At 59.9% G+C, this 57,671-nt stretch carries 45 protein-coding genes and 1 tRNA gene; 26 read left to right on the forward strand and 20 right to left on the reverse strand.

Annotated elements, in window-relative coordinates; all coding sequences use genetic code 11:
• A partial coding sequence (locus G3N97_RS06365) for a DNA-processing protein DprA (RefSeq protein ID WP_205992454.1) occupies nucleotides 1–825 on the forward strand: 825 nt, incomplete at its 5' end.
• Between the two features lie 79 nt (nucleotides 826–904).
• Entirely contained in the window at nucleotides 905–1,282 is a 378-nt protein-coding gene (locus G3N97_RS06370) for a thioredoxin family protein (protein ID WP_065061824.1), read from the forward strand.
• A 59-nt stretch (nucleotides 1,283–1,341) separates the two neighbouring features.
• On the opposite strand, the gene G3N97_RS06375 is transcribed toward G3N97_RS06370, so the two are convergent.
• A complete protein-coding gene (locus G3N97_RS06375; protein ID WP_205992455.1) occupies nucleotides 1,342–1,536 on the reverse strand; it encodes a hypothetical protein in 195 nt (64 codons plus the stop codon).
• 122 nt (nucleotides 1,537–1,658) lie between these two features.
• Between G3N97_RS06375 and G3N97_RS06380 the strand changes: the two genes are divergently transcribed.
• Nucleotides 1,659–4,301, forward strand: a complete 2,643-nt coding sequence (locus G3N97_RS06380) for a DNA topoisomerase III (protein ID WP_205992456.1) — start codon at nucleotides 1,659–1,661, stop codon at nucleotides 4,299–4,301.
• Between the two features lie 124 nt (nucleotides 4,302–4,425).
• Here G3N97_RS06380 and G3N97_RS06385 read toward each other — a convergent pair whose 3' ends face one another.
• Nucleotides 4,426–5,538 carry a LysR family transcriptional regulator gene (locus tag G3N97_RS06385; protein WP_205992457.1) on the reverse strand — a complete coding sequence of 371 codons (1,113 nt, stop codon included), beginning with the start codon at nucleotides 5,536–5,538 and terminating at the stop codon, nucleotides 4,426–4,428.
• Nucleotides 5,539–5,914: 376 nt separating this feature from the next.
• Nucleotides 5,915–7,765, reverse strand: a complete 1,851-nt coding sequence (locus G3N97_RS06390; protein WP_205992458.1) for a phosphoenolpyruvate carboxykinase (GTP) — start codon at nucleotides 7,763–7,765, stop codon at nucleotides 5,915–5,917.
• 419 nt (nucleotides 7,766–8,184) lie between these two features.
• Here G3N97_RS06390 and G3N97_RS06395 point away from each other — a divergent pair, with 419 nt between their 5' ends.
• Nucleotides 8,185–9,198: a D-2-hydroxyacid dehydrogenase family protein gene (locus G3N97_RS06395; RefSeq protein ID WP_205992459.1), complete on the forward strand. Its 1,014-nt coding sequence runs from the start codon at nucleotides 8,185–8,187 to the stop codon at nucleotides 9,196–9,198.
• Nucleotides 9,199–9,282: 84 nt separating this feature from the next.
• Here G3N97_RS06395 and G3N97_RS06400 read toward each other — a convergent pair whose 3' ends face one another.
• Both G3N97_RS06400 and G3N97_RS06405 read right to left on the reverse strand, forming a co-directional pair.
• Nucleotides 9,283–10,176: a patatin-like phospholipase family protein gene (locus G3N97_RS06400; RefSeq protein WP_205992460.1), complete on the reverse strand. Its 894-nt coding sequence runs from the start codon at nucleotides 10,174–10,176 to the stop codon at nucleotides 9,283–9,285.
• 38 nt (nucleotides 10,177–10,214) lie between these two features.
• Nucleotides 10,215–10,619: a PaaI family thioesterase gene (locus G3N97_RS06405; RefSeq protein ID WP_205992461.1), complete on the reverse strand. Its 405-nt coding sequence runs from the start codon at nucleotides 10,617–10,619 to the stop codon at nucleotides 10,215–10,217.
• Between the two features lie 307 nt (nucleotides 10,620–10,926).
• On the opposite strand from G3N97_RS06405, the gene G3N97_RS06410 reads away from it, so the two are divergent.
• A tRNA-Lys gene (locus G3N97_RS06410) sits at nucleotides 10,927–11,002 on the forward strand.
• A gap of 121 nt (nucleotides 11,003–11,123) precedes the next feature.
• Here G3N97_RS06410 and G3N97_RS06415 read toward each other — a convergent pair.
• Nucleotides 11,124–11,405, reverse strand: coding sequence for a hypothetical protein (locus G3N97_RS06415; RefSeq protein WP_205992462.1), 282 nt, complete (start codon nucleotides 11,403–11,405; stop codon nucleotides 11,124–11,126).
• 241 nt (nucleotides 11,406–11,646) lie between these two features.
• Here G3N97_RS06415 and G3N97_RS06420 point away from each other — a divergent pair, with 241 nt between their 5' ends.
• Entirely contained in the window at nucleotides 11,647–11,964 is a 318-nt protein-coding gene (locus G3N97_RS06420; RefSeq protein ID WP_205992463.1) for a hypothetical protein, read from the forward strand.
• A gap of 32 nt (nucleotides 11,965–11,996) precedes the next feature.
• Here G3N97_RS06420 and G3N97_RS06425 read toward each other — a convergent pair whose 3' ends face one another.
• Entirely contained in the window at nucleotides 11,997–12,197 is a 201-nt protein-coding gene (locus G3N97_RS06425) for a hypothetical protein (RefSeq protein ID WP_205992464.1), read from the reverse strand.
• Nucleotides 12,198–12,619: 422 nt separating this feature from the next.
• On the opposite strand from G3N97_RS06425, the gene adh reads away from it, so the two are divergent.
• The 7 genes from adh (at nucleotide 12,620) to G3N97_RS06465 (ending at nucleotide 20,194) form a co-directional block, all read left to right on the forward strand.
• Nucleotides 12,620–14,140, forward strand: a complete 1,521-nt coding sequence (gene adh / locus G3N97_RS06430) for an aldehyde dehydrogenase (RefSeq protein WP_205992465.1) — start codon at nucleotides 12,620–12,622, stop codon at nucleotides 14,138–14,140.
• A 102-nt stretch (nucleotides 14,141–14,242) separates the two neighbouring features.
• Entirely contained in the window at nucleotides 14,243–14,623 is a 381-nt protein-coding gene (locus G3N97_RS06435; RefSeq protein ID WP_074983015.1) for a DUF779 domain-containing protein, read from the forward strand.
• A 112-nt stretch (nucleotides 14,624–14,735) separates the two neighbouring features.
• Entirely contained in the window at nucleotides 14,736–15,215 is a 480-nt protein-coding gene (locus tag G3N97_RS06440) for a GyrI-like domain-containing protein (protein ID WP_205992466.1), read from the forward strand.
• A 1,004-nt stretch (nucleotides 15,216–16,219) separates the two neighbouring features.
• On the forward strand, nucleotides 16,220–16,663 hold the full coding sequence (locus G3N97_RS06450) for a hypothetical protein (protein ID WP_205992467.1): 444 nt from the start codon (nucleotides 16,220–16,222) through the stop codon (nucleotides 16,661–16,663).
• A gap of 167 nt (nucleotides 16,664–16,830) precedes the next feature.
• Complete coding sequence (locus G3N97_RS06455; protein WP_205992468.1) at nucleotides 16,831–18,396, forward strand: recombinase family protein; 1,566 nt, start codon at nucleotides 16,831–16,833, stop codon at nucleotides 18,394–18,396.
• A complete protein-coding gene (locus G3N97_RS06460; RefSeq protein WP_205992469.1) occupies nucleotides 18,393–19,295 on the forward strand; it encodes a ParB/RepB/Spo0J family partition protein in 903 nt (300 codons plus the stop codon). The genes G3N97_RS06455 and G3N97_RS06460 overlap by 4 nt, the downstream gene beginning before the upstream one ends.
• Entirely contained in the window at nucleotides 19,292–20,194 is a 903-nt protein-coding gene (locus tag G3N97_RS06465; RefSeq protein ID WP_205992470.1) for a plasmid partitioning protein RepB C-terminal domain-containing protein, read from the forward strand. Before G3N97_RS06460 ends, G3N97_RS06465 begins: the two co-directional genes overlap by 4 nt.
• 131 nt (nucleotides 20,195–20,325) lie before the next feature.
• Here G3N97_RS06465 and G3N97_RS06470 read toward each other — a convergent pair whose 3' ends face one another.
• Complete coding sequence (locus tag G3N97_RS06470; RefSeq protein ID WP_205992471.1) at nucleotides 20,326–21,162, reverse strand: hypothetical protein; 837 nt, start codon at nucleotides 21,160–21,162, stop codon at nucleotides 20,326–20,328.
• A gap of 383 nt (nucleotides 21,163–21,545) precedes the next feature.
• Here G3N97_RS06470 and G3N97_RS06475 point away from each other — a divergent pair, with 383 nt between their 5' ends.
• Nucleotides 21,546–21,947, forward strand: coding sequence for a hypothetical protein (locus G3N97_RS06475; protein WP_241030425.1), 402 nt, complete (start codon nucleotides 21,546–21,548; stop codon nucleotides 21,945–21,947).
• Between the two features lie 29 nt (nucleotides 21,948–21,976).
• On the opposite strand, the gene G3N97_RS06480 is transcribed toward G3N97_RS06475, so the two are convergent.
• The gene (locus G3N97_RS06480; protein ID WP_205992473.1) at nucleotides 21,977–23,140 is read right to left on the reverse strand and encodes a hypothetical protein; all 1,164 of its coding nucleotides are present in this window, start codon (nucleotides 23,138–23,140) and stop codon (nucleotides 21,977–21,979) included.
• Between the two features lie 1,304 nt (nucleotides 23,141–24,444).
• On the opposite strand from G3N97_RS06480, the gene trfA reads away from it, so the two are divergent.
• Nucleotides 24,445–25,428, forward strand: coding sequence for a plasmid replication initiator TrfA (gene trfA / locus G3N97_RS06485; RefSeq protein WP_205992474.1), 984 nt, complete (start codon nucleotides 24,445–24,447; stop codon nucleotides 25,426–25,428).
• 202 nt (nucleotides 25,429–25,630) lie between these two features.
• Here the strand turns inward: trfA and G3N97_RS06490 are convergent, their stop codons facing one another.
• The 7 genes from G3N97_RS06490 to G3N97_RS06520 form a co-directional block, all read right to left on the reverse strand.
• Nucleotides 25,631–26,002, reverse strand: coding sequence for a hypothetical protein (locus tag G3N97_RS06490; protein WP_205992475.1), 372 nt, complete (start codon nucleotides 26,000–26,002; stop codon nucleotides 25,631–25,633).
• Nucleotides 25,977–26,291, reverse strand: coding sequence for a BPSL0761 family protein (locus tag G3N97_RS39305; protein ID WP_241030426.1), 315 nt, complete (start codon nucleotides 26,289–26,291; stop codon nucleotides 25,977–25,979). The genes G3N97_RS06490 and G3N97_RS39305 overlap by 26 nt, the downstream gene beginning before the upstream one ends.
• On the reverse strand, nucleotides 26,275–26,640 hold the full coding sequence (locus G3N97_RS06500) for a hypothetical protein (protein ID WP_241030427.1): 366 nt from the start codon (nucleotides 26,638–26,640) through the stop codon (nucleotides 26,275–26,277). The genes G3N97_RS39305 and G3N97_RS06500 overlap by 17 nt, the downstream gene beginning before the upstream one ends.
• A gap of 144 nt (nucleotides 26,641–26,784) precedes the next feature.
• Complete coding sequence (locus G3N97_RS06505; protein WP_205992476.1) at nucleotides 26,785–28,632, reverse strand: TniQ family protein; 1,848 nt, start codon at nucleotides 28,630–28,632, stop codon at nucleotides 26,785–26,787.
• A complete protein-coding gene (locus tag G3N97_RS06510) occupies nucleotides 28,629–29,615 on the reverse strand; it encodes a TniB family NTP-binding protein (protein WP_346778024.1) in 987 nt (328 codons plus the stop codon). The genes G3N97_RS06505 and G3N97_RS06510 overlap by 4 nt, the downstream gene beginning before the upstream one ends.
• Nucleotides 29,612–31,642, reverse strand: coding sequence for a DDE-type integrase/transposase/recombinase (locus G3N97_RS06515; protein ID WP_205992477.1), 2,031 nt, complete (start codon nucleotides 31,640–31,642; stop codon nucleotides 29,612–29,614). The genes G3N97_RS06510 and G3N97_RS06515 overlap by 4 nt, the downstream gene beginning before the upstream one ends.
• Complete coding sequence (locus G3N97_RS06520) at nucleotides 31,639–32,325, reverse strand: hypothetical protein (protein WP_241030428.1); 687 nt, start codon at nucleotides 32,323–32,325, stop codon at nucleotides 31,639–31,641. The genes G3N97_RS06515 and G3N97_RS06520 overlap by 4 nt, the downstream gene beginning before the upstream one ends.
• A 331-nt stretch (nucleotides 32,326–32,656) precedes the next feature.
• Here G3N97_RS06520 and G3N97_RS06525 point away from each other — a divergent pair, with 331 nt between their 5' ends.
• The 7 genes from G3N97_RS06525 (at nucleotide 32,657) to G3N97_RS06555 (ending at nucleotide 49,991) form a co-directional block, all read left to right on the forward strand.
• Nucleotides 32,657–32,947 (forward strand): DUF6471 domain-containing protein, encoded by a 291-nt coding sequence (locus tag G3N97_RS06525; RefSeq protein ID WP_205992479.1) that lies wholly within the window; start codon nucleotides 32,657–32,659, stop codon nucleotides 32,945–32,947.
• A 418-nt stretch (nucleotides 32,948–33,365) separates the two neighbouring features.
• Nucleotides 33,366–38,711, forward strand: a complete 5,346-nt coding sequence (locus G3N97_RS06530) for a DEAD/DEAH box helicase (RefSeq protein WP_205992480.1) — start codon at nucleotides 33,366–33,368, stop codon at nucleotides 38,709–38,711.
• A gap of 6 nt (nucleotides 38,712–38,717) precedes the next feature.
• Nucleotides 38,718–41,570 carry a helicase-related protein gene (locus G3N97_RS06535; RefSeq protein ID WP_205992481.1) on the forward strand — a complete coding sequence of 951 codons (2,853 nt, stop codon included), beginning with the start codon at nucleotides 38,718–38,720 and terminating at the stop codon, nucleotides 41,568–41,570.
• A 4-nt stretch (nucleotides 41,571–41,574) separates the two neighbouring features.
• Nucleotides 41,575–46,509 (forward strand): N-6 DNA methylase, encoded by a 4,935-nt coding sequence (locus G3N97_RS06540; protein ID WP_205992482.1) that lies wholly within the window; start codon nucleotides 41,575–41,577, stop codon nucleotides 46,507–46,509.
• 8 nt (nucleotides 46,510–46,517) lie between these two features.
• Entirely contained in the window at nucleotides 46,518–48,515 is a 1,998-nt protein-coding gene (locus G3N97_RS06545; protein ID WP_205992483.1) for a hypothetical protein, read from the forward strand.
• Complete coding sequence (locus G3N97_RS06550) at nucleotides 48,512–49,273, forward strand: HNH endonuclease signature motif containing protein (RefSeq protein ID WP_205992484.1); 762 nt, start codon at nucleotides 48,512–48,514, stop codon at nucleotides 49,271–49,273. The genes G3N97_RS06545 and G3N97_RS06550 overlap by 4 nt, the downstream gene beginning before the upstream one ends.
• A 469-nt stretch (nucleotides 49,274–49,742) precedes the next feature.
• The gene (locus G3N97_RS06555) at nucleotides 49,743–49,991 is read left to right on the forward strand and encodes a hypothetical protein (protein ID WP_205992485.1); all 249 of its coding nucleotides are present in this window, start codon (nucleotides 49,743–49,745) and stop codon (nucleotides 49,989–49,991) included.
• 151 nt (nucleotides 49,992–50,142) lie between these two features.
• Here G3N97_RS06555 and G3N97_RS06560 read toward each other — a convergent pair whose 3' ends face one another.
• A complete protein-coding gene (locus G3N97_RS06560) occupies nucleotides 50,143–50,994 on the reverse strand; it encodes an HNH endonuclease (protein WP_205992486.1) in 852 nt (283 codons plus the stop codon).
• 223 nt (nucleotides 50,995–51,217) lie between these two features.
• Between G3N97_RS06560 and G3N97_RS06565 the strand changes: the two genes are divergently transcribed.
• The 4 genes from G3N97_RS06565 (at nucleotide 51,218) to G3N97_RS06580 (ending at nucleotide 55,259) form a co-directional block, all read left to right on the forward strand.
• The gene (locus tag G3N97_RS06565; protein ID WP_205992487.1) at nucleotides 51,218–52,237 is read left to right on the forward strand and encodes a hypothetical protein; all 1,020 of its coding nucleotides are present in this window, start codon (nucleotides 51,218–51,220) and stop codon (nucleotides 52,235–52,237) included.
• Between the two features lie 604 nt (nucleotides 52,238–52,841).
• Nucleotides 52,842–53,648 (forward strand): serine protease, encoded by an 807-nt coding sequence (locus G3N97_RS06570; RefSeq protein ID WP_205992488.1) that lies wholly within the window; start codon nucleotides 52,842–52,844, stop codon nucleotides 53,646–53,648.
• A 263-nt stretch (nucleotides 53,649–53,911) separates the two neighbouring features.
• Nucleotides 53,912–54,754, forward strand: a complete 843-nt coding sequence (locus tag G3N97_RS06575; protein ID WP_241030429.1) for a hypothetical protein — start codon at nucleotides 53,912–53,914, stop codon at nucleotides 54,752–54,754.
• A 169-nt stretch (nucleotides 54,755–54,923) separates the two neighbouring features.
• Nucleotides 54,924–55,259, forward strand: coding sequence for a helix-turn-helix domain-containing protein (locus G3N97_RS06580; protein WP_241030430.1), 336 nt, complete (start codon nucleotides 54,924–54,926; stop codon nucleotides 55,257–55,259).
• A gap of 22 nt (nucleotides 55,260–55,281) precedes the next feature.
• Here the strand turns inward: G3N97_RS06580 and G3N97_RS06585 are convergent, their stop codons facing one another.
• The 3 genes from G3N97_RS06585 to G3N97_RS06595 are packed head-to-tail and all read right to left on the reverse strand — an operon-like array spanning nucleotide 55,282 to nucleotide 57,444.
• Nucleotides 55,282–55,947, reverse strand: coding sequence for a hypothetical protein (locus G3N97_RS06585; RefSeq protein WP_205992490.1), 666 nt, complete (start codon nucleotides 55,945–55,947; stop codon nucleotides 55,282–55,284).
• The gene (locus G3N97_RS06590) at nucleotides 55,944–56,348 is read right to left on the reverse strand and encodes a hypothetical protein (RefSeq protein WP_205992491.1); all 405 of its coding nucleotides are present in this window, start codon (nucleotides 56,346–56,348) and stop codon (nucleotides 55,944–55,946) included. Before G3N97_RS06590 ends, G3N97_RS06585 begins: the two co-directional genes overlap by 4 nt.
• Nucleotides 56,349–56,355: 7 nt before the next feature.
• Complete coding sequence (locus tag G3N97_RS06595; protein ID WP_205992492.1) at nucleotides 56,356–57,444, reverse strand: hypothetical protein; 1,089 nt, start codon at nucleotides 57,442–57,444, stop codon at nucleotides 56,356–56,358.
• Nucleotides 57,445–57,671 lie beyond the last annotated feature (227 nt).

Genomic DNA, 57,671 nt, shown 5'->3' on the forward strand with positions numbered 1-57,671 from the left:
CGCACACTCGCGGCGGCGGGCGTGACCGTCGTCTCGGGCCTCGCGCTCGGCGTCGATGGCGCGGCGCATCGCGGCGCGCTCGACGAACGCGGAGGCACCGTCGCCGTGATCGGCACGGGCGCGGACCTCGTCTATCCGTCCGCGCATCACGCGCTCGCCACGCAGATCGCCGCGCGCGGTGCGATCGTCTCCGAATGGCCGCTCGGCACGCCCGCGCGCTCAGCCAACTTCCCGCAGCGCAACGGCGTGATCGCGGCGCTCGTCGAAGGCGTGATCGTGATGGAGGCCGCCATGCGCTCGGGCTCGCTCATTACGGCGCGGCTCGCCAACGAGATGGGCCGCGACGTTTTCGCGCTGCCCGGCTCGATTCACGCGCCGCTGGCGCGCGGGTGTCATCGGCTCATCAAGCAGGGGGCGCAACTGGTTGAAACGCCCGAAGAGGTGCTCGAAGCGCTGGGTTTCGCAGCGCCGGTGGCGGCAAAAGTCGCGAGAGCGCCCGCTCAAAGGCGCGAAGGACGCGAACGACACGAACGGCGCTCGAACGAAACCGCGCATCCGCGAGAGGCAAGCGCGGCCGGCCAGATCGCCTTGCCGCTGGACACCCCGCAAGCACGGCCGCCTGCGCCCGATCGTCTCGATCGTCTCGATCAAGACGCCCAGGCCGTGCTCACCGCAATCGGTCACGCGCCCGCCACGCTTGAAATCCTCGCGCAGCGCACCGACATGGCCGAAGCGGTGCTCCAGGCCACGCTGCTGCGGCTCGAACTGGCCGGCCACGTGAGCGCGCTGCCCGGCGGCTGGTTCGCCAGGGCGTCCCACTTCTAGCGGCGCGCCGTGTTACATTCGCGCCAAATGCAGCGCCCCACGCATTGCCTCTATATAGAAGAGAACGCAAGGAACGACCATGCCCGCGCTTGACCTCGACACCGACGCCGACCAGATCGCCGAGCGCGTCGCCGACCGCGAGACGCTGTTCGTCGCGTGTCTGTGCGCCGAGTGGTGCGGCACCTGTCGCGACTATCGGGCGACCTTTGACCGCATCGCCGACGCACATCCCGACATCTGCTTCGCGTACATCGATATCGAAACCCACGCCGACCGCTTCGACGACCTCGACGTGGAGAATTTCCCGACTATCCTGATCGAAGACGGCAACGCCACGCGCTTCTTCGGCACGGTGCTGCCGCACGGCGCGGTGGTCGAGCGCATGCTCGCCGACCTCACCGCGCTGCCGGGCGTCGCCGACGCGCCGAAGCTGCGCCCCGCGCTGCTCGAAGCGTGACGCGAACACCATCGGCGAGCGGCAGTCAGTGCGCACGCAGGCTCATCGCGCCCCGTTAGTCAGACGCTGCGGCGCCGGGTCTCGCGCTTGAGCGTGAACGTGAGCTTGCGCCCGCGCAGCTTGACCGCATGTGCCACGCTGCCGCCTGCCCACCGGCTTGCTCGCCGCCGCGCCGCGCCCTTATGATTGGCGCCCGAAAAAGCCGCAGCCAGCGGCGCGCGGACGGCACGCACCGATGACACGAAAATCGCCACCGCCGCGCCATGTGCTATAAAGCGGTCGTTAACGAGGCGCCCCAGGGGCGCGACGGCCCCGCCACCGCGAGTCACATGGCATAGACGGGGCGCCCACCGGATACACCCACACACAATCAGTCATGTCCAAAGCTCTGATCATCGCCGAGAAGCCATCCGTCGCGAACGACATCGCGCGCGCTCTGGGCGGATTTACCAAGCATGACGAGTACTACGAGAGCGACGACTACGTGCTCTCGTCGGCGGTCGGCCATCTGCTGGAAATCGCCGCACCCGAGGAGTACGAGGTCAAGCGAGGCAAATGGAGCTTCGCGAACCTGCCCGTCATCCCGCCCCACTTCGACCTGAACCCGATCGCCAAGAGCGAATCGCGGCTCAAGGTGCTCACGAAGCTGCTCAAGCGCAAGGACGTCACGAAGCTGATCAACGCCTGCGACGCGGGGCGCGAGGGCGAACTGATCTTCCGCCTGATCGCGCAACACGCGAAGGCGAAGCAGCCCGTGCAGCGCCTCTGGCTCCAGTCGATGACGCAGCAGGCGATCCGCGACGGTTTCGCGAACCTGCGCAGCGACGACGACATGCTGCCGCTGGCCGACGCCGCGCGCTGCCGCTCGGAAGCCGACTGGCTCGTCGGCATCAACGGCACGCGCGCCATGACGGCCTTCAACAGCAAGGGCGGTGGCTTCTTCCTGACCACGGTCGGTCGCGTTCAGACGCCAACGCTCTCGATCGTCGTCGAACGTGAAGAGAAAATCCGCCGTTTCGTGCCGCGCGATTACTGGGAAGTGCGCGCCGAATTCGTCTGCGCGGGCGGCTTCTACGAAGGTCGCTGGTACGACCCGAAATTCAAGAAGGACGAGCACGATCCGGAAAAGCGCGATTCGCGTCTCTGGAGCGTGCCGGCCGCCGAAACCATCGTCGCCGCCTGCCATGGCCGCGAAGGCACGGTCACGGAAGAATCGAAGCCGTCCACGCAGCTCTCGCCCGCGCTCTTCGACCTGACGAGCCTGCAGCGCGAAGCCAACGGCCGCTTTGGCTTTTCGGCCAAGAACACGCTCGGCCTCGCCCAGGCGCTGTACGAAAAGCACAAAGTGCTCACCTATCCGCGTACCGACTCGCGCGCGCTGCCTGAGGACTACCTCAGCACCGTGAAAGAGACGATGGAGATGCTCAAGGAGAGCAACAACTATCTGCCGTTCGCCAAGCAGGCGCTCGACAAGGGTTGGGTGAAGCCGAACAAGCGCATCTTCGACAACTCGAAGATCAGCGACCACTTTGCAATCATCCCGACGCTGCAGGCGCCGAAGAATCTGTCGGAGCCGGAGCAGAAGCTGTACGACCTCGTCGTCAAGCGCTTCCTCTCCGTGTTCTTCCCGGCGGCCGAATACCGCGTGACCACGCGTATCACCGAAGTCGCCGGTCATCATTTCAAGACCGAAGGCAAGGTGCTGGTCGAGCCGGGCTGGCTGCAGATCTATGGCCGCGACTCGAGCGGTGAAGACGCGAACCTCGTGCCGGTGCAGAAGGACGAGAAGGTCAAGACCGACAAGATCGCCGCGCACCAGCTCGTGACCAAGCCGCCTGCGCGCTACAACGAAGCGACGCTGCTCTCGGCGATGGAAGGCGCGGGCAAGCTCGTCGACGACGAAGAGCTGCGCGAGGCGATGGCCGCCAAGGGGCTCGGCACGCCGGCCACGCGCGCGGCCATCATCGAAGGTCTCCTCGGCGAAAAGTATCTCGTGCGCGAAGGCCGCGAGCTGATTCCCACGGCCAAGGCCTTCCAGTTGATGACGCTACTGCGCGGCCTCGGCGTGGAAGAACTGACCGCGCCGGAACTCACGGGCGAGTGGGAATACAAGCTTTCGCAGATGGAGCGCGGCAAGCTCCCGCGCGACGCGTTCATGCAGGAAATCGCCCGCATGACGCAGACCATCGTCAAGCGCGCGAAGGAATACGACTCGGACACCATTCCGGGCGACTACGCCACGCTGGAAACGCCGTGTCCGAATTGCGGCGGTCAGGTGAAGGAAAACTACCGTCGCTTCGCGTGTACGAAGTGCGAATTCTCGATTTCGAAGATTCCGGGCGGCCGTCAGTTCGAGATTCCCGAAGTCGAGGAACTGCTGCAGAACAAGACGATCGGTCCGCTGTCGGGCTTCCGCAGCAAGATGGGCCGTCCGTTCTCGGCGATCCTCAAGCTGTCGTTCGACGACGAGATCAAGAACTACAAGCTCGAATTCGACTTCGGTCAGGATCAGGGCACGGAAGACGGCGAAGCGCCCGACTTCTCACAGCAGGAGGCCGTTGGCGCGTGTCCGAAGTGCAAGGGCCGCGTGTTCGAGCACGGCATGAGCTATGTCTGCGAAAACTCGGTGGCGAATCCGAAGACCTGCGACTTCCGTTCGGGCAAGGTGATTCTCCAGCAGGAAATCGCGCGCGAGCAGATGGCCAAGCTGTTGTCCGAAGGCCGCACCGACCTGCTGACGAACTTCAAGTCGTCGCGCACGGGGCGTAACTTCAAGGCGTTCCTCGTGAAGCAGCCCGACGGCAAGATCGGCTTCGAGTTCGAGAAGAAGGAACCGAGCGCGAAGACGGCGGCCAAGACCGCGGCGAAGAAGTCCGCCGCGAGCGCCGACGCTGCGAACGACGCAACCGAAGGCGCAGAAGCCACCGCGAAGCCGGCACGCAAGACGGCGGCTGCGAAGACCGCGCCTGCGCGCAAGACCGCGGCGAAGAAAACCGCCGCGCGCAAGACGGGTTCTTAAGTCTCAGGCGCGGTGTGGTTCACCGCGTCGCCCAACAAAAAGGCGCAGCTTCTCACGAAGCTGCGCCTTTTTTATCGCCTGAATCGACCGACGCAATCACGCGACGATCGACCCCAAACGCGGATTAAAGCGGCGAAATCGCCGACGAACGCGTGCGGCCGGCCGATGCGCGGCCAGCCTTCGGTGCGCGCTCTTCCGCGCCGTTGTGCTCGCCTTCCGCGCCGCGCGAACCGTCGAGCAGATCCGAAATCGGCTCCGCGCCGTCGAACGCCTCCGGCGCGCCATTGCGCGCGTTAGCCGGGCGCGCGAGGCCGTCCTTGACCCACTGCTCGCCGAGCTGGCTGTTCGGCGTCTGGCTGAAATGCTCCACCAGATGGTCGATGAACGTGCGCACCTTGGCCGGCAGATGGCGGCGGCTCGGATACGCGACGTTGATCTCGACCTGCGGCAGACGGTAGTCGCCGAGCAGACGCACGAGGCGTCCGCGCGTCATGTCGCGGCCGATCAGGTAGCTCGGCAGAATCGCGATGCCCATGCCGAGCAGCGCGAACTGGCGCAGCATTTCGGTATTGTTCGCGACGATCACGTTGCTCGGGCGCACGCGCACTTCGCCGTCCGGACCGGTGAACACGCGCTCGTCGCCCCAGTATTCCGAGGGCAGCGACAGCGACGGATGCTCCATCAGGTGCTCGGGACGCGTGGGCGTGCCGTGCTTTTCCAGATACGCGGGCGTCGCGCACACGGTCATGCAGCCCGTGGTCAGACGACGCGTCACGATGCTCGCGCTACGCATCTGGCGCGCGGTCACGACGCCGAGATCGAAGCCTTCTTCGACCAGATCGACCTGACGATCGACCAGCGTGACATCGGGAATGACCTGCGGATAGCGCTGCGTGTACGTCTGCAGCACGGGCGCGAGATTGTGCAGCCCGAACACCACCGGCGCGACGATGCGCAGGGTGCCGACGGGCTCGTGGTTGCGCGCCACCACCATCTGCTCCACATCTTCGAGCTCGTCGAGAATCTGGCGGGCGCGTTCGAGATAGACCTGACCGGACTCGGTGAGGGAAAGACTGCGGGTCGTGCGGTTGAGCAAACGCGTGCCAAGACGACCTTCGAGGTCCGCCACGTGACGCGTCGCAACCGCATTCGAGATATCCATCGCGGAAGCGGCCCGGGCAAAACTGCCGAGGTCGGCCACTTTGACGAAAACTCGCATCGACTGCAAATGATCCATGAGACAACTCCTGCCTGTTACTGTCCGTCGGAATCCGACGGAGGAAACCACGAATTCTCCTACGACATGAGAAATCGTGCAGAAGTTGCCTAAGAAGCACTGAATTTCTTCGAAATTTTCGCTACTGTCACTGTTTACGCATTATCACAAGCGTGATTGTTTCCCTCTTCGAAACAATTTTCCGCATCGCAGCGAAAAGATTGGGACATCGCGAACAGAACGCGCGTTTAAGAGCAGTTTTTTGCCCGTCCTTTTTCTCGAAATGATTGCGACCCCAAATAAAAAAGATCGCCCGCAGGCGATCTTTTTGTTCATTTCGAGCGCTCACAACCGTTCACGACGATAGTGAGCGCTCACATTCAGCGAAAAACACCGCTCAAAGGCGAGCTTCCAGCTCCGCGCGCGCGTCGCGCAGCGAAGGCGGCAAGCCTTGCGCGAGCGTGTCGAACAGCTCCGAATGCAGGGCTAGTTCCGCGCGCCAGGCGTCGGCGTCGACGGAAATCACCTGCGCAAACTGCTCGGGCGTGAAGTTCAGCCCGCGCCAGTCGAGATCGCCATAACGCGGCGAGACGCCGAACGCGTGCGCTTCGCCTTCGCCCTGACCTTCGATACGGCGCACCATCCATTCGAGCACGCGCATGTTTTCGCCGAAGCCCGGCCACACGAACTTGCCGTCGTCGCCCTTGCGGAACCAGTTCACGCAGAAGATGCGCGGCAGCGTCGCGCCGAGCTGTTCGAGGCGGCCGCCCACCTTCAGCCAGTGGCCGAAGTAGTCCGCCATGTTGTAGCCGCAGAACGGCAGCATGGCGAACGGATCGCGGCGCACCACGCCCTGCTGCCCCGCCGCCGCCGCCGTGGTCTCCGAGCCCATCGTCGCGGCCATGTAGACGCCTTCGGTCCAGTCGCGCGCCTCGGTCACGAGCGGCACGGTGGTCGAGCGGCGGCCGCCGAACACGAACGCGTCGATGGCGACGCCCTTCGGGTTTTCCCATTCGGCGTCGATCGACGGACATTGCGACGCGGGCGCCGTGAAGCGCGCGTTCGGATGCGCGGCCTTGCGGCCCGTTTCCTTCGCGATCGCCGGCGTCCAGTCCTGGCCCTGCCAGTCGATCAGGTGCGCGGGCGGCGTGTCGGTCATGCCTTCCCACCAGACGTCGCCGTCATCGGTCAGCGCGACGTTCGTGAAGATCACGTTCTCCTTGAGCGTCGCCATGGCGTTGAAGTTGGTCTTTTCGCTCGTGCCCGGCGCCACGCCGAAGTAGCCCGCTTCCGGGTTGATCGCGTAGAGGCGGCCGTCCGCGCCCGGCTTGATCCAGGCGATATCGTCGCCGATCGTGCTGATTTCCCAGCCGTTCATGGCGGCCGGCGGAATCAGCATGGCGAAGTTGGTCTTGCCGCACGCCGACGGGAACGCCGCCGCGACGTGATACTTGCGCCCTTCCGGCGATTTCACGCCGAGAATCAGCATGTGCTCGGCGAGCCAGCCTTCGTCGCGGCCCATCGTCGAGGCGATGCGCAGCGCGAAGCACTTCTTGCCGAGCAGCGCGTTGCCGCCGTAGCCCGAGCCGTAGCTCCAGATCTCGCGCGTTTCCGGAAAGTGGACGATGTACTTGGTCTTGTTGCACGGCCACGGCACGTCCTGCTCGCCCGCCGCCAGCGGCGCGCCCACGGTGTGCACGCAGGGCACGAACGGGCCGTCCTCGCCCAGCACGTCGTACACGGCGCGGCCCATGCGCGTCATGATGCGCATGTTGACGGCCACGTACGGGCTGTCGGAGAGTTCGACGCCGATATGCGCGATCGGCGAGCCGAGCGGGCCCATCGAGAACGGCACGACGTACATCGTGCGGCCGCGCATCGAGCCGGCGAACAGGCCGTCGAGCGTCGAGCGCATTTCGGCGGGCGCGATCCAGTTATTGGTCGGGCCGGCGTCTTCTTTCTTCTGCGAGCAGATGAAAGTGCGATCCTCGACGCGCGCCACGTCCGAGGGATCGGAGCAGGCCAGATACGAGTTGGGACGCTTCTGCGGATTGAGGCGGCGCATCGTGCCCGCGTCGACCATCTGCTGGCACAGGCGGTCGTATTCCTCCTGCGAGCCGTCGCACCAGACTATGCGCTCGGGTTGCGTGTGCGCGGCGATCTGCTTGACCCATTCCACCAGTTTCCGGTGCCGGACCCAGGACGGCGCCTGCATGGCGGCCTGGGCGGGGAAGTCGGGATGATTCATCGAAAAGTCTCCATAGGGGCTGATAAAAAATCGTTTCAGGCCCTTTTCGACGCTGCGTGCGAGAGGCACTTTTTTAGGCGATTCAACGGCGAAACCGGGGCTGCGGTCCGCGCAGTTGTGCAGGTCGTCAAGGCCCAATCAGCAGGGGTTCGCAACCGTCTGTAAAGCGGCTTGCATGGCGACCCGACAAGCTGATAAAAGGGGAAAAATTCTCGTTCAAACCTCGTGCAGCCGCATTGAGCGCCATCGAACGAAACAGCAATTGCGGTACCCGCGAGCGCTATTTCTTCGGTGCGATCGGTGCTACGTGAGGCGACCCCGTATTCATACCAGCCTGTCAAACGCTGCATAGTGGGATAACCACCAGATGAACATCTAGTCGCGCCGCGTACGGTGCGCTGCCTATCACTTTTGCCGCCATGAAAATTGCCATCCTTGACGACTACCAGGACGCCGTCCGCAAGCTCGACTGCTTCGAGCTGCTTGCCAATCACGAGGTCAAGGTCTTCAACAACACCGTGCGCGGGCTCGGTCAGCTTGCGAGCCGCCTCTCGGAAGTCGAAGCACTCGTACTGATCCGCGAACGCACGCGCATCTCCTCGCAACTGCTCGACAAGCTCCCGCATCTGCGCATGATCAGCCAGACGGGCAAGGCCGGTCCGCACATCGATATCGAAGCCTGTACCGAACGCGGCATCGCCGTGCTCGAAGGCACCGGTTCGCCGGTCGCGCCCGCCGAACTCACCTGGGCGCTGATCATGGCGGCGCAGCGGCGCATTCCGCAGTACGTCGCCAACCTCAAGCAGGGCGCGTGGCAGCAGTCGGGCCTGAAGACCTCGGCGATGCCGCCGAACTTCGGTCTCGGCCAGGTGCTGCGCGGCCAGACGCTCGGCATCTGGGGCTACGGCAAGATCGGCCGCCTGGTCGCCGGTTACGGCAAGGCGTTCGGCATGCGCGTGATCATCTGGGGCCGCGAGCATTCGCTCGATGCCGCGCGCGCCGACGGCTACGAAGCCGCCGCCAGCCGCGAAGCGCTGTTCGAGGAAAGCGACATCCTCTCGCTGCATCTGCGTCTGCACGACGACACGCGCGGCATCGTCAAGCAGGAAGACCTGTTGCGCATGAAGCCGACGTCGCTGCTCGTCAACACGAGCCGCGCCGAACTGCTCGAAGAGAACGCGCTGCTCGGCGCGCTCGCGCACAACCGGCCGGGCATGGTCGCAATCGACGTGTTCGAGAGCGAGCCGATCCTGCAGGGCTACAGCCTGCTGCGCATGGAAAACGTGATCTGCACGCCGCACATCGGCTATGTGGAGCGCGAGAGCTACGAGCTGTATTTCGGCGCGGCCTTCCGCAACATCCTGTCGTTCGATGCGGGCGATCTTTCGCACGTCGCGAATCCGGAAGCGCTGCAAGGCGGTCGCCGCAAGTAAGGCGGCAAGCTGCACGCGTAGCCAACAAAAAGGCGGCCATCAGGCCGCCTTTTTTACGTCGATGCCCGCGCCGCGCATCGTGACTCAGACGTGCGTAGCCGCCTCGAACATCTCCGGCAAACGCGCGAGAAAACGCTCGCCGTCTTCGGCGCCGAGGTTCCAGGCGTGCTGCATCTGCTGCGGGCTCGTGTAGTCCCAGCTCGAGATCGGCACCTTGGCGGTCGGCTGCACATAGAGGCGCAGTTGCTCGCCGGGCTCGCCGCCGTCGCCGCCCGTGCGGTGCTTCACCACGAACATCTGCGGACGCGGATACAGCCGCGTGACCATCACCAGCACGCGCCCTGGCGTGTCGTCGAGCGCGCCGACCGGCACGTTGTCGACCATGCCGCCGTCGAGCACGGCGCGACCGTTTCGGCGCAGCACCGGCGTAAAAGGCGGCGTACACGACGATTGCAGCACGAGATCGGCGAGATCGTCGACGTTTGCGCAGGCCTGCGCCGTCACGAATTCCGGATGAAAACCGAGCTTGCGCCCGAGCGTGGGATGCAGCGTCTTGCGGATGTGCTTTTCGATGTTGTACGCGATGAGCCCCGCCGCCACCGCGCTGCGCGCGCCGAGCCAGCGCGGCAGATGCGACACGCCGATGCGGATCTCGGGCGCGTCCTGCAGCTTCTCGAAACGCGGTCCGTAGATGTCGAGCAGCGCCTGACGATAGATGCGGTAGTGCGGAAACACCGACTCGCCGCGCAGCAGGTTGCCCCAGTACGCGTTGCGCTTGTTGTGCTTGAGCGCTTCCTCGTAATAGCGCATGACCCACTGCGAATCGCGCGTGTAGATCATGCACGCGGTGGCCGCGCCCGCCGAAATGCCCGTGATGACACGCGGGCGCAGATCCAGCTTCGGCTGGACGACGTCCCAGAAACCCGCCTGCCACCAGCAGCGGTTGCCGCCGCCGGCAAAGACAACCTGATCGAACATGCGCCCTCTTTCCTTCGATTCGTCCTGAATGCGACAGCTTAGTCGAGTAGCGCGTAAGTCGAAGTCGCGTGAACGGCCATCCGGCCGTCTTCGTCATAGAGTTCTATTTCGCCGAACACCAGATTGCGGCCCATGCGCAGCACGCGCGCCGTGATCTTCACGTCGCCCTTGCGCAGCGCGCGCATGAAGTTGGTATTGAGCGCGACCGTGGTCATCGGCTTGAATTCGCCGAGCGCCGCCGAGATCGCCACGATCATCGCCGTGTCGGCGGCCGCCATGAACACCTGGCCGCAGATCACGCCGCCCGCGTGGCGCAGTTCGCCCGAAAACGGCAGCCGCAGCGTGGCGCTGTCTTCCGTCACATCGAGCGGCTTCAACCCGAGCGCCTTCACCCACGGCGCCAGCACGCGCTCGAGCAGCGCGTCGATTGCCTTGTCGTCCATCGTCTCTCTTGTGCCTTTTATGGAGTGCGCGCCGCGCGGCGGATGTCCTCATGGCGACGGACCCAGCGGGTAGCGTGCGGCACGCCGGCTCGCGGCCCGAAGCGATCGAAAGCGATCCGAAGCGCGGGCCCGCCAGCGTGGCCACATGATACCGGGTGGTACCGCGTCCTGTTGATAATGAAGATAAGGCGACCGTGCTGCAGCGAGGCGCCAGCTTGCCGTTCCAGGCCGCCAGCAACTTTTTTAGGAAATTTGCGAAAAGGACTTGCCAAGACTCAAAAGGCAGGGCATAATCTTTCTTCTGTTGGGGGCGTTAGCTCAGTTGGTAGAGCAGCGGACTCTTAATCCGTAGGTCGAGTGTTCGAGTCACTCACGCCCCACCAGCTAATTCATGTGAAAAGCCCGGTCTGCTGACCGGGCTTTTTGCATTTCTCCCGCTGCTTTGCTGCGCGCGTGCTTGCATGCGCAACCGTCGTGCAGCACCGCTCGCGCGCCTTTCGGCGCTCAAACCAGCACGTCGGCGCTGCGATCTCTCACTCTCATCGAAAAACGCACGGAGCGCGGCGGCTGGGGCAGCCAACGGCCGAGCGACTCGAAACCGTCGAGCTGACGCAGCAGCGTGTCGACCGTGGCGAGCTGAACGTGAGTCAGGTGATTTTGCTTGAGCAAGGCGTGCAGCCGTTTGCGCCAGTAGTCGGCGTCCATGATCGGCTCTTCGAAGTCGCTCGATAGCGACGCCGGCATCACTCGCGCGATATGCGCGATTTCCTGTTCAACGAATGTCATGGCGAGCTCCCCGTTTCCGACAGTGTTTCTTATCGTATGACGTAACTGTAGGACGACCGGGCCGCGACGCCAGCCTACCCGATTGGATAGGGCGAAGATCCAGCCAGAACGCATCGACGGGCACGCCCGATGCTCCGCGCGCCGCAGCGTGCCGCGCGCGTTTTAAGACTGATCCGATAGGGTTTTTCTGACCTGCATCAGATGATGGAGCGATCGAAAAATACTCCAGAGGGCGATTGCCATGCACGGGCATCCTACCGACAAACTCGTCGCCGGCGCGGTCATCGGCGGCATTCTGACCGCGGCGCTCGTCGTGCTGCTGGTCTGGCTCGATTTTCCGTCGGATCGCCGCTATGGCGCGGCCGTGCGGCTTTCCGTCCCGGCCGTCATCTCCGCCCTGCTGCTGTTCCCGCGCCCGATTCTGCATCGCACGCTGCTGCGCGACCGGCGCGATCCGGGCCTGCTCGACGAAGACCTGAACCTGCTGCTCGTGGGCCGCGCGCTGGGTATCGTCGGCGGCATCATTTTCGGCATTTCGCTGGCCTCGGAAATTCTTTGAGGGACTTCTGAGGCGCACGTCCGCTTAAAAGCTCACAGGAACGGCTTGCCGTCGACCTGTTCGTAGACGACGTTGCCTTCGTCGTCCTGGAATTGCTCCAGATAGTTGCGGGCGCCGCACAGCGGGCAACGGAACAACGGACCCTGGCCCTCGTTCTTGATGACCACTTCGCTTTGTTCCCAGGGCGTGCCGCAGGACTGATTGCGGCAGACGAACGATTCAGTTTCAGACATTGCAGATTCTCCTTGCTGTTACGGCTGCAAAGCCTACAGCATGCGGGCCCCGCGCGCCGCAATTCGTCGCGCTTTCCGCCGTCCTTTCTCGCGTTTTCCTCACCTTTGCGCTTTTTCCCGCGCGGTGTTCAGTTTTTGAGCAACGCGTGCGCGTCCTTCTTCGCTTTGCTGTGCCGTAGCGGCGCAACGTGGCCGCGTCAGCGCCCTCGCCGGTCTCGCTATGCCGTTCGCGTTCCGCACCCTGCGCAGAGCCGTGCGCATGCGTCCGCGCGCCACAGCGGCCCTGCACGCATCTCCGCACCGCGCCCGCGCGCCTCTCGATCCGCGATTGGCACGCTTCTGGCATTGACGAGCACCGGTTGCGCGGTCTCGAACCTGACGCGCCCATCCATATCGACACAGACAAAACGAGGAGCACGCAGATGAATCACGCGGACATGCAGTTCCTGACGACCGAGTTTCCGTACAAGAAGCAATACGGCAACTTCATCGGCGGCGAGTGGGTTGCGCCGCTGGGCGGCGAGTATTTCGACAACATCTCGCCGATCACCGGCCATCCGTTCACGTCGATTCCGCGCTCGCGCGAAGCCGATGTCGAGCTTGCGCTCGACGCCGCGCACAAAGCCAAGACCGCCTGGGGCAAGACCTCGCCGACCGAGCGAGCCAACATCCTGAACCGCATCGCCGACCGCATCGAGCAGAACCTGCACAAGCTCGCCGTGGCCGAAACCATCGACAACGGCAAGCCGCTGCGCGAAACGCTGGCCGCCGACATTCCGCTCTCCGCCGATCACTTCCGCTATTTCGCGAGCTGCGTGCGCGCGCAGGAAGGCGGCATCTCCGAAATCGATCACGACACGGTCGCCTATCACTTCCACGAGCCGCTTGGCGTGGTCGGCCAGATCATTCCGTGGAATTTCCCGATCCTGATGGCCGCCTGGAAGCTCGCGCCCGCGCTCGCGGCCGGCAACTGCGTCGTGCTCAAGCCCGCCGAGCAGACGCCCGCCTCGATGCTCGTGTTCGCCGAGATCATTCAGGATCTGCTGCCGCCGGGCGTGCTCAACATCGTGAACGGCTTCGGCCTCGAAGCGGGCAAGCCGCTCGCGTCGAACAAGCGCATCGCCAAGATCGCCTTCACCGGCGAAACGACGACGGGCCGCCTGATCATGCAGTACGCGAGCCAGAACATCATTCCCGTGACGCTGGAACTGGGCGGCAAGAGCCCGAACATCTTCTTCGCCGACGTGCTCGATCACGACGACAGCTTCTTCGATAAAGCGCTCGAAGGCTTCGCCATGTTCGCGCTCAATCAGGGCGAAGTGTGTACCTGCCCGTCGCGCGTGCTGATCGACGAAAAGATCTACGACCGCTTCATGGAGCGCGCGCTCAAGCGCGTGGCGGCGATCCAGCAAGGCCATCCGCTCGACACGAAGACGATGATCGGCGCGCAGGCCTCGCAGGAACAGCTGGAGAAGATCCTCTCGTACATCGACCTCGGCAAGCAGGAAGGCGCGCAATGCCTGATCGGCGGCGAACGCAATGCGCTGGCCGGCGAACTCGGCGCGGGCTATTACGTGAAGCCGACCGTGTTCCGCGGCCACAACAAGATGCGCATCTTTCAGGAAGAGATCTTCGGGCCGGTCGTTTCGGTGACGACGTTCAAGACCGAAGAGGAAGCGCTGGAGATCGCCAACGACACGCTCTACGGCCTCGGCGCGGGCGTGTGGACGCGTGACGGCACGCGCGCGTATCGCTTCGGCCGCGCGATTCAGGCCGGGCGCGTGTGGACGAACTGCTATCACGCGTATCCGGCGCACGCGGCGTTCGGCGGCTACAAGCAGTCGGGCATCGGCCGCGAGAACCACAAGATGATGCTCGATCACTATCAGCAGACGAAGAACCTGCTCGTCAGCTATAGCGATCAGCCGCTGGGTTTCTTCTGATTTGCGTGTGATCTTCTTCTGATCGATTGCGGGTGTTGTACCGGCTCGCCGGGCGCCGTGTGGGGCGTTCCGGCGAGCGTCTTTTTCGAGGAGCGCCGCGACATGGTCGAACGCGTTACCGCCACGCCCGCCGCGCTCGCGCTGATCGAGCAACTCGCGCGCGAGCATGGCTCACTGCTGTTTCATCAATCCGGAGGCTGCTGCGACGGCAGCGCGCCGATGTGTTTTCCTGCTGGGGAATTTCTGGTTGGCAACGCCGATGTGCAGCTCGGCGAAATTGGCGGCGTGCCGTTTTATATGACCGCGTCGCAATTCGAGTATTGGCAGCACACGCAGTTGATCATCGATGCGGTGCCGGGCAATGGCGGCATGTTTTCGCTTGAGCGGCCGACGGGGCTGAGGTTTCTCACGCGCTCGCGGCTTTATGACGATGAGGAGAACGCGTGGCTTGAGGCGCATCCGGTGGCGCGGGTGAGTTTGTGACTTTGCGCTGAGACACGTAGCGGGAGGGATTTCGAGGGCGATGCTATCCTGGCCGGGATCCGCGCATTTGCGCATTCGCACATTCGCGCGCGCCGAACCTGGAGACGACATCATGCAAAACCGCGACGTGAAGCTGCTCAAGCTCGATCCGATGGATCTGCTCGCCGTGAGCCATACCGGCCCGTATATGAAGATCGGCGATGCGTTCTATACGCTCGCGCAGTGGCTCGGCGAGCGGAAGGTGCGGACGTCGGGATCGAGGCTCGTCGGCATTTACTACGACGATCCGAATTCGGTCGATGAATCGAAGCTGCGCTCGAAGGCGGCAGTGCAGCTTGTGCACGATCGCGATGTGCAGGTTGTGGCGCCAGTGGAGAAGTTTCAGTTGCGTGGCGGCGAGCACGCGATGGTGCTGCACAGCGGGCCGTATCAGGGACTGCAGCAGGCGTGGATGTGGCTTTACAACGATGGCTTGAAGCAACTTGGGCGTAGCGCGGACTTTTCGGCGCCTTCGTTCGAGGTGTATCTGAATACACCGGATGAGGTCGCGCCCGAGGATCTGAAAACCGAGCTTTATATTCCGCTGGCTTGAGGGCTTGTTTCGGGGCTTGCCTGGTTTTTTCGAGGCCGCTGGAGAGGTTGTCCAGCGGCTTTTTCGTTTCCGATGCGCGGTCTCTTAGGGTTTTTCAATCTATGTATACGTAAACGTAGTAATAGTTAACAAGTCCCTGGGTTTTCTGTGGATAACCCCGGAAAACTATTGAGTAAACAAGGCTGTGGAAAATTCATAACCCTGCGGGTGTTAACGGGACAATCCCGGGTAGTTGCTGACAACTTTTCCACTGTTTTATCCAGGGGCGGAGTTGTTCAGGTTTCGTGCACCGGATGTTCCGGGGGTTGTAAGGGGGTTATCCAGAGGGGGGTGTGGATAGGTGGGGAGGCTTCGGTTGGGCGAAGAAAGAGCCTTGGGGGGGCGCTTTTTTGTTGAGGGGCTAGGGGAGTGGGGTGGGCGGTGTAGAGGCGTTGTTATTCGCATTGCGCGGAGGAGGATCGAACTCCCGACCTTCGCATTGCGAAAGCGATCGCAATCCGAATCCCACCCATAAATCACAAGCAAAGCAAATCCCAAAACAAAAAGACCCACAAGTCTCTCAACTCGTGGGTCTCCGAATCCCAGCCAGATCGCCAACCGCGACCCGACTAAAACCTGTAGCGATACCCAAAACGTGAGATTTTTGGGCCCGTCAGATAAGGCGCCGCAGATTGTGGGACGCATCGGATGAGACTTGGGGAAGCATCGCGTGAGATTGTTCGCCACGCGCCTGGGTCCGCATGATTAGGAGCTCCCTTCCTGGCGAGGCTCTCCCATCGCCATCACCCATCGGGCGGTCGTTAGCGAACCATTTCGATGCACACCGGCGGTCAGAAAATGTCCAAGTTTCTGAGACTGGCCTACTAACGCGACAGGCTAATGGCGATGGCCGTTTAACGAAGCAATTACCGGGTAGCCCCTCTCTATTCCGTTTCGGGCCAGTGGTTTTACGGCTGGTTGAGGCGTCGGCGTTCGCCAGTCGCAACCCGACATGGAGGGCACGCATGAAATCCCCCCGCTTCTGTCTCGCCTGCGGCAACGCGTTCGTGCCGCTGGTGCATGTTCCCCGTCAGCAATACTGCTCCTCGAAGACGTGCCAGCGCGCCCGTCGTCGCGACTGGCAGAGAAACCGACTCCATAACGACAGCGACTATCGCGACAACCAGGCCCGCGCCCAAGCGAAATGGCGCGCAGGCCACTCGGGCTACTGGCGCGAATATCGAGCTGCCCATCCGGCGTATCGAGAGCGCAACCGTAGCATGCAGCGGTTGCGCAATGCGCGGCGGAGCGTCAGGCCAATTGCAAAGATGGACGTCATCAGCCTCCCCCGGTCGCTCGACTCGGGCTTCTACCTGCTATCCCATGCGGATGATGCGGGCGTTGCCAAAATGAACGCGTGGACGGTCCACATCGCCGTGCTGTCTGCGCCGACGGCCCCGCCGAGGTGATTGCAAAGAGATGACCTGATACGCATGGGTGGCGGGCCTGCTACCTTTGCCTTGTCGCCGTTCGCTTTCGAACGCGACCTCCTGATGTGAAGCCGCGACTCTCGCATCCGACGCCGACTCGCGTCCGGTGCCTGCCGCGTGTCCGTCTCTGAGTTGCGGGGTGGAGCATGTCATTCAATAGCGCGGATGCACCGGTCGTCGCCGGTTCATCTGCCGGGCGCGCAGCGGAGTATGTCCGCATGTCGACCGAACACCAGCAGTATTCGACCGAGAATCAGCGCGACCGGATTCGGGACTACGCTGCCCGTCGTGGATTCGAAATCGTCCGCACATATGCCGATGAGGGTAAAAGCGGTCTTCGAATTGACGGCCGGCAGGCGCTTCAGAATCTCATTGCCGATGTGGTCAATGGCAACGCCGACTTCAGCGTCATTCTTGTCTACGACGTGAGTCGATGGGGGCGATTCCAGGATGCTGACGAAAGTGCATATTACGAGTACATCTGCCGCCGCGCTGGCATCCAGGTGGCGTACTGCGCCGAGCAGTTCGAGAACGACGGCTCGCCTGTCTCGACTATCGTCAAAGGGGTGAAGCGCGCAATGGCTGGCGAATACAGCCGCGAGCTGTCGGCGAAGGTGTTCGCCGGCCAGTGTCGTTTGATTGAGATGGGCTTTCGGCAAGGAGGGCCGGCTGGCTATGGACTGCGCCGCGTGCTGGTCGACGACCACGGTCTCATGAAAACAGAACTGCGCCGCGGCGAACATAAAAGCTTGCAGACGGACCGGGTAATTCTCATGCCAGGGCCGGAAAGCGAGGTGCGAACCGTCAATCTAATCTACGACTGGTTTATCGACGGGTCGCTCGATGAATATGAAATTGCCGCGCGCCTGAATGGCATGCGCGTGCGGACTGACCTTGACCGGGAATGGACTCGAGCCACGGTACGGGAAGTATTGACCAACGAGAAGTACATCGGCAACAACGTGTACAACCGTGTGTCTTTCAAGCTGAAGAAGATGCGCGTGACCAACACGCCTGACATGTGGATTCGAAAGGAAGGCGCGTTCGAGGCCATCGTGCCGAGCGAGACGTTCTACACCGCTCAGGGCATCATGCGAGCACGAGCGCGTCGCTATTCAAACGAGGAGCTAATCGAGCGGCTGCGCAACCTGTACCGAAGTCGCGGGTTTCTGTCGGGTGTTGTGATTGATGAAACCGATGGCATGCCATCTACGTCGGTCTATGTGTACCGCTTCGGAAGCCTGATTCGCGCTTACCAGACTGTCGGCTTTACACCTGGCCGGGACTATCGTTACATCGAAACCAATCGCTTCCTGCGGCACCTGCATCCAGAAATCGTCGCGCAAACGGAGACGAAAATCGCGGATTTGGGTGGCTCGGTGATGCGCGACCCGGCAACCGACCTGCTGACGGTCAATGACGAGTTCACTGCCTGCATCGTGCTCGCGCGCTGTCAGGCGCACGACAATGGCCGCAATCATTGGAAGGTGCGCTTTGATACCAGCCTTCTGCCGGACATCACGGTTGCCGTGAGGCTCGACCAGACTAATGAATCGACCCTCGACTACTACCTGTTGCCACACCTGGATTTTTGCCAACCGCGCATCCATCTGGCAGACCAGAATCCCATCGAGTTTGAGAGCTATCGCTTCGATACGCTGGACTACCTCTATGGCATGGCCGAACGCGCCCGTCTCAGGAGAGTAGCGTGAATATGCGGCAGCAGACCGGAGAAATCCGGATGGTCCCCCTCTCCCAGATTGAAGTTCTCAATCCGCGAGAACGGAATGGTCGCGTTTTCAAGGAAATCGTCGACAACATCAAGGCCATCGGCCTCAAAAAGCCTATAGTCGTCACGCCGCGAGCCACGGCCAGCGGCACAGAAAAATATCTTCTCGTGTGCGGCGAGGGGAGACTGAAGGCGTTCCGCACGCTCGGCGAAGCGACTATTCCCGCACTTGTGGTGAGCGTCAGCGATGAGGACGCGTTCGTCATGAGCCTGACCGAAAACATTGCGCGCAGACAGTGTCGTCCCATCGAACGGCTTGCCGGCATCCGGCTGTTGCAGCAGCAGGGGTATGCGCCGAAGGTCATAGCCGAAAAGACTGGTCTGACGCAGACCTACGTCCACGGCATCCTCACGCTTCTGCATCAGGGAGAAGAGCGACTCGTGGTTGCGGTGGAGAAAGGACTCGTTCCCCTGAACGCCGCTCTCACGATTGTCGGCGCTGGCGACGACGATGCTGAAATACAGGCCGCACTCCAGGAGGCCTACGAGTCAGGCAAATTGCGGGGCAAGCAGTTGATGAACGCTCGCCGTGTTATCGAGCGCCGAAAGACGCTCGGGAGAAGCGCCACGCGCAATATGACCCGCAAATCCGCGGCCGTCACGACATCGAGTCTCGTACGCACATATGAGCGCGAGGTGGAACGTCAGAAATCCATGGTCAGGAAGGCCGAATTTACACAACAGCGGCTGCTGTTTGTCGTCGGTGCACTGAGACAACTGTTTGCCGATGAGAACTTCATCAACCTGCTGCGCGCAGAGGGACTGGCCAGCCTGCCGAAATATCTTGCCGAACGCGTCTGGCCAAACGGGAGTGCTACATGACCGGCGTCACTCTTGGATTCATCCCCGAGCCGTTGTCAGTGCCAGTCTGCAACATCCTGCCTTCTCGCAGGATACCGGCGCCCGTGGTCGAATCGCGAAAATACAAGCAGATAAGAACCTCCATTGAGGAGGTAGGCCTCATCGAACCGCTCTCCGTAACGGCTGCTGACCAGTCTTCCGGGCAGCATGTACTCCTGGACGGGCATCTCCGCTTGCACGCTATCCAGAACCTGGGGCAAGAGCGCGTCGCTTGCCTTGTCGCGACCGATGACGAAAGCTACACCTACAACAATCGTGTCAATCGCCTTTCGACAATCCAGGAGCACTATATGATACGGCGCGTAGTCGACAAAGGCGTATCGCCTGAACGATTGGCGAAGGCTCTTTCCGTGGATATATCGCTGATTATAAAAAAGATGTCGCTCCTCGACGGCGTGTGTCCGGAGGCGGCCGAACTTCTCGGCGACCGGCAGTTCTCGCCGGAGCTGGTTCGCGCAATTCGCAAAATGAAGCCGACGCGGCAGGTGGAATGCGTCGAGCTGATGGTTGCCGCGAACAATGTGACCGTCTCCTACGCCGAGGCATTGTTGGTGGCCACGCCTGCGGCGCTGCTTGTAGAAGGCAAGAAGCCGAACAAACTGACCGGCGTCAGCCCGGAGCAGATGGCGAAAATGGAACGGGAAATGAGCAACCTGCAGGGACAGTACAAGCTCGTGGAACAGACTTACGGGCAGGACGTGCTGAATCTCGTGCTTGCGAAAGGGTATCTTGCCAAGCTTCTCGAAAACGATTCTGCGCGACAATATGTTGCCCAGCGCCATCCAGACTTGATGGTGGAGTTCGAGTCCATCATCGCAACGATTTCTCTCGACCAGCAGCAGTTCAGCGCGGTCGTGTAAGAAACTGGACACAGCAGGCGTGCGGCGCGCCGAATGGCCGCGCGCTCGCTCAGGCGGCAGATGAATGGCTCGGGTGCTCACAGCTTGAACGGCGCGGGGCAGGCCTCGACAGTATGGTCAGGGCCAAACTGTCACCAGGGTTTCTTCATCGAGTCCACTGATATCAAGCCGCGCTTGTCAAGTGGAAGCACCTTGACGACACCCGAATCCCACAAAGCCACGGTGTCTTTCGATTGCTGGATGATAAACCCGGACGCTATCGTCTCGTTTCCCTCTACCAGGTTAAAGCAACGCTTTCCATGTGAGTGAACGGCACATCCCTTCTGGTAGTCTGCCAGGTCGTCTGCAGTAATCGCGACGGCTGCGGCCGCGCCGAGTTCGACTGGAAGAACCATGACGGTAGCGAATGCTGCTGGGACTGCGAACATCAGGTAGACGCCGCCAAAAGGGAGGGCCAGCACGTACATGGCGAGCAGCTTCTTCCGTGCGCTCATCGCCGGTCGTCCCCGAAGACGCTTACCGAGCGCCGTTGCCCCCTCAACCAAGGCAAACGAGACAGCGCCAACAATCGCCAGCGTCCCAGCAGCCGCAAGGAGTGCCCTGGACTTCATCACTGCTCCAAAAACAATGTCCAGGTCTTTCATTGCTGCAAGCACCGCAAATACCAGATAGTCGCTGCGTCCTTGTGGAAACGCACCGGGATTGATTCCGAATCGCTCAAGATAGGTCTGGTGAAACGTTACGCCCACCAGGTAAGAGAAATACAATGTCGCGGCGCCAACCAGCGGCGCCAAGACCTTCCATGATGCAAGGCGGTCCTTTTTCTCTCTATGGCGGCCGTTGCCTTCCTGCGATTTCCCGTCTCTGCGCCTCGCGGTGTCATTGGCTTCTCGAGCATCTGATGGTACAGCAGCCGTTAAAGCCTGGACTTTACGATTGCTAGTGCTGTCGGCGCGATTAGGTTCCATCGGAATTCGGTCCTCTTCGTTGTTGGCGATTTAATAAAGTTCATGCGTGGCTGCTCTACAACGGATAAAAAGCCGCATTAAATACGAACTGTTTTTTTGAAGATATGCCGGCATTTGAAAGATTTATAGAAATCACTGTGCTGCTTTGCTGGTTTTGATGGTAGGTTACTTCGCGGGTTGACGCATTGACGAACGCTCTTTCGAGCTTCGGCACGGCAGTGATTTGCTGAGTCAAACCTAACTTTACCGACTCTGACTATCTTCAAAACATGATTGATTTTAGGGACGACGGGATAGCTGGCAGAGAGCTCCGCTACGCCGCTTACCACGAAGCGGGTCACAAGATACTTTATGAGCGCTTCGGCGGAGCTGGCGACGCAGTCGTGTGGAAGAACGAGAGCGGAGACCCCGGGGAAAGGGCGTGGCTCGGCCAGTTCCGTCCTCGCACCTGCCCCGAAGTGATGCGTCAGGCCGCGCTGAACCACGGGTTTGCTGCTCCCGAGCTTCCCGCCAACTGGAGAATATTGGTCGGCATGGCTGGCCTGTTGGCCGAGGACATATTGAGCGACGAGACCGACGATGCCGGTGCCATGGCTGATATGTTGTGGTCCAGAATTTCCGCCGGAGAAGCGTCCGCCACCGACCTCACGCAAATGGGCATCACGGACATCGATAACTTTGACTTGAGCTATGAGGTAGTTGATAAGGCGGTGCGCTTCCTGCGCGAAGGATGGTCGGACGTGCAACAGGAGGCCGAGCACTTGATTAAGACAGCCGCCAGCTAATTTGTTTTGCACTTTGGTTAGCCACCAGATTAATACGGCTCGCCATATTGGGCAGGAGCATTGTCAACATCGTCCCAGCGACATGTGACGGTGGGGTCCAGCCAATCCGCTGCACGCCTTATCCACGCCGCGTCTACAATGTCGTCGGACGACCTGAGCTGCTTTGCCTCGAACTCGACGGCCAAGGCTCGCAGGCGGTTCGCTCGTTCGAGCTTTGACGCCCAGTCCTCGACGTGCTTCAGGTGGTTGAGGGCGTCTCGGCGAATATTCGCGAGCCTTGCTCGTTCAGCCTCCCTGGCCGCTGCGATGACTCGTTCCTCGGCGACCATCTCTGCCCGAACGGATTCGCGAAGGACCCAGTTCCGGAGCCGGACCACGAACGCCTGGATTTTTGTCTCGACGGGAAGGCTTCGCGTGTCTGCAATGTTCGCGGACGCGTAACTGCTCCCGAGTTCGAACGCCGATATCTCGAATTCGTTCGTCGGATGAGAGATGGAGTTCGGACGATTCACGTTCCATCCGAGACGCTTGTTTTCAGCCAGTTGTTCCCGTGTCAGCGCGATGCTCTCGTGCCGGCCACGTTCCTTCACGCGAAACGTCAACTTGACGTCAAGGATGGTTACATAGGCTGGTGTGCTCTCCTTGTCTCCCGACGACATCGAATATCCCGCTGCTGACAACGTCTCCAGTAGCTGATTCAGCACAAGAAGCGCTCGCAACGAGTTTTGCTGCGACACGGAGATACGCACAAGGCCAGCTCCTTCACAGTAAGGCCAGCTGCGCAAATCCCGCTGCTTGCCATCAAGCTTCTTCGCCATCCGCTTTACAAGTGGGAGGCATTCGTCGATGGTAGTGCGCATGATGATAGCCGGCACCTCTGGCGCGCGAGCGGCGTCCTCATTGATTCTGGCCTGAGAGCGCGTGGAAAGCTCGTCATCTCGCGGGTCTTTGAATACGGAGCGCTCGTAAGTCGTCGGACCTTTAGCCGGTGGCAGCGGCGGCTTCGTGACAGTCTTGCCTGCGGCCACTTTTGCCCAATGACCGGCTACAGGGAGCGGGACGCCGAGACTAATACATATCTTCCGAAGACCAACGTCGGAGATTTGATACCTCGTCGCCACCTTGCTAACCGGCTCCGCCCATACTTCTTCGTAAAGCTTCTCTCGCTCAAAGTTTTGGTTTTCGTATGGCATTTCAATCACTCGATGTTTGCCGGGAAGGCTTCGACGGAAGACACTGGCTTAATGACGCCTTCTGCTATCTCGACCATCAACTGCCCGTAGCTCTTGCTGCTCCGTTCAAAACGGAAATCCGAACGCGCCCGACACTTTCGACCATGCGGACATCGACGACCAGACACGACCACTGAGCGTTCACGAGTTCAGCTGCCCACATTTCAAAGGCCTCCCTGTTGGCGACGGCAGAGGAGGAAACCACGCGCGCGGACCAGACATCGTAAGTCACTAGTTGTGCAATCTGCCCAGCCACTTATGTTGACTGCTACGTCACTGTATTGATGGGCTGTTCGAAATGTGCAGTAACGCGTCAATCGGGCGGCGGTGTAACTCGAGGCTGCCCACACTGACCCTGGTCAGCCAAAAAAAGCTGGCTGCATCGGATTCAATTGCAAAATCGATGCGTGCAGTATCTGCGATGGCAACCGGTTCCCGCCGTTCCGCCCAGCGACAGCGAAATCAGATTTACAGCGTGCGGCGTGTTTTGCTGACCAGGGTCGACGGTCGCCGTCTGCCTCCCATGCCAATTTTCGAGACGTCGCGATTGTTTTCATGGAGATTGGTGCCACAAGAACAATGGTGCGAGCCGGCAATTCGTATCGCGCGCTCACGGGGACCGAAAATCGCGCGCGATATACGTTCGCCTGCCTCGGCCGGCACTCTTTCGGCTATTTCGATTACTGAGTCTATGAATATTAGGCGATGCAGTAACTGGCGATAACGCCGTGAGCCCTCTGGTTATTTTTCACACCAGTTGCCAGCAATGCAATGCGAAGTACAAACCCCGGCGATGCGGAGTACAAGTACCGACGATGTACGGTACAAGCTGCGCCGATGCCGGGTACAAGTCGCGCAATCCTTTCAGGAACGAAGAACTGCCTTGTTTTTTCGGGGAGATTTCGGAAAGTCATGCTGCACGTCCTTTTCTGGCGATTCACACCCGTCCTGCGCGCATATACACAGGTATTACCAACCTGCATGTGCGCTCTATGACCAGACCGGATTCACGCTGCCAGCATCACTCGGCTTGCCTTGCCTGCCGCCTGCACGCTTCGCGAAAGGCGCCTTCCGGCCTCCAGGAACCCGGCATCGCCGAGGCCGGAGTGTCGTTGGCAACAATGAAGGGCATCGCACGCCTCCCGGAGCTGCAAAAATGACTAAGTTGCGCAAGACAAGGCATCCAAAGAGCAGAGATCGCTAATCTGCGCGCTCTCGCATGCCTCACGGCCGACGCCGCGCTGAGCGCCGCTCCCGACAAGCAGATGACGGTACTCGATGCGGCGGAACAACTCCAGCATATCGCTGACGGGATTGAACGCCGGGAAAAGAAGTCGCTTGAGCAACCGGCTGTCGCTGAACTACCTGCGAATGCCACGGCAGACGAGATGTACCATTCGCGCCGGCGACAAGCCACTCGCGTAGGTTCCGAGGTGTATCTGCCAGGCTGGTCTGCAACGGCGCGGGCGCTCCCCAACTCATTTCTCCGTTCAGCCCTGTTTGCGGCCGCCCGAAATGTGCAAACTGACAACGCAAACCTTCTCGCGGGCACCTCGACATGTTTGGTGGCGGAGAAGAAAATTGGCACGTTCAAGAACATGACCTTGATGTTCAGTGGACATAGCCTTTGCCAGTTCGACAGGCTGGTCTACGCGACCTGTCTCGAATACTACCGCGAGATACCTCTTTGTCCTGAAGGGAGCCCGCGATATGAGCGAACCACGTTTTACGAGTTCGCACGTCGCATGGGGAACAAATACAGCGTAAACGCGCACAGGGCCATTCGGGCAAGTCTGCTTCGCCTGAGCGTTGCCCAGGTGCGCGTTCGCCGTGAGCGCGTGAACATCGAGGTGCCGAAGTTGCTGTCAGTGAAGTTCGAAAAAGGCGGGTCTGCCGACGACTGCAAAGGCAGTGACGTGCTGCTGCTTCAGGTCGCCACGTCCGTCGCCGAACTGTTCGGGCCGGGCGAGTGGACAGCCGTCGACAATGAAGCTGCGGGATACGACGGACTGAAAGGCTGGCTCGCCAGCTTCTGTGCTGGGCACGCTCATCCGAAGCCGCTGCCCGTTGACCTGTTGCGCGAGATAACCGGATACGCGTCCAACAAGTGGAATTTCAAGGCCAGCCTCGTTCGTGCACTGGAAAAGCTCAAAACCCCAGATACCCCAGCATGCAGCCGCGTGGCGAGCTATCATTTCTCCGATGACAGTACGCAGATTTATGTCGTCCGTTCCGCATGGGTGGCATGATTCATCGATTGCCAATGCGCGTGAAATTGCTGGACGTTGCGGAAGATTTGGCAGCGTGAATCTCGGGTCTGTAGACGAGGAACGCAGCTTGTCGCGCGACGCTGGAAGCGTCGCTTGCGTACGTTTCTTTGCGTACAGCGCAGCGCTGCCTTGAGCATACGTCCAACTCGCCGCGATGGCAGCTCGAGAATGGTGTCGACCTCTAGCCACCTCTTCCTCCCCTGCCCGCCGCTACCGGCAGAAGTTCGCGTGTGCGCTTCATCACCCACGCTATCTCCGCAGGAGAAAAATCCCACCGGCTGGCACCGACCTTCGCTTTCAGACCCTTCTCCACCCGTCCAAGTGCGTCGTCGGGCGACAGGCCAGACACAGATATCTTTTGCGACACATACTCCGCGAGCTGACTAGCAAGGTCCTCGCACGCGTCATAGCGTGTCCACAGCTCTTCGTCCGTGAGCCCGGTGTAATACCGACCGCCTGTTTCGCGCACAAGAAGCTTTGGTTGCATACCCGGCACCACGCCCGGCGATGGCTCCCTCGGAAAGTCTTCAGGAACCACATGCGGTCTGGTCATCGTCGGCTCCTTTATTACGGGTTTCATCAGCTTCGCTGCTGCCGGGACCACGTGTTGGACGTCCTGGAGCTGCCGTAGAGCCGGGACGTCGGCGCTTCGGCGCGGCCCAGATTCCCGGTAACGCCGAGGCCGACACATCGAGGTCAATGTCGAGCGGGTAGTGTCTGAGCAGGCCGAGCGCGACTGTCTGGACAAGGCCGCTGACGGTTATCTCCTCGGCACGGGCAAGCATTTGCAGTAGCTCCCGGGTGTCAATAACAGCTTTCGTGCGCTCATGTGGGGTCGTCATCTTCAGCTCCATCAAGTAGACGTTCGGTGACGTCGGTGTACGACGTCACCTCGTACAGTTCGCACCACCTCGTCCAGACGTATTCAACGTTCAATGACGAGCCTTTGCGGCCGACCAGCTCATAGATACGTCCCGTCTCCGTGGTCCCCTCCATGGCGACGGGGTCGAACGTCACTATCGGGGAGCTGACGCGCCCCGACCGGTCAAACATATCCACGCCAACAAAATGCTGGCTGCCATCTGCTGTCTCGAATATGCGCCATCGAGACAACGGAATTCTCGGCAATTCGGAAACGGGACGGGGTCTCCAGACAGGCATCGCAATCTCCTGATGGTGGTGGAAAGTCATGTTCTTCGGTTCAGCCGTATGGACCCGGCCGCACTACATATGAGTCCAATCGCTTCCCGTCAGGCAAGGCATCTGCCGGCGGTTGGGGCATACCCGCTCCACAGTGCCCCGTAACACCGCGGTTCGACGGGTCGCGCCGCCCTTTCATGTCGTCAACGATGCGGGCACAAAAAGGTCGTGCCCCGCTCTCGCACCGAGAATTGCCAGGCGACCGAGCTCAGCGACACGAATGAGCCCGCCCCGCATGGCGCCATCTGGAAGCTGCTTCGCGCCGACCAGTTCGACGCCCTGCAGCCGGCGCAACAGCGCCGACGACTTCATGCCCATGACACGGGCCAGGTCTGCGAGCGGAATGTAGGATTGCCGGAACTCCAGCAGATGGTGCGGCAGAACGACCCGACAAGACTGGCCACGTCTTTGAATCGGTTCCGACGCCAGTAGTCCTTCGTCCACCCAGTGCGAGATGGACTCCCATTTCCATCCGGTCGCTTTGGCCAGTTGCTGAATCGACATGCCAGCCTCGAGCAGCGGTGTGCCGAAATACGGCGACACGTCTGCCCGCAGGAATGTCATCTCGCCCAGTGTCCGGCCACGTGCAACGGCCTTCACCTTGGCGCATGCGACGGCCTGCATCAGCGACTCGATAGCCTTTCGGTCGCCCATACGCCGGCTGGTCAACTCCGCCCACGTGAGCGTCGAATCATCGGCCACGACGGTGGTTTGAGCCGACCGCTCCACATGCTCATACAAGTCGAGAATGGACTGACGCTCGACCGAACCGCCCTTCACCAGGTCTTCGCGCCACCGGGCGTCTGACTGGATTACGCCGGCCGCTTTCATGCGTGCGAGCACGATGGGTGACACGTCCGCCAGTTCGCAGGCATCGTTGTCGGAAATCCACCCGGCGCGTTGCCGCCGGATGCGCTCAACCTCAGCGCACGGAATTTCGAACAACTGGCCGCGCGTGCCAGTACGCCGTGCACGGTGTTTGCACTCGCCCGCGTCGATGGAGTCATGCAGACGTGAGACGCTGATGCCGATAGCCTTTGCGGCATCTGGCGCGCGCATGTACATGGTCGCATCCTCGACCATTTCCTTGGTCGAATCCAGACCCAGGACACAATCGGACTTCCGGGCAGCGACGTCGATAATGATTTGGAGCAGAGGCTCGAGCGGCGTGCCCTGGCAGAGCTTGCGCAGACTGACGTACCAGTCGCCGAGCAGCGTGTTCAGCGTACGGGCATCCTTGCGGCCGGCGGCAATGCGCTGCTCGACGTGATTCTGGAAACCCGTTGGCCAGTCGGCGAGCAAGGCTTCGAGCGGCGAGAGAAATTCGACCGCTTCGGCGACGAATTTCGGCGACGCCGCGCCGCGCGGCAATCCGGGGCGCGTCGGGTCCGCATATTGGCAGAGCGTGCGGATGACCTTCACGAGCACGTCGATGTCCACGCCGTGCGCAGACGGCTTCACGCTGCCAGACTGTTGCCCGTTGCTCGCAATCAGCGTCGACAGCCACTGCTGACCGCGGGTTGCCGGAATACGCGGTAGGTTACTCAGGTCATGACCGCACGAGCACAATCCAATGTAGAGCCTCTCCTGCGACAGGTGCTTCCCGCAGGCGTCGCACTGGTCGACGTGCAGGATTCGATGTTGAGGACATGCGGTGACATAGACGTGTTCCCAGTGATGTCGCAGGTGGGGTGACTCAGCGAGGCACGCAGGACACACGGCGTCAGATTGTGCACGGTGCAGGCTCCCCCAACCCCGGCAAAGGTCTTCCTGCTGCCGGCTAAATTCGGTCCACGCTGATTCCAGGCCGAGGTTACGGGCCACGTCGTCCGTGCGCGTTAGCAAGGCGCGGCGATTACGCTCGACACCCGCCGTACTTGCCAGGTCGCGCCAGCTGAAAAGCGCATTGCTCGCGGCGAGGCGACGGTAATAGCCCATCCCGGATTCGTCGTCGGCGGGCGCGTAGGTGAGAATGAGGCTCATCGTTTATCTCCTGACTTCTTCCGAACCGGCACGGACGCTGCATTACTGGTCAGGACATGGACATATGCCTGTTTCAGCGCGGCGGGCTCCACGCCCGCATCGTCGATGCCGGAATCCTCGAACGCCAGTCTGTGCGGCGAACCCGCGTGGCTGACATCTTCGAGGGCCTTCTGGCAGTCTGCGTAGGTAACGGCGCGCGGCGCTTCGTTTCTCAACACACCGGCCAACTCGCGCATGAAGTCAGAGAGCTTCCCAATCAGGCCACCGGTGAGGAGATAGCATTGTTGCGTCAGCACGCGGGCGGGAACATCAATGGGATAGCCAGCCATAGCGAACATTCGCGCATAGTTCGTGACGCACGCGTGGTATGCCGCCATCTGCTCGGCGTTGCTTGCGTCGTACGGCAAGAAGTTGCGCGCAGGACAAGCCCGGTTGCGCAGCTGTTCATTAGCCGCAAAAAGTCGCTCAAGTCGCGGAATGCCGAAGAGAATCAGCGTAATGCCGAGGGTGTCCATCAGCGTCTTGAGCCAGTCGCTGGCTGCGCGCGGAAGCACTCGCGACCCTTCATCAACGAGGTGCGATGTTTCGTCGAAAATCACGACACGCGTCCCGGCCAGCCGAAGCTGTTCCACCATCTGGTCGAACATCGTGCCCGCGGTCATGCTGCCGGAAACCCGGATGCCTAGCGCACGCAGAACACTTTTGGGAAGCAGCTTGGTCGTAGCGGATGGTGGAACCTCGACAACCAATACCCGTACTTGCCGTCGGCCGTCGACGCGGGTTTCAGCGTAGTCACGCGACAGTTTGGCGATGAGCGAAGATTTGCCCACACGGCTCGGACCAGGAACGCGAACAATCTTTGGCGCAAAGCCAGCGAAAGTGTCTTCGATGCGTCGTTTGAGAGCACTGAGGTGTTCCACGAACATAGGGTGGGGAAGTTCGCATGCCTCAATATCTAGGCGCAGTTGTTGAGCTGGCGTCACAGCAGTTTCTCTCCGGTGTTTCTGTTCACGATGTTCATCAGAGGCGCGTCGTCGTATGAGATAGCGGGCTGAAGGTCGTCCGGTGGCAACGAGGGATTGGTCGAGGTCTGAGGCCCAAATGGCGTTGCCGTCGAAAGCGGACGGTCGATGGCGCGCTGAGTTGCCAGGCGGTCTCTGGCGCGACGCACGGTTTCCTTGTTTTCCTCGCGCTTACCGCGGGTCTTGCGCTTGGTGGTCGTTCCGCTTCCGGTGACCGCCTCATCCATGTCGCGCTCGAATTGCTCCTTTTCGGGCGGAACCGCCCAGTCGTCCATGCCCTCATCGAATCGGGCCTTGGCTTCCGCGAAGGTCCAGGCCGGTGTGTCCGGTCGAACGTGTTCGTGCGTTAGCGTGACGAGCGGAAGGTCACTTCCCTCGTACACATACGCCTGACGGAAATCGTCCGGGTTGTAGACCACATGAAGTTCCGTGTGGTCGCCATACTTGGACAGCAGATACGAAATGGCTTCGCCCTTGTACCTGAAGCCGTGCTTGAGCGTGATGCCCGTATGGGCGTTCAACGCGCACAGCTCGTGCTCGAAGAGTGCGGCCATCCATTCATGACGCGGCGGCGGCATGGTGATGGGCTGCCCCATTTCTTCGGTCTGGTGAGTCAGACGTTCAAGCGGCGTCTTGCCCTTGACCGAATCGACCAGTAGTTCGTCCCAACAAAGCCGCTCAAGCGGGCTGTTGACCCAGTCCTCATAGAGCCACCGGACAATCCACTTCTCGAGTGCGTCGACCGTCATCAACTCGTCGCCCAACGCCTCCGGGTCGCGCACGCCATCCTTTCCTTCGAAGCGCGTGCATCCCGGGAGACGCTGAAGTGCCTCCTTGAGCGACCTGTTCAGACGTTCGATGAATGGTTTGCCTTGAGCTTCTTTTGCTTTGCAGTGCTTTACATCCATTCCCAGCCGCTCAAGGCGGAAGATTCGCTCTCCCTTCGTCTCCGGGCCGTTATCAAAAATCACCTGTGCTGGCGTGCCATAAATGTTCAGCGCGTGAGCGATGCCGAGTTCTGCGAAGCGGGCTGCCTTGGCGGGCGTCAGATACATTTCGAGGCACAACAGAGAATCCATCTCCCGTGGCGAACCGATGACGAGATGCCATCCCACGGGATATCCGGTGCACACATCAATCGCCAGTACCAGATAGACGGTCCGGGCGATGCCATGAGGCGTGCGCACGACGAATGGCAGGTGCAGAGCGTCCTGCTCGATTCTGGCGAACGGGAACGCCGCCCGGATACGCTTTTTCGCGAACGATTTTCCAGCGACCCGGTCGAGCGGGTCCATGCGGTCGTATTCGGCATCGACGGTCAGGTCACGAATCCTCGCGCATACGAACTTGCGGCTGATGGTGTGCTTCGCAACATGCAGACCACGACGTCGCGCTTCACGGTCGATGTATTTCGTCGTGTCGAGAACTGTCCACTTCGATTCGGTGACCAGGTATTCGCTCTCGATGACCTCTTCGACGAATTCGACAAGCTCTTTTGAATACCTGGCTGTCGTATTGCCTTTATTCCTGTCACCCTTGAGCACGGGAAGGCCGAGCCGTTGATTCTTGTGAGCCCGGTACAGGGTCGCGCGCGACGGAAAAGGACGGACCAGAAGTTGCCCGATTCGCTCCTTTGCGTATGCTTCGCGGGCCAGTGGAATGGCTGCGTCAAACGAAACGCCGCGTTGCTCACGGATTTCATCGATGCGCCTTAGGGCATAGGTCAGCACACGGACCTGGTCGTGCAGTGTATGGTCGTTGTATTGCGCAGCGATGCTGACGCGCGGCATTCCTTTTCGATGTAGGACCAGGCTACCGTCCGAAATAGCGACTCGCATGCGTGACTCATCGACATACCGGGACTCATGTTTCTCTGCGTCGAAGATTTGGATTGAGCCGGCATGCAAACGACTGTCGAGGACCTCGAAGTAGCTGTCCGGCTTACCCGGGGGCGCCAGCTTGTCTCCGGTGCGCAGGTCGGACATCATGGCCGCAGCTCCTCAATCAGGCAGAGGTGGCTCAGGTCACCATATGCGGCCGACAGTTGCAGAGTCGCGCAGATGTGCTGATGCGCGAGGTCCGCCTGCAGCACGCCAGTCGCCAGCAGTGGAGGAATCAGGCCCGTCGGAATCTGGAGGTCGGCGCACAGCGCGCGTTGCGGTACCGGGCCCGATTCACAATAGCTCTCGACCCGGTCGATGATGTCCGGCGTCAAGTATTCGCGGGCACGCAGTACCGCCGGCTTCAGCAGTTGCGCGTTGACGACGACCGGGTGCCGTTCATCGGCAGGCACGACCACCGTGGATAGCGGATAGCAGTACGCCTCCATGATTTCCCGAGCCCGCTCAACCTTGGCCCAGTACCGACCATCACCCTCGAAGCCCTCGAGCTTGACCTCGTATGCTCGCTGCAGGCCGTCGGCCTGAACGGTGGCGAAGTCGGGTGTGTACTCCGCCTCCCCGGCACGAGCACCACGCGCTTTGCGGGCTTCCGAAAGTTCTTCACGCGTGAACAGCAGCCGCTCCAGGACCAGGTCGACGGTGAACGGTTGCTGCCTGAAAGAGCGCACGCGTGGGTCGATGGACAGCATATGCGCTACGACGCGCTCCGAGTCAGAGTCGACCGTGATGTGGCCGGCGGCTTTTTCGGCATAGGTCCCGATGCGGGCCATGCCATAGGTGGGGGCCGTAAGCCGGACGCCAGCGTTCGCAGCAATCCGGCGACTACGAGCGCCATAGGACGGTGAGCTTCTCATCTCGCGCCACCGTCCAGAGTCAGCAGCCGGCTCCGCGTCTGGCTGGTCGTCCGGCGTGTAGCAGCGGCCCGTATGGTCGGCACATTGGCTTGTAATGTTTGTGTCAGCATTCTGTCCTCGCAAAAAAATAGGTTGCTGAGGACGTGTAGGACCCTCGATTCGGCGTCGGTCGTATACGACCGAAAATCGCTGTGAGAAAATTCCAGCGATGCAAGAATCGGGACGTCAGAGAAGTTGAGGGAAAGTGATGGAAGAACCGCCGAACATGCGCAGTCGGCCGTCGGCTGAGCCCTATGGGTCGTGGGAAGAAGAAGCGAAGGGGTTGATAGAGGAAGAGATGATGCGGCGCGGCATCCGGTACAAACAGCTTTCGCGGATGCTGGAACAGCTGGACATTTATGAGTCGCCCGACCAGCTCAACCGTAAAGTAAACCGGAAGCGGTTCTCGGCAGCCTTCCTGATAGCTTGCCTGCGCGCGATGGGTGTGCAGACCATCACCCTGCATCCGCTCAATCAGGGACAAAACAAGAAGGGGTAGACGACGGACTGCTCTACACTTCGCCCACTTCTCCCGCAGCCAGACCAGTTTCATCGTCTGCTCCCGCGTCATACCCTCTCATAAATAGAGGGCCTGACCGGGCGGGCGGTCAACCAGACGAATGCGGCTCATTCCTGGTACTGCGCGCCGGCGTTGCACCGGCTTGGGTTTACCAACGTAGGCAATGCCGATGGAATTTTCAAGCTGCTCGGACTGTCGGACTATCGCTGAGGTCAGGTTTTCACGGAGGCAGCGATTCGCCTCCGACACATGACGCGGGTGCCAAAACAATCCGTGGAGAGGAGCGCCGCCGTACAATTGTCGATTAGCCAAGCTGGTCGACCAAGGGCGTTGCGGTAAATACGGCATAACCAATTCGCATAAGCCTCCGTACGGCCGCCGCTCACCGGGGGAAATAATGGACGTTTTCAAATTCCGCGAGCACATCGTCGCCGAATACGAACAATTTACGCGCAGCTTCACAAGCATTCGCGCCGATGACATTCGTCACTACGTTGATGAGCAGTACCTCAGCCAACGATATTGGCCAGCGCCGCTCATCCAGATTAATCCGAATTTCAAATCCGGTGGCACAGTCGACGAATTTGTCGCCGCGGGTCAATTGCGACCCGAGTGCGCGGATATTTTTCGTCTTGGGAAGACTGCCTCATCGGCGGGCGTTTCGCTGCCGCTACACAAGCACCAGGCAGAGGCCATCAGCCTCGCTGCGGGCGGCGAAAGCTATGTTCTGACGACAGGAACTGGTTCAGGCAAGTCACTCAGTTATTTCATCCCTATCATCGATGAGTGCCTTAGGGCCAAGTCAGTTGACCAGACAGCACGGACTCGAGCCATTGTCATCTACCCGATGAACGCGCTGGCGAACTCGCAGCTGGAGGAATTGAAAAAATTCCTTGGTTCAAATCCAGCCGAGCGCGCTGTAACTTTTGGGCGCTACACGGGCCAGGAGTCTGATGAAGAACGCCAGGCGATGGCAGCCAACCCGCCTGACATTTTGCTCACCAACTTCATGATGCTCGAGTTGCTGATGACCCGGCAGAACGACATCGACAAGGCCGTGATGCGCAACGCCAAAGGCCTGCGCTTTCTCGTGCTGGACGAACTCCACACCTACCGCGGACGCCAAGGTGCGGATGTCGCGCTACTCGTTCGTCGCGTGCGTGAAGCACTTGCGGAAAACCTTATCTGCATCGGTACTTCGGCCACGATGGCCACCGAAGGCACGCAGATGGAGCGCAATGCTATCGTCGCAGACGTTGCTTCCCGGCTGTTTGGTACCAACATCCCCGACCGGAACATCGTTACCGAGACGCTGCGCCGTGTCACGCCGGAGGAGGAAACCATTGCGACTGTTTCACCCCGTCTAGGTGAGGCTATTCGCGCCGGTGTGCCTGAGACCACCGATTTTGCGTCGCTGGCGTCACATCCCGTGTCCGTCTGGGTCGAGTTGACTCTGGGGTTGGACTACGAGGGTGACAAACCGAGGCGAGCGCGTCCGCAGAAGCTCGCTGACGCTGCGCAGAAGCTGCATGAGGTTTCGGGCCAATCCGTCGATACCTGCCTGAGCTATCTCCAGAAGTTCATGCTGCTAGCCTACGCAGTTCAGGATGAGACAGGCAAATCGCTGTTTGCGTTCAAGCTCCACCAGTTTATCGCCGGCGGTGGAAAGGTCTATGCAACGCTGGAAGTACCCCGACACCGTGCCATCACGCTCGATGGGCAGCAGTTCGTTGCGGGCGATACCGACCGTGTCCGGCGCTATTACCACGTCCATTTCTGTCGGGATTGTGGCCGGGAGTTCATGCCGGTCTGGGACACGAATGGCGCCGAAGGTCGCACCTTCAACGTGCGCAGTATCGACGAGCGACAGCACGACGATGACGAGGTCCGATTCGGCTTCCTGATGCCGGGACTGGATAACTGGGACCCGTCAGACCCTGAGCGGTACCCCGAGGGCTGGATTGAGGAGCGGGGCGATAACAATTGGCGGCGTGACGACGATTGGCGCGTCAAAGCGGACAAGCGCAAGTTTGTTCCTCAAGAGGTCCGTGTTCGGCCAGATGGAGTGGTAACCGACGGCATTGGTTTGAATGCTTGGTTTATCCCCGGGGCTTTTCGTTTCTGTCCGGCTTGCGGGACCACCCATGCCACTGCTGGCAAGGATGCGTTGCGCCTGACGTCGCTATCCGGTGAGGGGCGGAGTTCTGCCACGACAATGCTAACGTTGTCGGCGCTACGATATCTCTACGAGCACGACCAGGAGCTAACACCTGACGCTAGAAAGGTTCTCGGCTTTTCTGACAACCGCCAAGATGCCGCGCTGCAGGCTGGACACTTCAACGACTTCCTGCAGGTTCTCTTGACTCGCGCAGCATTGCTTTCGGCAGTCGACAAATCTCCGTCGAAAGTGCTGGGCGAAAAGGAAATATCCAATGCTGTTTTTGAAGCGTTGGGCTTCCATCGTGACGACCCCAGCGTCCGTGCGGAGTACATGCAGCAACCTGAAGTGAAAGGCAATGCGCGGCGCCAAGTGCAAGAGGCGATGCGCGGTATCCTGGGTTACCGCAGCTACTTCGACTTACGTCGTGGCTGGCGCTTCAACAATCCCAACCTTGAGCAGCTTGGGCTAATTCGCATCGACTATCAGGACATAGATGACCTTGCTGCTGATAGTGACGAGTGGGCCGATGCCCCACGGGTGTTGCAGGCAGCTAAACCCGCCGAGCGGGCCGCGGTATTGCGAGTGCTCTTTAACTTTATGCGGCAAGGGCTCTGTATCGCGACGCGCTATCTTGACCGTAGCGAGCTGGAACAACTGCGTACCCAAAGTTACGCAAATCTTCTTGAGCCATGGGGGTTTACCGAAGACGAGCGTCCGCAGCCGGCAAGATGGTTTGTCACGCGCCGCCCTCGTGAGGAGGTGGACCGCCGGGGCCGACGTCTGAATCTGGACGACTTCCTCGTCATTGGTTCCAGCCGCTCCCGTTTGGGCAGAGAGCTTCGCAGGGCCAGTACCTGGGGAGGTGGCAATCCGTTTTGTACGGACGTCAACGACCTGACCTATCCGGATGTTATCGCCGCATTACTGAAGGCTGCCGAATCTTATGGCCTTGTGCGCAAGGACGAAACCGATGTTGGCCTGGTCGGCTGGCAGTTAAATGGTTCAGCGCTTGTCTGGACATCCGGCAACGGGCAAAGCAGCAGCCCGGCGAACAACAACGCTTTTTTCCAGGGGATATACCAAAACATTGCGGCGTTGCTGGACAGTCCAGTCCATCAGCTTTTCGATTTTGAAGCTCGCGAACATACCGCCCAGGTTGAACAGGAAGACCGGATGGAGCGGGAGGCACGCTTTCGCTTCACGGAAAAGGACAAGGCTGAGTGGAAGGAGAAGACCGGCACGGCGCTTGAGTGGCTGCCGGTGCTGTTCTGCTCGCCGACGATGGAACTCGGCGTCGACATTTCTTCGCTGAATACGGTGTACATGCGCAACGTGCCGCCGACGCCGGCAAACTATGCGCAGCGCAGTGGTCGAGCCGGACGCGCGGGGCAGCCAGCGCTCGTTATTACTTACTGCGCAGCACAGAGTCCGCACGACCAGTATTACTTCCGCGACCCGGTCCGGATGGTGCATGGCCAGGTTAAAGCGCCAACACTCGACCTAGCTAATCTAGAGCTCATCAAGAGCCACATGCATGCCATCTGGCTGGCCGAAACGGGCAGGAAACTCGGCAACAGCGTGCGTGACTTGCTGGACATGAACCAGCCGGACGCGCTACCTGTTGCGGAAGATGTTGCCTCCGACCTTGATAAGCCGGAAGCGAAGCTGCGTGCCCATAAGCGTGGGCTCAAGGTGCTGGGCATGCTGAAAGATGAGTTGACTCCGCAAAGAGCGCCATGGTTCAACGAGCAGTGGGCCGAGACCGTATTCCAACGCGCCTTTATCGAGTTCAACGGGGCACTGCAGCGTTGGCGCGACCTTTATCGAGCCACCGCACAGGCCATTGACCTCAACTTCAAGATTGAGAACAACCCTGCGGCCAATGAACGGGAGCGGCGCGAAGCTCAGCAGCGCCACAATGAAGCACGTAAGCAGCGCGACCTGCTGCTGGCCGGCGACAGCGCGTTCAACAGCGATTTCTACACATATCGCTATATGGCGAGCCAAGGTTTCCTGCCGGGGTATAACTTCCCGCGCTTGCCGTTACTGGCCTACCTGCCTGCCCGTCGCGGCAGCATCGGGCGCGAGAGTTTCCTGTCCCGCCCACGCTTCCTCGCACTTGGAGAGTTTGGTCCGTACAGTCTCATCTATCACGAGGGCAGCCAGTATCGGGTCATCAAGGCATTGCTGACCATCACTGGGAAAGACCAAATCAGCGACGGGGCGCGCTTGCCCACCGAAGTTGCTCGCCTGTGCCCTGCGTGCGGTTACGGCCATTTTCGTTCCCAGCGCGATGCGGACCGCTGCATTTCATGCGGCGCATCGCTGGCCGGCGCCCAGGAAGTGAAGAATCTGTATCGCATCGAAAACGTTTCGACCAAGCGTGCTGAGCGCATTACTGCCAATGAGGAAGAGCGCGTTCGCCAAGGTTACGAGATGCAGACCACACTGCAGTTTGCTGAGGCCGACGGCAAACTTCAGATGGTCACCACCTTGGTCGGGGATGACCAAGGACCGTTGCTGGAGATGCAATATGGTCCGACCGCCACGGTCTGGCGCATGAACTTTGGTTGGCGGCGGCGCAAGGAGAAGGCCATTCAAGGTTTCATGATGAACCCGGTCACGGGTCACTGGGTCGGTGGCGTTGACGATGGCAATGGCGAATCGGAAAACGAGGCCGAAGCACCGCCAGACAAGACGCCGCCGCAGCGTATCGTTCCGTATGTGGAAGACCGGAGAAACATTCTCATTATTCGCCCGCATTTCAGCCTAGGTGAAATATCGTCCACAACTTTGACGACGCTGCAGTACGCACTCAAACGGGGTATTGAAGCGGTCTATCAGCTGGAAGAAAGCGAACTGATGGCAGAACCGTTGCCAACACGCGACCACCGGCAGTCCATCCTGTTCTTCGAGGCGGCGGAAGGAGGTGCCGGCGTGCTGACGCGCATCGCGACTGAGCCAGCAGCGATGTCCGCTGTAGCAGCCAAGGCGCTTGAAGTGATGCATTTCGTGCTCCCGGCATCAGGAACGCCATGGCAGCGTGTGACGCTGACGGAAGAGCTCGAGCACGGCAATCCGATTTGCGAGGCCGGTTGCTACCGATGCCTGCTTTCGTACTACAACCAGCCAGACCATCAACTCATCGACAGGAAAGACGCCGATGCTGGTGGCTTGGTACTGGACATCCTGTGCCGCCTAACGCAAGCCGGCACGAAACAGGGGACTCAGGGGCGAGAACCCGGACAGCATGACGCAGAACTGGCGCGCACGGCCGGAAGCACATTGGAGCAATCCTGGCTGGACCACGTTTCCGAGCATGGCTATCGCAAACCGGACCGCGGGCAGCACACGATTGCCGCCGCTGCCTGTTGCGCTGATTTCTTTTACGATGACCTGCATCTCGCTGTCTTTCTCGATGGACCACACCATGAAACAGAGACGCAGCGTCAGCGGGACGCAAATATCAATCAAGAGCTAGATGCGCTTGGCTATCTGGTCGTCCGTTTCCCCAAGGAACAGACGACCTGGGCTGACATCTTCAAGAAGAACGTAGACCTGTTTGGTCCCGGGAAGGTTTGATTAAACATGAATGCACCGACGCCGGAGTTTCACCCGGGTTCTCTGATTTCGGCACGTGGCCGGGAGTGGGTTGTTTTGCCCGAATCCACCGTAGAGACGCTGCGACTGCGTCCTCTGGGTGGGGGAGAGCACGACGAGACGATTATCTACCTGCCGCTTGAAAAGCCGCAGACTGTGCGGCCTGCGACTTTCCCTTGGCCGACCGTTGCGCAGGCGCGTAATCATACGGCCAGCCAGATGCTGCTCGATGCCCTGCAGTTGAAGCTGCGTAGCGGCGCCGGCCCCTTCCGCAGCTTCGGCAACATTGCTGTCGAGCCGCGTGCTTACCAGCTTGTGCCATTGCTGATGGCACTCAAGCTGCCGACTGTGCGCTTGCTGATTGCCGATGACGTGGGTATCGGAAAGACGATTGAAGGTGCGCTTATCGCCCGCGAACTGCTCGACCGTGGTGAAATCCAGCGCCTTACCGTGCTATGCCCTCCCCATCTATGCGAGCAATGGCAGCGCGAACTCGCCGAGCGCTTTCATATTGATGCGGTCGTCGTACGGTCGAACACAGCAGACCGTCTGGAGCGCGACCTTCCACCTGGCACGTCGCTGTTTCACGCTCACCCGTACACGGTGGTCAGTCTGGATTACATCAAGTCCGAGCGACGCCGGGAAGCATTCCAGCGTCATTGCCCGGAGTTCGTCATCGTCGACGAGGCGCACACGTGCACTCAGGCGGGCCAAGGGCGTCAGCAGCGGTATCAGCTGCTCAAAGGACTCGCCGATGACGCCGAGAGGCATCTGGTGTTGTTGACCGCCACCCCGCACAGCGGCGACGAGGATGCCTTCTTCAACCTGCTCGGCCTGCTGCGTCCAGATTTCACGCAGCTAAAGGATATGCCTGCCGACCAGCGTAGCGACTTGCGTGAGGCCCTGGCGCGTCACTTTGTCCAGCGCCGACGGCCTGACATTGCCGAGTGGCAGGACACATCGATGTTCCCCGAGCGTCTCACTGCCGAGATTACTTATCGACTCACAGGCGCCTGGGGCAAGCTGTTCAATGACGTGCTGACCTACGCGCGCGAACTTGTTGAGCGCTCCGAGAATCAGGAGCTGCGCGAGCAACGCATGAACTGGTGGGCAGCGCTGGCATTGCTTCGCTGCATCTCGTCTTCACCGGCTGCGGCTGTCAACGCCTTGCGTACGCGGTTGGCTGGCGTCGCTGGAGACGCTGGTGCATCTGACGCAATACCTCTCGAAGAACTTGAGGCACAAGCCAGTGACCGGGTACTGGATGGCACGGATGACGCCTTGTCGACTGACGACATTGAACCGGGTGCGCAGACTGAAGACAGTGAGCGTTTGCAGGGACTTATAGCTGGTGCCGAAGCTCTGACCGGTCAGCAAAACGACCCAAAGCTCGCCAAATTGCAGGAGCACCTTGCGCTCTTACTGAAGGACGGTTTTCAGCCCGTTGTTTTCTGCCGTTACATTGCTACAGCACACTACCTCGAGACCGCATTGCAGGAGAAATTCAAGTCCGCAACGGTTAAGGCGGTAACGGGTGAATTGACGCCCGATGAACGTGAAGATGCTGTCGAGCGACTGGGCGAAAGTGACACGCGCATCCTTGTCGCGACCGACTGCCTTTCTGAAGGTATCAACCTGCAGGGTCTCTTTACGGCCGTTGTCCACTACGACCTGAGCTGGAACCCGACTCGACACGAGCAGCGGGAAGGACGCGTGGACCGTTTCGGGCAGAAGGCGCGTGAGGTACGCAGCACCATGCTCTACGGCGAAGACAATCCGGTCGACGGCGCGGTGCTGCAGGTTATCCTGCGCAAGGCGGAAAGCATCCGCAAGGAACTCGGCGTACTTGTCCCAATGCCAGACAATGAAGGCAAGCTCACGCAGGCGCTGATGAATGCCGTGCTGTTACGCAAGGGGGCATCAATCGGCGTGCAGACAGAGCTCGACCTGTTTGGTGAGCCTGCGAAGGAGATTGAATTTGCGTGGGAAAGCGCTCGCGAAAAAGCCAGGCAGAACCGCTCCATTTTCGCCCAACGCAGGCTGAGACCAGAGGATGTACTGCCTGAGTGGCAGAAGACCGCGGCAGTTCTTGGTGGTGAAGCAGACGTCGCGCGCTTCGTTAGCCGCGCTGCTAGCCAGCTCGGCGCGCCCCTGCAGCCAGTTAATGACCACTTCAAGTTGCTGACAGAGCACCTGCCTGCCTCGGTACGTGAACGACTGGCTGTCGAGGGCCTGACCGACACTTTGCGTATCGATTTTCACCAGCCTCCAGCGCAGGGCGCCAGCTTCATTCACCGTACTCATCCGCTGGTAGCAGTACTGGCTGACACGCTGCTCGAACAGGCACTGGATGTTACCGCGTACGTGATTGAAGACACGACCATCGCACGTGCAGGCAGCGCTTTTGTCAATCACGTCTCGCTCAAAACCACGGTCCTGCTGCTGCGCATTCGTCACCAACTCACGGTGACGCACGGCGCTGGTACACGCCTACTGATGTGCGAAGAGGCAGTCGCCGTAGCCGCATCCGGAAATGAACCTTTGACTGAACTTTCTGCTGACCAAGCCCGGGCCCTGCTGGGTGCCGAGGCTACCCGCAACATGCCCGCGCCACTTCGCGACCGCCAGTTGCAATCCGCCCTGGACACCTTGCCGGGCTGGCAACCGCAGCTCGAAGCCATTGCTCAGACGCGTGCCCAAGCATTGTTGCAAGACCACCGCCGCGTGCGCGAAGCTTCGGAAGGTCGAGGGAGCTACCAGGTGACTGCCAGTTTGCCGGTCGACGTGATGGGCGTCTACGTGTTGCTGCCGGATGCAGCAGCGGCTACGACGGGAGCCTGAGGCGATGGCCCGATTGAATTCAACGCGCAAAACTCATCAGCTGAGCTACCGTGCCATTCGTATCGAAGGCGGCCTCATTCCGGCCGACGAACTGACGCGCCTGACTCTGCTTGCAGACCCCAAGGACACTGAGCAGACGGAAAGTCAATACCGCATTGCGAAAGGTCTGAAGCTGCGCGACGAAGTTGCCCGCGACTTCAAAATTGCGCTCAATCTCTGGCAGGATTTTCAGGTACTACGACAGCGCCAGGACGTGTGGCTACATGAGGTCACGGTGCGTGAGTGGCTGATTCCGTTACTGCGGGACGTACTGCACTTCCACGATATTTGCCGGCATTCCCCTATCGAGGTCGCTGGACACCAGTACAATGTTGGCCATGCCGGGAGTCGTGGTCGTGTGCCACTGGTGCTGGCTGGTGTCGACGAACCGCTCGATACCGCTGCCGACAGGTTTGGCGAAACGAACCCTGACACCGGCAAGATTCGTCGCCGCAGCCCCTTCATGCTGACACAGGAAGCGCTCAACGCGAGCGATGAGTCGCTTTGGGGCGTGGTCAGCAACGGGCTGACACTACGCATCCTGCGTGACAACCCCAGCCTCACGCGTCCAGCCTATATCGAGGTTGACCTCGAAGCCATCTTCGCCGAAGAGCTGCTGGCCGACTTCAGTGCATTCTGGCTGCTGGCTCACGCAAGCCGCTTCGGCAACGCCGAAGCCTTGCCGACCGATTGCCCATGGGAGCGTTGGCGCGATGCGGGCCAGCAGGTCGGCGTTACTGTGCGGGGCAAATTGCGCAACCAGGTGGCCAACGCGTTGCGAGCGCTTGGTACAGGCTTCCTGTCCCACCCTGTCAATCATTCGTTGCGCGCAGGGTTGCAAGATGCCGAAAGCGGCTACGACCGCCAGGCATTCTTTGAAGAACTGCTTCGTCTTGTTTACCGGCTCATTTTTCTTTCCACCGTGGAAGACCGGCGCGACCGTGGCAGTGGCCAACGCCTAGTCTTTGCACCTGACGCCAGTGACGACGCCAAGGCACGGTATCTTGACGGCTACTCGCTCACCTGGCTGCGCGAGCGCGCGGTTCGTCGCAGCCAGCATGACCGCCATGCAGACCTCTGGCAGGCATTGAGCATCACGTTCCGTGCCCTGGCGCACGGCGAGGCGGCACTCGGTCTGCCTGCCATCGGCGGGCTGTTCGATACCGACCAGTGCTCGCACTTGGATGCTGCGGAGCTCGAAAATCGCTACTTGTTGACTGCGGTGTTCGAGCTGGGCTGGTTCCGGGCTGACGGCAGCCTGTCCCGTGTCAATTATCGTGACATGGGGCCGGAGGAGCTTGGAAGCGTATATGAGAGCCTTCTGGAACTTGTACCGGACCTTCAAGGTCTTGCACACGCTGGCACCGCTCGCCTCGGGTTCGTAGGCGATGAGATAACGGATGCGTCCACCAAAGGAAATACCCGCAAGCTCACGGGCAGCTACTACACCCCTGACAGCCTGGTGCAGGAGCTCATCAAGAGCGCGCTGGAGCCGGTCATTGAGCAAACCGTCAAGACCAACCCGCAGCGCCCGGTGGAGGCACTGCTCGAGCTGACCATCTGCGACCCCGCCTGCGGTAGCGGCCACTTCCTGCTCGCCGCTGCCCGGCGTTTGGCCGACGAGGTCGCACTGCATCGTGCTGCGGCTGAGAGGGAAGGCGGAGCCCCGACGCCTATGGACTATCGCCACGCGCTACGCGATGTGGTTAGCCGTTGCATCTATGGCGTTGACAAGAATCCCATGGCCATCCAGCTCGCTAAGACCGCACTGTGGCTGGAGGCGTATTCACCAGACCGGCCCTTGAGCTTCGTTGACCACCACCTGCGTGTAGGCGACGCGTTGCTGGGTGTGCTTGACCCAAAGGCGCTGGAGCATGGCATCCCCGACGAGGCATACACCGCCCTCGCGAGCGACGACAAAGCCGTCGCCAGCGCTCTGAAGAAACAGAACAAAGTTGACCTGAAGAGCTGGCGCGCCGTTGCCAGCGGTGACCTACTGACACAAGCCGACTTGGCCGCGCAAGTCGTATCGATAGAGACGCTGGACGACGATACCCTCGAGCACTTGGCCACCAAACGTCAAGCCTGGCGCGTAGCCGATGCGGCTGTGCACCACAGTACCTTTGCCCGTCTGGCCGACACCTACGTGGCGGCGTTCCTAGCGCCCAAACTGACCAATGCGAGCGATACTGTGCCTCTATCGGGCTATCTGTGGGGCGTGCTAAGCGGTCAGCCTGCCGAGGCTGAGATAGAAGACGCAGCCCAAGCCCTATGTCACCAACACGGAGTGTTTCACTGGTGGCTCGCGTTCCCTCAAGTGGCAGCACGTGGCGGCTTCGATGTGATGCTGGGCAACCCGCCGTGGGAACAGTTGCAGTTCAGCGAGGAAGAGTTTTTCACACCTCGCTCTCCATCTGTCGCCGCGCTTGCTGGCGACAAGCGCAAGAAGGCCATTGCGGAACTTGAGCAATCGACTCCGTGGCTCTGGAGTCAGTTCCAAACGGCAAAACGGCAAAACGAAGCTGTTAATTTGTACTTTCGGGCCAGCCGGAGATTTCCGCTTACTGCCTACGGGAAACTCAACACCTATGCCTTGTTCTCTGAAACGTTTCTGCAGGCTACGGCATCGAGCGGACGGGCGGGCTTTATCGTACCCACCGGCATTGCGACGGACGACTCAACTAAGGCCTATTTCGAGCACCTTGCAATCGGTGGCTATCTGCGCAGCTTGTTGTGCCTTGAAAACGAGGAGTTTGTCTTTCCCTCTGTGCACCACGCATTTCGGTTTGCGTTGCTCACGCTTGGTGGCGAGCCCACGGATGAAGCCGCTTCCCTAGTGTTTTTTGCTCGCAAACCGGAGCAGATTTACGACCCGCGTCGTCAGTTTCAGTTGACGCCAGAAGAGTTCTCGCTCATCAATCCCAATACTCGCACCTGCCCGGTTTTTCGCAGCGAGCGCGACGCTGAACTGACCAAGAAAATTTACCGTGCTGCACCTGTGCTCATTCAAGAGGAGCAGCGCGACGCTAATGACGCTCTCATCCGGCCTGAACAGAATCCATGGGGCCTCTCGTTCTCGCAGGGGCTGTTCAATATGACCAGTGATAGCGCTTTGTTCTTTGACGAGCTTGGTACGTCCGGAAACCCGTCACGGCTTCCGCTGTACGAGGCGAAAATGATTCACCAGTTCGACGACCGCTGGGCAACTTACCTCGCTGTCGAAAACGGTGCGTTGGGCGAGGTTGAAACCGCTGACGTTACGGATACGCAGAAGTCCGACGCGAGCTTTAGGGTACACCCGCGCTACTGGGTGGAGGCACGCGAGGTACTGGCACGAATCGCGCGCGTGCCGACTCGGTTGGCCCGCGCGTGGCTTGAGCTACACAAGGTGCGGGAGACGTCGCAACGCGAGGCAGAGGAATCGATACTGGCGGACCTGCTACATACGCTGGCCCAGTGGGTGGCCGCCGAGTTGTTTCTTCGCGCCGCCGGCGCGCCACCTTCTAGCGTAGGTTGGACTCCCGCTCTGGCTCTCACGTATATCGCGCAGGCAGAGGAACAGCTTAAGGTCCGCTTTGAACGCCTCAGCGTTGTGCTGCGCGCTGAAGGCCTGACGACGAAGAAAGCTCTCGCCGATTTTCCCAAGTGGGCTGCGCAACACGTGAACGTGCGCCTCGCGGATGACGAGTTGACAATGCTGGCCGAAGCCCTGCGGGCAAGCGCTATGGAAAGTGCACTATGCGAGCTACTCGACAGCTGGATGGAGCACCGCAGCCCACGGTGGCTGATGGGATGGCGGGACATCACCGGCGTCGAGAAGGTCCGTACGGTCATTGGCACGGTTGTGCCCCGGGTGGCGGTTGGGCACACAATGCCTTTGTACTTCAGCGACACGTCCGCTCCTCTGCAAGCGGCCATGCTTGCGAACTGGCAATCAATCATCTTCGACTACGTCGCAAGGCAAAAGGTGGGCGGCACTCACCTGACCTACGGCTACTTGAAACAGCTTCCCGTTCTTACACCCGACCGGTACAACCAGGCAGCCTTGGACTTCATCGTCCCGCGCGTTCTCGAACTGACTTACACTGCGAATGACCTGAAAGCTTGGTCCGACGACCTCGCTGCCTATGACCCGCGTCCTGAGATTGAGCGGGCAAAGCCCTTTCCGTGGGACCCCGAGCGCCGGGCTCAGCTTCGAGCCGAACTCGACGCTTATTGCGCCCGCCTTTACGGGCTGACGCGGGATGAATTGCGCTACATCCTCGACCCAGCCGATGTGATGGGTGCCGACTACCCCAGCGAGACTTTCCGTGTCCTGAAGGAGGGTGAGCTACGCAGTCTCGGCGAGTACCGCACGCAGCGACTGGTGCTGGATGCTTGGGACCGGCAGAGTGCAATGTTCTCGCTAGATTCAGGAGCAATTCCCACCGTGAGTGGTCGATATTCTGAGCAGGGCGTGATTCGAAACGAAGATGAAGCCAAACTTGCGGGGCTCATCGTTGCGCTCGTGGAGAATATGCCCGACAGCTGCTCCGTGACAGAACTCCAATCCCTCATTGCACGCTCGGCGGCCGCACCGCAGTACCTGGAACCGGTAGATGGGCAGCTCCTTGTGTCGCTGATGGGTACGCACGGGGCTTCGAATGCAGCGCGGCTGCTGGACCGCGTCCTTCCTATCGTTCAGCGCCTCGAAGCCATTTCAGTCCTTATGCGCCAGACACGTGGGTCGAAGTCCGCGTTTAACCGAGGAGGTGGAACGCTTCCTGGCGATGTAATCCAACTTGAGGAGCACACCAACATTGCTCGATTGCTGTTGACCGCCGAGTCGCGACGCCCCATGGCGGATGGTGCCGCAACCGATGACGGCACGGCAACACATACGTCGACAGGCACGAGATAGGAGGAACAATGACACGCTGGCTCGAAGGATATAAAGCCGCTCGCAGGCATCCTCGACTATGGGTCGAGACTATCTGGCTGGTCGAATCCCGCGAGCCATTAATCCAGACGCGAGTCATCAGTCTTCATCAAGGCCTGAACATCGTATGGGCCAAGGAGTCCGCATCCAACGAGACACCGGGTCTGTCCAGCGCGGGCCATGGGGTTGGAAAGACATCGCTGTGTCTCCTCATGCGATATGTACTGGGTGACGATGCCCCCGCCATCTCCACGTTGCGTGAAAAAGCGTCGAGCGGCTTTCCGAAAGGAGGCGTTGCGGCGAAGGTTCACATCGTTGGTGTGACGTGGTTGGTCTTTCGTCCCTATGGAGCCTACAGCCATTCCTTCGCCGCACAGTGCGAAACGCTAGAGCAGCTTCTTCAGGGAGATGTCTCCAACGATTTCCAGGCATATCTCAATGCATTAGAGCGGTTCTCAGTTGGCCACCTCGCCGCACAATCGTTGCCGGGTACGAATCAGCAACTTAAATGGCGGCATCTACTGGCCTGGTGCATCAGAGACCAGCGAACGCGCTTTGACGGGTTCTACCACTGGCGCGACGGTGAGGGTTTGGGCTTCACGAGACCGCGGCGGGACCCCCCACTGTTCGTCGGGTCTGTTCTCGGCCTCGTGGATGCCGAACTGGACCAACTACTTCGCGAGATTGAGTCAAAGCAAATCCAGTTCGACCAAGGCAAGGAAAGAATTCCAGAGTTGGAACGTGCGCCGGCGTTTGCTCTCGCCCATGCAGACCGTCAACTACGTATCCGGCTTGGTGCCGGAGAGGACGAGCCGCTTTATGCTGCGACCGTCGGCCAGTCCATTGAGTCCCGCGTTCTAGCCGCTTTCGAGACCGCTCAGCAAGAGGATGAACGCTGGGAACGTGAGGTCCAGCAAGCCGAGGAGAAATTGGCACAGGAGCAAGTTCGCCTCACAAAACTCAATCACGCGATGCGGCTGGCTGACGCTGAGGTGGGCATTGCGAAGGCGCTCGTTGAAACCAACCGTGAAGACTTCGAGCGATTGACTAAAGTTCGTGACCGGTTGGAGGGACTCGATGGCGGTCGATGCGACCACGGCAACATCGAGTTTTCCGCATGTCAACACATCCAAGACCGGAAAAGCGCTGTCAGCATGACGTGGCATCGAGACGGAAAAGAAGCGAAGGCGAATGCTCAGGAGCTCGAACGACAACTTGTCCGCCGTGAAGCCGAACTTCGAGGCGCGTCAGCTGCGGTCTCCCAGCAATCCCGACAAATTTCAGAGGAAAAGGCCGAGTTGCGAAGGCTTCGCGTGCGGATTGCGACGAACGAAAGTACCAACATCCTTCTGAAAAAGTCTTGGGACGAGCTACAAGCGTTGCATTCACAACGAGCTCAACGGATTGACACGTTTGATTTGATGCAAGCACGGCAACGGCAGAAGGAGCTTGAGTCGGGGCTAAATCGTCTTCGGATTTTGGCTGCGGACCGACGGTCACAGCGGTCGGCACGAGTTGATGCAATTAAATTCCTAACAGCGTGCGTATCGTCTCGGTTGCTGGGGGCAGAAGGGCACGCCCGCTTTGTTCCAGACGATGAGGTTCGCCCGTTTGAGGTCTTGCGCGGTGGCGAGGCTTATCAGGTCTTGGAGGTTCTTCTCGGCGACATCGTCTGCTTGCTGGACTCGGCCACGTCCGAGGTCAGTAGCCATCCCGGGTTCCTGGTTCACGACTGTCCGCGAGAAGCCGACATGAGCGAGCGTCTCTATAGAGAATTCTTTCTTGTAGCGTCCGAAGCTGCGGCGCAACTTGGTGAGGATGGCGTTGTCCCGTTTCAGTTCATCGTGACGACTACTTCGCCTCCGCCAGAAGAGGTAAACGGGGACCGATATGTTGTGCTGGAGCTTGAGCCGGGCGCTCAAGAAAAGCTTCTGTTTAAACGGGAACTATTGCCTGAATTGCCCGGTTTTGAGCAGCCGAGGGAATGATGACGCCGCTTGAGCGCCTTCGCGTCGAGAAAGCTGCTTCAGATTGTGGTTTTGAGCGCACGCCTATTCTGCTGAGCGACGGCGGGCTGGAGTTACGCTCGGTGCAGTTTCCAGAAGCGATATTCGTAAAAATTCACGAGGGTGCACTTCGCGTTTCGGCCTCGAACGGTGTCTTATTGGATGGCGCAGCCACCAGTGAAATCTCTGTGGGTGATTTGGACCAGCTTTACGTTGTCCTACAACGTGCCTCGGCCATCGCTAGAACCATACCAAACCGTGTGGCCGACCAGTTCCGGCGCGCAAAGAAGCACCTACCTCAAACTACTGAGGCAGAGCGCCTGGTGGTAGAACGTGTCGGGCAAGACTTGTATCGAAGCGCACTGATGGATTACTGGCAGGGATGTTGCTGCGTAACGGGCCTCGCCGTCCCGGGCTTGCTACGGGCCTCGCACATTAAGCCTTGGGCTAAGTGCCAAAGTGACGACGAGAGGCTGGATGTGTTCAACGGGTTTCTGCTCGCTCCACACGTTGACGCGCTGTTCGACGGTGGTTGGATTTCATTCTCGGACCAAGGCAGCTTACTTGTGTCGGATGCCTTGCCGTCCGCTGCCAGGACTCAATTGGGGGTATCCCCTGAATGGACGATTCGGAATCTGAAGCCAGCTCATGTGCCATACCTGATGTTCCACAGAGCCAACGAGTTTCGTAAGGACTCTATGTTCGCTCGCCGCGAAGGTTCGAAAGGGGAAACGGCTTGACCTTGAGCACAGTCATCGAAATCGTACGCACCCTGGGACAGGACTCATGCATGCGGACGACCAGAGGCGGGTGTCTCAAAGGACGTTACCGCGCCCCGAGCGGGTGAATTCAGCGCTGGACGAGTTCCATCTGCATCGACCACAGATACTCAGCCGCTCCGGTACCTGACAGCTTTCGGATACCCCAGGATGGCATCCGAGTTTCATTCGACGTCTCACAACTCGTCGACCGTATATTCGTTGGCCCGTCTCTCGGCGCGGACGATGTAAAGCTCGTACGCGAAGCAGCAGAAAGCTCTGGGTTGGGTGACCGAGTGCGCGTATCCAGTATGCTCGGCAGCTCACGCGACGTGTAGCAAACAGAGCGGGCTCGTGCACGCCATTCAAAACGGCTTTGGCCGCTCTTTTCCCTGCGCGAGGGTACTTCGCGAGAGATGCGACGGATACGGAGAGGACACGAACGGCCGCCTTGATGCATATCAATGACGACCCGACGGCAGCGGCGGAAGGCGTACTTCAACAGGATGAGTCCTTGTCGAAGTTAGTCGAAACCGCACTGCAGGAGAGCATCGCGCGCCGTTGCATGCAGGCTCAGTTCTCCGCGCAAGGTCGAGCTGCAAGACAGCAAGGTCGTTGCAGCGATGACCTCTTTGACGCCAATGACGTCGTGACTGACCGGGCGCGCGCCCATGCTTCTGAACGCGGTTCGCCCGGTTAATTTAAGGATAGTCGGCAACAAGCGGCACGACCAAGTTCCTGTCACCGGTGCTCGATAGTTCGCCAGAAACGGCGACTTGATTCGCATGCGCGTATTCGCTGTCGCAGAACACACGAAATTGGAGGCAACGTCGCTGCGAATATCCGAGCTCCTAATAGACTCCAAGTCTTCGCGCTTCGCTAATTAATGCAGCACTCGGTTTATATTCCACATCATCGGCTATCGCAATTACGAGAGGCAAAAGCTTTGCTCGAAGCTCGGCAAGCTCAACGCAAAACCTCCGAAATTCCGGGTCGTTGCCGTCACACTTCAACTCATCCAATCGCGGATTTGCGGTGAGAAACTCATGGACCAAGGTTAGCATCTCCTCGATATTTCTCATTGCAACCGTGTCATCCAGCATCGCGGCGCGGGCCTCTTCGATTCTGTATCGAACGTCCGACAGCGATTTAAAGACTTGCCACGGGAACTCCGCGTCCAGTGCGTTGAAAAAAACTCGTCGATTCTCGAGAAACGTAAGAAAACTGATGCAATGCGCCGTGTTTTTGCTGCGTGCGTATAGTTTGAAATGAACTATATCGAATTCTTTTCCGACGAGTCCTCTTATAAATTCGGCATGATTTGACTTCCACTCCCTGAGGCGGCTTTCGGGAAATCGAGATGGGTCGTCATCAATGAGCCTATGACAGGTATCGCATAACCAGATGCCGTTGGTTGCAGACTTCAGCTCCTCCTCCGTTCGGACGTCTCCGGGACGGGGGCCGTCCTCACTGGCGGCGTTGATGTGAGCAGCTTCGGCAATTGCACGGGCCTTGGCTTCAGTCGTCGAATAAGACGTAAATCTGCAGCACTCGGGATTCGAACAGAACAAATGAGCTTCGAACGCAATCTGCCTCACTGTCTCCTTCGGGAAGTTGATGCGCTTTTCAGTTGTCGACGCCTTTTGGGGCTTCCCGGATGCTTTGGGCTTTGCTTTATCGCTGGAGGCGGGCTTTGTTGTCATTTTTCGACTCGCAAACGTCTAATGGCCTTGATATGTGTAAGCGCATTCTACAATTACTCGTCACATCACCCCGGGCTGCGACCTTTTTTGGGGATGCTGTGAGGCGCGATGCATCAGGGCTTGACACTACCATGTGGTCGTGCTGTCAGGGTCAAGGAATTGCTGGAGCGTTGTCGCGTAGGCACGTGGAGTGGGTCCGAAATGAATCTGAACCGGAAATCTTATGCGTAACAACGCACTGTACTTCCCATACATCTCCATTCCGGATACGGCATGGACAATGCGTACCCTTCTCTACTGGGACAAGCTTTCCGCCATCGTTCCACTTGAGTTGGCGTATCGCACCGAGGAGCTCGATGTTTTCATGCGTGAGCTCCTTGACGCAGGATTGGTCAACACCGTTATTCCGGCGCAGTATCTATGGCGACTTGAGCAGTTCGATACTGCATTCGTGCAACTTGTCGAAGCAAGGTTGAGAACGCTTTACTACTCACCGGAGAGAATTAAGGCGCGCCCTCGCGTCCGCATCCACATCGAAAAACTTCGCGGAATACCGGAGTTCTTGGTTGGCTGCGGCGCGGCCGAACGACTGGACGACTCGTGGTATATGGTCGAGGCATCCATCGCAAAACTGTTCATGGCATATCTCGCTGTATGCCTAGGGGCACAGGAAGGGGTCGATGCTGCACCTGTGACGAACAGGTGGGAGTACGCATCCCTGTTTGGATTGGGTCGAACTCTCCGTCGCTCGCAGAAGCCCGAGCATCAAGATGCCCGGCATGAGATTCTCGACTGTCTCCTACCAGTTCCTGACGGTAAAGTAAGTCTGACTGCCGTGGTGAAGTTCAAAGAACAATATGGCGACCTACTCCCTGCTCTACGGGAGATGATTGAAGTCCGCTCAGCCGCTATCGCCCTGCTACAGGACGCCGAAGACCGTGCAGATGCCATTAGCGATTTCGTCAAACAGTCAAAGTCGCAGATTGATGAGCTCAGTGATGCAATGCGCTTCAACTGGAAACAGATAACGTTCGGCGCATTGTTCCCTCTCGCGGGCAACGGCATTCAATGGGCCACAACGTCACCTGACAGCCCTGCGTTGTGGGCAGGTACAGCTCTGAGTTTTGCCAGTGCGGCGTACGTTGCGCTAACTTCATCGGGCCTAGGCCGTGCCGACCTGCGCGACAAGCCACTTGCGTACATCGCGCACGCGCGTCGCCAATTCGCGACTAAGCGCGGTTAATTGCTGGAACCGACGCAACCGCGCGAAAATGAGCCTTCGCGCTAGGTCGTGGCGTCGAATGGCCCAGCTGGAGGCCATTCGACAACGGACAAGTGAATCGCCATACTCTTTCTGCTCTGCCAATGTCGACAGACCGAAAAGCCGGACACCTTCACCGGCCTAGCAGGGACTTCCAAATGAAGGCCCGCAGGTGAGGATGTGCGAATGGCGTTTGTTTTCCCGCGTGCCCTCCGCAATGCGCAGATGGACATGGGAGGATGCACCCAAGAAGCGAAACGCCGACGAAGAGATTGACCGCGATTGGGGCAGGAAGCAGGCAGAAGCGTGGGGCCTTACGAGCGGGCCTATCATCGTTCCCGCGCCCGTCGCTCCGCCGGAGAAGTCGGAACCGGAGGTGCTCAGTGCTAACGCGCGCTTAGTGGAGCGGATGCGTGCGAGGCGCAACGCTAGCGGCGGGAACAACCTCGGCAATCATTGACGGTGGCGAGCGCGGCCATGCAGGCGAGCAGATGAAACACCTCTGTTCGCCTGCGGCGCCGGCCGCGCCGAGCGACTTCGGTCCACGCCACCTGACCAAACCTGAACCCTCACTTATAAATATTGGATGCTCGAAGAACTCTACAGTCGAATCTCGCCAGCCTGCTGCTGTATCACGGTCTTCCTTGACGACGAGAAAATCAGCGAGGGCTCAGGATTCGCGTTTCTTCCGAACGGTCAGGTGATTACGGCCGCGCACGTTGTCACCGGGCGGTTCCCGATTCGACACAGCGACTACACCGACCCGGCGCTGAAGATATTCTGCAAGTTCCAGGGTCTGCCGGTCGCTGAGTATGCGGTCCAGCTTTGCTCCATGAACATACAGGTCCCGGGAATCTCGCAGCCGGTCCAGCTGGACATCGCGATGCTGAATCCCAAGGAGCCGTTTTCAACCGAGGTCCCTCGGATACCGGTCGTGCTCGGGGATACGCCCCGACTTGGCCAGCGCGTCTTCCTGGCAGGCTATTCAGAAGAGCTGCGCCTCCCTTTCGACATCGACCGACTGCTCCTGCCCGAGACAAAGGGCGCAGCCGAATTCAAAGCAGCGATGGACAAAGGCTACATGGCTGACATGACGGGTCCGCTCATCAAGCAAGGGTATATCGGCAACCTCAGGCGCATAGTGACGACGGTCTCGGGTCTCGGAAACCTCGAATGCGATGTCATGTATATCGACAACGCAATGCATCCCGGCGCCAGCGGCGGCCCGGTGTTCAATGAGCAGGGCGAGGCCATCGGGGTTCTTTCTCAGCGCGCAATGACTGCCGTTGAATACGGAGCCGATGGCCGAGCACGCGTGCCATCTGGTTGCACCATCGCTATCGGCCTCAACCCGCTTGCGTTTCTTGCCGGGCAGCCCAACGCCTCTAACTGATTGGGGCCGGCTTGAACCGGCTGATTGACTTGGCCGACCGTCGTCTTGTTTGGGCTAGACTGCCATTTCGCCAGCTCCGGAGGCAACTAGGGTTGGCGTCCACTCGAAGGAAGCAGAGCCGACAACCGCGCACCTCCGCCGTGTAGTGCTTGGCTGTCTCGCTAAGGTTGGCGGCGAAGCGCTTCGCTTAGCGACCACATCAACTCGGTACTCGAACGAACGTCGCGCGGTGTTGCGGACATGAAAGGCCTGGAGGTGCACACATGATTGTTCTGGAAGCGGACGAGACCCTCCGCTCAACTTGCGAAGAAGCCCGGCATTTCCTGCGGCTCAGCCAAGCGGAGAAAGCGGGGTCCGCCTGGTATAAGAGCTTCCTGGACCAGCCTACTGTACGGAGCTTCTTCAAGCGGTCTGTGTTCGGCAAGGGGACCGTGCTGCAGGTCACGGCGATTACTCAGGTCGCGCTCGCGTTCGTGGCTTGCGTCGACGACGAGCCGTCCGAGCTGTTGCCCACTGCCGCAGCTGTCCAGGCAGTGATGAAGCGCGCGGAGGCCTTTGAGTCTTCCTTGCTGGCTGAGACTTCCTTCTGGGTGCCGTCCCAGCTCCAGGCGAGTTTCTTTGGGCAGTTCAGACACCTGGACGATGTAGCATCGGCTGTCAAAACACGCTCTGCCGGCCGCCCGGCATTCGAGGAACGGCGTACTTTCGTTTTGCACCTTGCCCGAGCGCTTTACGAGATGTGCGGAGACTATCCGAACAAGTTCATCGCTACGGTCGCTGCGCGTGTTTGGGAAGACACCGAATCGCGCGCCGTCCGGAAAATCCTGACCGACGTCGAGCGAGCCTCCATCGAGCGGTACGCGGAAGAGAAACGGCGTCAAACCGCCGAGAGCGAGAACCTAGCGCACCTCGTGGTTGCTCGGGCAAGCATCCCGCCGAAGCTGCTCCCCGCGGTCCCACTGCCGCAGACAACCAGCGAGATATTCGAAGCGATGCTCGCGCTCGCCAAACGCTTCCCGGATGAGACCGACAGGATTGTCGCAGTCGACCATCTGGACATGCTTCGTCGCGAAATCGGTTTGGAGCCTGACCATCCCTCTGAATAGCAGACGGCCAAAATCGGCTCAAAAATGGCCGAATTTTGGCCGGACGATTCGGTGCCCGATTCGCTCGGTATTTGGGTAGCTACGTTTTGAAGCATGCGGCCAACAATGGACCTCATCTTCACTACCTTAGCGTCGAATGCACAAACAAAACGGACGGCTGGACCATTCATTGTTCAGCAGCATCATCGCCAACTGGCCTGAGAACACCGCTGCCCATCAGCGCGCCCGCCTGCTCGAGGCGATGAAGATGCGCGGTGGCGTAACAACGTTGGAGGCGGTGCGGTTTCTCGACATCGTTGACCCGCGCCCGCGGATTGTGGAGCTCCGCAAGGAGGGATACAGAATTGCAACGCTGTGGAGCCGTCAGCCGTCCGAGTGTGGACGGATGCACCGTGTCGGTCGGTATGCGCTTGTGAACAATCGCCTCGGAGCAGTATTCGCTGGACCGTCGGGCACGCCAAGCACCGACTCTGGCCGGCAGATGACTCTGGCGTTGCAAACTTGAAGACCGGCTGCCAGTGACTGCGCTATTTGTCCGGGTCGTGCCGAAGATAGACAATCATGTGGCGGACCTTGTACGGCACCCCCGTGCCGGCATGGTCCGCAGCAGTCGAGAACGCCAGCCCCGGCCTGGTCGCGTCTTTCCGGTCACATTTGATGCTCTGCTCGTCTTCCAGATACTTGGCCCATTGCTCCAGGCGTGCCTTCGCGTCCTTGTAATTCTGCAGGTAGATGAGGATGCCGCCGGCGTCCGCACCTCCGCGTGCGACGCTGTACCGTGTGGTCAGCTGCTGGAATCCGCCCCAGCAATACTTCGGGCCATTGTCGAGTTTTGCTTCGCCCAGCCATATGAAATTCGGCTGATGCGACACCTCGACCGTTATGTCGACGTGCCCGCTATGGTCTTTGTCGTGGCTGGCCACATACCCATACTGCCGAAGGCTGGTTACGAGGGAGTCGGTAATCTGGTCTTCGGACGAGTCAGTGAAATACTTCTTGCGGCCTTCCAGGTCGCCGATGATTTCGTCGAAGTCTTCGTACAGGAGAGCGACAAACTCGTCATACGTGCTGGTGGTCACACGGCGGACCACGCGATTGCCGCCGGCCGCCAGGCTCATCAAGGCCTTGTATCCTCTCAAGCTGACTGGCTGGTCCGAGTCGCCATTCGGAATAACGTGCTCAAATTCACTCATTCGGCCAAAATTTCCTTCGCCAAAGAGGATGGCACGAAGGTCGGGAAGACCCTCTCTTCGTAGTTGTCTATGAGCTCGCCGGATTCGGGATGGTAGAGCGCGCCTTCTCGCTCAGCAACGCGGAGGTCGTGCAGGGCGAAATAGAACGTTTCATCGTTCTCGTCGATGAACTCGAACTCCGTGTCCAACAGGTGGAGGTCATGGCCTGTCAGATATTGAAGTGCCCGAGCGATGTCGTCTTGCGACGCCTCGTTCTTCGAGGCCAAGCGGTACAACTGACCAAAGGTGAGGCGGTGGAGAACGCCTGCGGCCAATTGGTCAACAATCGCAACGCATAGCAGGGCAGCGGGACTCCTGTCCCAAACTGCCTGCACCCGTTGGATTGCTTCTTCTTTGTTCATATCAAGGCTAGGCATGCTCAAGGAGAGTCTGCACAGCTTTCTCAAAGTCGCTTTCAAGGAGACACCCGCTTACCGAGGCAACCTCAAGCCGTTGGCTGGGCTTGGCCAACTCCCGGGCCGAACCAGGCAGCGACAGCTCGACGGGATGCTTCCCGGACGACGGGTTGAAGCGAACTGAGAGGCGGTACGGCACGATTTCCGCCAGATTTTTCAGCCCGACTTTACCTGCCTTATGGTACAGCTCCTCGCGCAAGTCGGATGTGCGATTGCGCATCTTCTCGATTTTGACGGAATCGGTAGGAGTCTCAAACCCCAATTCGCAAACGCGACCCAAACCATCCTTGCGGTAGATGTTCCCGATGGCTTTGAAGAGATTCCGTCGGTCCCCGAGCAGCGGGGCGCCGCCGGGGCCAGGGAAGTCTGCATGAAACTTCTCCATCAGGACCTTGGCGCAATGCTCCGCGTAGTCCACGTTGGTCAACGACGGAAGGTCCAGTCGCATCTGCACGGCGCCATCGGGGTGAACGATGACGCTGTCCATGCATTGCTTAAAGCGCAATTTGATTGCGATGAACTCGTCGTAGTCCTCGAAAGCGTCGCGGACAGCCGCGGCCACCTCATCGCGCTTGTACTTATCCCGTTCTTCCACGTAGCGGCCGGACAGGTAAAAGAGCGCAACGCGCTTGTCGGTGGATACCACCTGACCAACGAACGTCGGTACGGTGGGTACATCGCTGTTGACGTCTTTGTCGGGTACGAGCGCGGGGAAGTGGCCTTGGGCGGTGGACGGCTGCGGCCTAGCATCGCTGGCCGCGTCGTAGAGTGCTTTGCCGTGCACCTCGTGCGGGTGGAAGAACGTCACCATCCGGTCGGCGGCGACGATTTGCTCCATATAGAACGTACGGAGCTTCTCGACAACTTTCAACATATCCACGTCGCTGGTGTAGCGCTCGAAGATTGCTTCGACGAAAGGCGCCCATGTGCGAGTGATGGGCAAACTGTTGCCCGATGCGTACTCGGACATTCGCCCCCATTTGGTAATCTGCCGCAGGTCTCCGACAAGTCGCTCGATTTGCTGTTTCGGCGTGGCTGCCATATCTGTCCCAAGTTCTCGTAGTTTTTAAGCGTTTTCTGCAGCCACTTAGTATATCGTCCAAATGTAATCTTTATTAACACTCTGCAGGGCGCGAGGTTGGTTGCGGACCGCTGCCAAGCGCCCGTCGCGCGGTGCACGCTGGGTGCCCGCGGCGCGTGCGTGCACCATCGGCGCTCAGCGCTTGGGTCCGCGAGTGAGGAATACGTTAAGGAGATGGGTGAGACGGC

Origin of the sequence: Paraburkholderia sp. Ac-20347 (assembly GCF_017104805.1) — a bacterium.
Lineage (GTDB): Bacteria > Pseudomonadota > Gammaproteobacteria > Burkholderiales > Burkholderiaceae > Paraburkholderia > Paraburkholderia tropica.

Coding starts and splice junctions, on each gene's coding strand:
- G3N97_RS06370 (WP_065061824.1), top strand. CDS start 905: ATGCCCGCGCTTGACCTCGACACCGACGCCGACCAGATCGCCGAGCGC.
- G3N97_RS06380 (WP_205992456.1), top strand. CDS start 1,659: ATGTCCAAAGCTCTGATCATCGCCGAGAAGCCATCCGTCGCGAACGAC.
- G3N97_RS06385 (WP_205992457.1), bottom strand. CDS start 5,538: ATGGATCATTTGCAGTCGATGCGAGTTTTCGTCAAAGTGGCCGACCTC.
- G3N97_RS06390 (WP_205992458.1), bottom strand. CDS start 7,765: ATGAATCATCCCGACTTCCCCGCCCAGGCCGCCATGCAGGCGCCGTCC.
- G3N97_RS06395 (WP_205992459.1), top strand. CDS start 8,185: ATGAAAATTGCCATCCTTGACGACTACCAGGACGCCGTCCGCAAGCTC.
- G3N97_RS06400 (WP_205992460.1), bottom strand. CDS start 10,176: ATGTTCGATCAGGTTGTCTTTGCCGGCGGCGGCAACCGCTGCTGGTGG.
- G3N97_RS06405 (WP_205992461.1), bottom strand. CDS start 10,619: ATGGACGACAAGGCAATCGACGCGCTGCTCGAGCGCGTGCTGGCGCCG.
- G3N97_RS06415 (WP_205992462.1), bottom strand. CDS start 11,405: ATGACATTCGTTGAACAGGAAATCGCGCATATCGCGCGAGTGATGCCG.
- G3N97_RS06420 (WP_205992463.1), top strand. CDS start 11,647: ATGCACGGGCATCCTACCGACAAACTCGTCGCCGGCGCGGTCATCGGC.
- G3N97_RS06425 (WP_205992464.1), bottom strand. CDS start 12,197: ATGTCTGAAACTGAATCGTTCGTCTGCCGCAATCAGTCCTGCGGCACG.
- adh (WP_205992465.1), top strand. CDS start 12,620: ATGAATCACGCGGACATGCAGTTCCTGACGACCGAGTTTCCGTACAAG.
- G3N97_RS06435 (WP_074983015.1), top strand. CDS start 14,243: ATGGTCGAACGCGTTACCGCCACGCCCGCCGCGCTCGCGCTGATCGAG.
- G3N97_RS06440 (WP_205992466.1), top strand. CDS start 14,736: ATGCAAAACCGCGACGTGAAGCTGCTCAAGCTCGATCCGATGGATCTG.
- G3N97_RS06450 (WP_205992467.1), top strand. CDS start 16,220: ATGAAATCCCCCCGCTTCTGTCTCGCCTGCGGCAACGCGTTCGTGCCG.
- G3N97_RS06455 (WP_205992468.1), top strand. CDS start 16,831: ATGTCATTCAATAGCGCGGATGCACCGGTCGTCGCCGGTTCATCTGCC.
- G3N97_RS06465 (WP_205992470.1), top strand. CDS start 19,292: ATGACCGGCGTCACTCTTGGATTCATCCCCGAGCCGTTGTCAGTGCCA.
- G3N97_RS06470 (WP_205992471.1), bottom strand. CDS start 21,162: ATGGAACCTAATCGCGCCGACAGCACTAGCAATCGTAAAGTCCAGGCT.
- G3N97_RS06480 (WP_205992473.1), bottom strand. CDS start 23,140: ATGCCATACGAAAACCAAAACTTTGAGCGAGAGAAGCTTTACGAAGAA.
- trfA (WP_205992474.1), top strand. CDS start 24,445: ATGACGGTACTCGATGCGGCGGAACAACTCCAGCATATCGCTGACGGG.
- G3N97_RS06490 (WP_205992475.1), bottom strand. CDS start 26,002: ATGACCAGACCGCATGTGGTTCCTGAAGACTTTCCGAGGGAGCCATCG.
- G3N97_RS39305 (WP_241030426.1), bottom strand. CDS start 26,291: ATGACGACCCCACATGAGCGCACGAAAGCTGTTATTGACACCCGGGAG.
- G3N97_RS06500 (WP_241030427.1), bottom strand. CDS start 26,640: ATGACTTTCCACCACCATCAGGAGATTGCGATGCCTGTCTGGAGACCC.
- G3N97_RS06505 (WP_205992476.1), bottom strand. CDS start 28,632: ATGAGCCTCATTCTCACCTACGCGCCCGCCGACGACGAATCCGGGATG.
- G3N97_RS06515 (WP_205992477.1), bottom strand. CDS start 31,642: ATGATGTCCGACCTGCGCACCGGAGACAAGCTGGCGCCCCCGGGTAAG.
- G3N97_RS06520 (WP_241030428.1), bottom strand. CDS start 32,325: ATGGCCCGCATCGGGACCTATGCCGAAAAAGCCGCCGGCCACATCACG.
- G3N97_RS06525 (WP_205992479.1), top strand. CDS start 32,657: ATGGAAGAACCGCCGAACATGCGCAGTCGGCCGTCGGCTGAGCCCTAT.
- G3N97_RS06530 (WP_205992480.1), top strand. CDS start 33,366: ATGGACGTTTTCAAATTCCGCGAGCACATCGTCGCCGAATACGAACAA.
- G3N97_RS06535 (WP_205992481.1), top strand. CDS start 38,718: ATGAATGCACCGACGCCGGAGTTTCACCCGGGTTCTCTGATTTCGGCA.
- G3N97_RS06540 (WP_205992482.1), top strand. CDS start 41,575: ATGGCCCGATTGAATTCAACGCGCAAAACTCATCAGCTGAGCTACCGT.
- G3N97_RS06545 (WP_205992483.1), top strand. CDS start 46,518: ATGACACGCTGGCTCGAAGGATATAAAGCCGCTCGCAGGCATCCTCGA.
- G3N97_RS06550 (WP_205992484.1), top strand. CDS start 48,512: ATGATGACGCCGCTTGAGCGCCTTCGCGTCGAGAAAGCTGCTTCAGAT.
- G3N97_RS06560 (WP_205992486.1), bottom strand. CDS start 50,994: ATGACAACAAAGCCCGCCTCCAGCGATAAAGCAAAGCCCAAAGCATCC.
- G3N97_RS06565 (WP_205992487.1), top strand. CDS start 51,218: ATGCGTAACAACGCACTGTACTTCCCATACATCTCCATTCCGGATACG.
- G3N97_RS06570 (WP_205992488.1), top strand. CDS start 52,842: ATGCTCGAAGAACTCTACAGTCGAATCTCGCCAGCCTGCTGCTGTATC.
- G3N97_RS06575 (WP_241030429.1), top strand. CDS start 53,912: ATGATTGTTCTGGAAGCGGACGAGACCCTCCGCTCAACTTGCGAAGAA.
- G3N97_RS06585 (WP_205992490.1), bottom strand. CDS start 55,947: ATGAGTGAATTTGAGCACGTTATTCCGAATGGCGACTCGGACCAGCCA.
- G3N97_RS06590 (WP_205992491.1), bottom strand. CDS start 56,348: ATGAACAAAGAAGAAGCAATCCAACGGGTGCAGGCAGTTTGGGACAGG.
- G3N97_RS06595 (WP_205992492.1), bottom strand. CDS start 57,444: ATGGCAGCCACGCCGAAACAGCAAATCGAGCGACTTGTCGGAGACCTG.